The sequence below is a fragment of the Segatella copri genome (assembly GCF_009495355.1).
Lineage (GTDB): Bacteria > Bacteroidota > Bacteroidia > Bacteroidales > Bacteroidaceae > Prevotella.
This window is the reverse complement of sequence record NZ_VZAD01000057.1, coordinates 57,672-105,461: the sequence shown is the minus strand read 5'-3', so window position 1 is coordinate 105,461 and position 47,790 is coordinate 57,672. Positions and strand designations below refer to the sequence as shown.

The following is a 47,790-nucleotide window of genomic DNA, read 5'->3' as shown; positions in this document are numbered from 1 at the left end:
GGCATTACTAAGGCTTCATTAGCCTCAATCTGATGCCTCATGCACGCGTAACAATCAAATCGGTTCGAGTAAACGGATTGGCTGCGGATTTGAGGAATTAAGATTTGATTACTTCCCGACTTGTAGCTTAGCCCCTTTTCATAAAAACATGTCACAACATCTGTCTTGCAAGTCTTTGTTTTCAAGACATTTAAATTTGGTGACCTTCATCTGATGAACCCCACCAACTTTTCGATTCTACCAAGCATAAACAGAAACAAACGGTGAAGGCTACTATTAAATTAATAGAAGATGGGAAAAAAATCAATCAATTTACTTATGAAGAAATAGAGCCTATATATAAGGGACTATTTGGAGAATATTTCATTAAGGCTCATCAATTAAATCTTACCTGTTTACAATATCCTTATTATTTCTTAAAATCGGATAATTTCTGGCATTTAGCTTGGACCAATTCAGAATTAAAGACAGAATCTCCTAATAGGGCATGGCTTGAAAGAAACACCCAATATGCATTTATTGATCAAGAACTATGGATTTTACTATCCCATCCTTTCTATAGAAAGAAATTAAAAGAATATATTATAAATAAAAAAATACTTAAAGTATACAACGATGAGAAAAATAAGGGTATCTTAAAAAGTCTTTTACAATTGCTAATGGTTATATAAAACTAATGAAGTCCCGTAAAAAGCATTTAGTTGCCATTCTACGGTCTTTTCCATAACGTCGCAATTACTTTGATGTGATTATTATGATGCTAAAAAAGCAAGAATAAAGAGCGACTATAAATATGATTATCAGTGTTAAAAATCACAAGAATCACCTTGATTCCCTGTATTTTTATTATCTTTGCAGAAGATAAGCTGCACTCGGCAATTTGAAAGCAAGCTTTCATTGCACTTGTTTGCATTATCTTTGCAACAAATAAGAATTAAAACGAAGAATATGAGCTCATCAACATTACGCGTGCCTACGTCATTCAGGCTACCATCAGAGCTTCTCGAGGAGCTAAAGGAACGAGCTAAGGCTACTAATTGCAGCCTTAACAATTACGTGGAATCTATTCTCACGGATGTCATTAGAAAGGACAAGACTGTGGAAGAAAATGTCATTACTCCCGACTTGCAGGATAAGATTGACAAGGTGAGAGAGGAAATTCATTGTGGTCAATATACCACATTGAAATCGCATGATGATATAGACAATTACTTTGCGAGTTTATGATTTACACAGTCATTACATCCAAGAGTGCAGAAGATGTCATCAAGAAATGGAAGAAATCCAATCCAAAGCTATTCAAAAAATATTAAAAGATATATCATGAACTCATGGATCACCCAAGAACAGGTATTGGTCATCCTGAGGCTTTGATAGGAGGAAACTCTATTTTGTATTCGAGACATATCACTGCCCATGACAGAATCATCTATGAGATTCATGATGAAGTCATAACTGTCCTTGTATTAGATGTAGAAGGACATTACAATGACAAATAACTGACCCATATTCTCCATAAAGCATCTGCAAAATCATCTTACTTTCCTATAAAGAACAAGAAATTTTCCTTTGTTGTAAAAGTGGTCAAGGCAATAAATTGCCGTAACCATGCATTGTATTTATCATCAAAAGTTTGTGATAAAAAGAACTGAAAACAAAATTAACAATTAAAATTATGAATATAGGAGATAAAATACCTGAGATTCTTGGCATAGACCAGGACGGACGTGAGATCAAAGCAAGCGACTTTCGGGGTCGCAAGATAGTACTCTACAGTTATCCGAAAGCCAACACCAGCGGTTGTACTGCTGAGGCTTGTTCTTTGCAGGCTCACAAAGAGGAGTTGGCAGCTGCAGGTTACGAGATTATCGGTGTGAGCAAGGACAAACAGGCTTTGCAGAAGAAGTTTGCCGAAACCAAGGAGCTTCAGTTCCCTCTTATCGCTGATACCGAGACTACCCTGTTGCAGGAACTCGGCTGCTGGGGCGAGAAGGTAACCTGCGGCAGAAAGACCATCGGAATCCTTCGTACCACCTATCTCGTTAACGAAGAAGGCATCATCGAGAAAATCTTCACTCCCAAGGAGATCAAGACCAAGATTCATGCAGAACAGATTCTGGAGTATATCAATAATGAAAAGTAATACCTGTCAGAAAATAAAGCGATGACGAACAAGGAATTGACACTCGCCACTCTGATGAGGGCGATGATTAAGTACGATGGTGGCGATGCGCCACGCATCCAGCATTTCGTAAAGGTACACGACTTTGCCCGTATGATAGCAGTCTCAGAGGGGATGAACGAGGAAGACCTCTTCGTGCTCGAAGCAGCTGCTATCCTCCACGATGTGGGCATTCACGTTTCAGAAGCCAAATATGGCAACTGCGATGGCAAGCATCAGGAAGAATTAGGTCCTGATGAGGCAAGAAAAGTCCTGTCAGATGTCGATGGATTCACAGCCGCACAGATAGAAAGAATCTGCTGGCTCATCGCCCATCACCATACTTATACGGATGTAACCAGCCTCGACCACCGCATCCTGCTCGAGGCTGATTTCCTGGTCAACTCCTTCGAAGCCCATCTTGCCCCCGAAGCCATTATCACCTTCCGCAATCATGTCTTCCGTTCGGCGTCTGCAATCAGTATGCTGAATGATATGTGGGGATTGGAATAAGGAGAATACTTTTGTCTAAGAAATAATAGCACTACTGTCCAATAAAAAAGGGCAATTCAGCCGCTGTATCTGTTATTAGTTGATTATCAGTATTATACGCTCTAAACGGTAGAAAAGTGACTGTGTGGATTCTGTTTAGATACGAAAGGGTAATAATTTAACGTATTTAACTTTCGATTACATCAAAATTACATAGATATGGATTGGATGGGGTCGTTTGAACCGCCCCCATAATATGATAAAACAGAAACAAAGAAGACCATGTAAGGGAGTGAATGATCAGTAGCCATTCCACATGTTATTACCTCCATAATGGTTCCGTTTCCCATCCCTGCGGAAAGCCGAGAGCTTTTAAGTCAATTTCAGGAAACCGAATGAACAACCATGTTAGTTTGGATTGCATATCATTATTGGGGGATATAACATTAAGAAAGTACTTGATGATGCAAAGATCAAAGTAAGCACGCATGGAATCTGTTGGCTGCGTTATCCATTCTCCTGCGGGACTATTGGGAATTGCTGGCTGAATAGCATTCTGCTTGTTCCATACTCTTGAATGATGACCACAGGCATTTCGAGTAACAGCAATAACCGTGAGCCATGACTCAAACACATTGATAGATAAACCAAAACGTTTTGCTATGCGTTTGCGTATGCGATTTTGTTTAATGTTGCGATAAATGGCATTGACGTTTCCAATAGTAAGCAGTTCTCCTAAAATCCACGATGGTGGGTAAGGTTCTGAGTAGGTTCGTTTGAAATGGAGAATGAACTCCTCCTTGGATTTGCTATATTCCTTGGATATAGCTCGCATTGTTTCATTAAACTTTGAACTATCCAAGAAATAAGAAGAGTCAGTAAGCCAGAAAGGATTGCCAGTCATATCTGCTGTTATTTGCATCACCGCACGTCTGATAGCAATTTCAATCTTTTCTATTTCATTGAACATGAGCAGTCTCAGTTTCTTGTCAAAGCGATAAAGCATCATCACCTTTTCGAATGTTGAACCTTCCTTATACAAATGTGCTGTTTTGGGCATCTTCAACAAAGGATACATATAAGCAGACAATCTGTAATAACCAATATTGTCAAGGTACTGTATGGCTTTTTTTCTGTCACAAATCTGTAAACCTCGTGATTCAAGCAAATTAACGAGATTTTCCGAAGATTCAAACCTTTTTGTAAAGGGAATAAGATTCGCCATGTTCAAATGTGTATAAACAAAAAACGCCTCGCACGATTTGAGCATTGTTAAGAGGCTTGGCGAGGACTGACGGTGCAAAGATACGAATAATCATTGATAATACAAACTTTTCAGCAAGAAAAATCACGCAAAAGTGGAATTCTTTGACCTATTTATATTTAATAATGTTAAATCAGACCTGAATGTCATACTTTACCAGCTAAACAAGGTGGTTTTCAAAGTAAAAGTGTTATCTTTGTAACGTCTATACCCATACCGAAAGCCCCGATGGGCAGAGGTTGGGCAGACATATATACATATAAGGCGTAACTGTACGCTTTGGTTTTGACGCAGTAAGAATCTGGCAGTTCGAGCAAAGTTGTCAAGAACAAAGCAACGGGAACGCCTCATGAGGTGTATTGTATACAGCCCTCATTGGCTTCGAGTGATTTTGTCGTTCGTTGTCAATAGTGCTTTCTATATACTTACACTGGCGTGGGGCTTTCGGCGTTGCTCGTTTCGACAACTTGGGCGATGCCAGAGCCTTTACTGCGTGGAACGAGTGACAGGATTGGCTCCACGTTTTCATGTATATACCAACCATTTGTTAATCATGCCAATATGGTAGCCGTTGGCAAAAAAGAAGAATAGTTGGTATGAGTAGTATAAAAGTTCCAATCACAAAGACGGATAAGGAAGGATTTCAAGTTATAATAGACTTGAATTTATATAGCGAAAAGGCTATAACAGCTACGATTTACAAATACACAGACAAGTTCTTTGTTTATCAGAACACAATGCCTAATGATGATAAACAGGTCTGTGTTATCTTTGAATCAAAAGATGGTGGACTTGACGAAAATATCGTCAAGCAATTCTGCAATGACTTGATTGACCAACAACTTCGTGAGTTTACTACGGAAAAGTATGGTCATATTCGGGATTTAATCGTTGAGGAAGCATTTAAGCCAGTTAGCCGATGAGACATTTTTTTATTTTTTTCGTGACATTCCTGCTAACGTCACTCTCTTACGATGATAATTCTGATATAGTACAGATAGAGAAAAGCGAACAAGATATAATAGAAATGGCTAAACGCCCTTTGGTACTTCAAAAAGCCTCATTTTCTTTTGCGCCATTATTGAAGTCATGCCACTCTTCTCACTACTCTCATCGGTCGCATAGTTCACATGTGTCACACAGGTCTCACTATTCTTCAAGATAGAACAATGAATAATACTTATACAATACTTCCATTTCGCTTCGCTCGATTTAACGAAGAAGAATATCTTCTATCGAATGATGTAGGAGAATATATTTTCCTAAAGAATGACGACTTTCACAAATTCGTCAATGGAGAACTTGACCCTACAAGTGACTTGTTCTATGATATAGAGTCAAAGCAAATAGCCACAACGGACAAAGTTGAAGATGTTGTGAAAATGCTTGCTACAAAGTTCCGCACAAAGAAGAGTATCTTGGAAGATTTCACTTCTTTGCACATGGTTGTACCAACTTTACGCTGCAATTCAAGCTGCATCTATTGTCAGGTAAAAAGACATGAAAGTACTGACCATTCCGCGGACATGACCAAGAAAACGGCAAAGAATATCGTCAAGACCATCTTCATGTCTCCATCCCCATGTATCAAAATTGAGTTCCAGGGTGGTGACCCGTCAACCGATTTTGAAATGGTGAAGTATATTATAGAAGAAGCTGAATGGCAAAACTTATTCAAGAAACGTGAATTAGAATTTGTTATCTGCACCAATCTTACTTTGCTCAATGAGAAGATGGTTAAGTACTTAAAGAAGCATAATTGTATGATTTCTACATCTTTGGATGGTCCAAAGGATTTGCATGACGCTAACAGACCTCTCCAAGATAAAAATCTTGACCACCACGCTATCTTTGAGAAAAATCTACAGATGATTCGTGGTATTTGGGGGGATGACGAATGTGCATCCGCTTTAATGACAACTTCAAAGTATAGCCTCGGAAGATTCAAGGACATCATAGATGAATACATCAGATTAGGTTTCCATAACATCTTCCTAAGGGCACTGAATCCTTACGGCTTTGCAAAACAGCATAAGGACAAGATAGCCTATCCGATAGAAGATTTTGTACAAAACTACAAAGAGGGGTTGGACTATATCATAGAACTCAACAAGAAAGGAACATTCTTTGTTGAGGGGTATGCAGCATTACTTCTTCGTAGGATTCTCACACCTTTTGCTACAGGGTTCGTAGACTTGCAATCTCCTGCAGGTGTTGGCATAGCTGGAGCTATATATGATTATGATGGCAGTGTGTATGTTGCAGATGAGGGAAGAATGATGGCTCGTTTCAAGAACTATTATTTCAGACTTGGAAATGTGAACGAAGATTCATACCAAAGCATGTTCAATGGAGAAAAGTTGCATGAGATTATAAGCAATGCTTGCAATGAATGTTTGCCCGAGTGCGCAGAATGTGTATTCCAACCTTACTGTGGTGCAGACCCTGTAAGAAACATGTCAGAGCAAGGAGATATGGTTGGTTATCGTCCTACAAACGAGATGTGCAAGAAGAATAAAGCTATTATGCATTATCTCTTTGAACTTCTTCAAAAGCATGACCCTGAGATAAATAGAATATTTTGGTCTTGGATAAAATAGTGAGATATGAAACAATTAAATTCGTTATACAACTCTAACGCAGAGGAACTTCTTGGACGAGTAACACTTAGCGGTAAAAATATATTTAACCGTTCAGCATATATCCTTGTGACCAATGAGCAGAATATGCCTAAAGGTTACAAGGCTATCATTTCAGCACATGATTTCTCAAACAAGATATCTACACCATGTATAAAAGTTGACAACATTTCTGGCTTCAACGAAGGTGATGTGATAAACATATCCTCTAATGGAGAGGTGTGTTTTCTATATGAAATCAATTCTGCATCCAATGCAATTTTTGCTACTGCTCGTTGCAATCATCGCTGTATCATGTGTCCTCAACCTCCAGTGCAGCAAGAGAGGGACAGAACTGATTTTAATCTGAATTTGATTAAACTGTTCGATAAGAATACACAAGAAGTCGGAATTACTGGTGGTGAGCCAACTATGATTGGTGACAGATTATTTGATATTATACGCCAAATAAAGAAATCATGTCCTAAAGCTGCCATAAGCATACTATCCAATGGAGTGAAATTTGCTGATATTGACTACGCTGCAAAGTTAGCAGCTTGCAACCATCATGATTTACAAATAGACATTCCTATCTTTTCAGATATAGCTTCTATCCATAACCATATAGTAGGAGCTAAGACGTTTTACAAAACGGTTCAAGGTTTGTATAATTTGGCACAGTTCGGGCAACAGATAGGTTTGAGGGTGGTTATCCACAAACAGACCTATAAGAGATTGCCACAGTTGGCTGATTATATCTATCATAATTTCCCATTTGTCACCCAGGTAGCTTTTATGCAGATGGAAACTACAGGGTTGGCTGAGACGAATTTAAAAGACTTGTGGATAGATCCATATAGCTATAATAATGAGCTGAGAGAAGCTGTACTCCTTTTGAACGACAGAGGTATAACGACTTATATCTACAATGCTCAATTATGTGTGCTTCCACCAGAATTGCGTCAATTTGCAAAGCAATCAATTAGCGAATGGAAAGATGTCTATCTTCCAGTCTGCGACGGATGTGTTCTCAAAAATGAATGTGGAGGTTTTTTCTCGACAAATAAAAATAACATAAGTACACATATCCATAAAATAGAATGTACAAATTCATGTACAGAGTGAATTATTAACAATATTGTCAAATTTAAAAACGGAGGTATCAATGAAGAGACTAATGTTTTTGATTGTTTCGGCATTTATCGCTACAACGAGTTATTGCGCCAACGTTTCTGATAACATCATGAACGTATTGGGCAATAATGACGAAACAACACAAATTGAGAAGCAGAAGAACCAGCCATTGGTTTTGCAGAAAGCCATTGACATGGTAAAGAGTTCTCTTGCGGGTCACTATTCGCATAGTTCTCATTCTTCACACAGTTCTCACAGCTCACATAGCTCACACTCGTCTCACTATTCAAGTCGTTACTAAGAATAGTGATTCGCAAGATCATTGCGAGTTGTAAAATAATTTGGGAGGGCGTGTTCGAAATGCGCTCCTCCCTTAATATTTTATCTACTCAAGCCTTTTCTCTTCATTGGCTTCATCATCTTTGTCGCCTGTCGCAAGCATCGTCTTATCCATTCTATCTCTTCTTCGTCCTTCTCACGTCCCCAGTCTTTGGTGTCGCTACCGCCACCACCTTGGCTTTCAGCAAAGTTGGTAGCCTCGTTGACGTAGCCGATGTAGAGGTACATTGCACAATAGATAATTTTGTCGCCATAATTGATGAAGTCCATTGCAAAGCTGTCGTCAAATAGGCTGCTGTCGTGAATGCTCGTCATACGAGGATAGATGTCTGCTATCTCTGCCAACGCCTTCATACCAGCCTGCGCCCATATCTTATTGATCATCTGTTGCTGGTATGAAACAGCTGTTTTTTCAAAATCGGCTTTAATCTCCCTGTTTCTTGCTTCGATGTGGGAGGTATTTTTCTGCAACTCACCAAGTTGCAACTTAGCCTGCGCAAGTTTCATCTTCTTGTCGTTCAATTTGTCACGAACATCCCAGAGTTCCTTTCTGGTGGCGGTAATCTTTGCCTTTATCTCAACAGCATCACCAAGATGATTCTTCATGTAATCTTCAAGTTCGGCTATGGTCGCTTGTTTCTCTGCTTCCGCTTTCTCCAGATTGCTGACCATAGTCTGCAGAGCCTTGATTTTGGTCTCTGCTTTTGTGATGCAACGATTAAGCCCTGAAAGAAGCGTCTTCTTCATGCCTACTTCATTTGACAAAGTGCGGCATTCATCAGCCAACTCCCTGCGATAAGTTTCTGTTGACTTGTGCTTGGCTCCAGTTATGGTGATGTCATCACCACGTTCCAGTCCATACTTTTCATTAACCTCTGCAAGTCGGCTGTGAAGTTCACGCATCCTTGTTCTTGCTTGATTCATGTCGTTTCCACCAAAAATATCTTTTGCGCTCAGTCTGCCGTCCTTTGTGATGGGGACAATGACCGCATGTGCGTGAGGGTTGAGTTCGTCTAAATGAACAATGAACGAAACGACATTTTCTTCACCAAACTCCCGACGACAAAAGTCATATATGTCCTTTGCCCATCTGTCTATGCCGCTGCAACTGTCAACATCCCAGTTGTTGCCGTTCTCACTGATTGTCTGGTCGCCAAATGCGAGTTTGCGCATCTGCTCGCGGTTACCACCAAAGACAATGTTCACGGCACGGTTTGATGTGGCATTCACTCTGCCTGTCACTCTGTTCTTGATGGCTTGCTCAATTTTGTCTGTTATTGACTTGGTCTTATCTACAGGTCCAAGTTCTCCACCTTTCGACACCTGAAAGTTAAGTCGGGTACGACTACGGTCATAGTTGTACTTTGGATCATTCTCCTTCCTTGAAAAAAGGTCATCGCCCCAATTGCGCTGATGCTCATCGCTGACAGCAACGCTTAAAGACTTGACCTTTTGAATGTCCATCATCTGTTTCTTATTATCGCTCATAAAATTGCTTGTTTTAATTGATTGTACATATGAAATTCAGCTTGCTGTACACATATAATGGCTGTTTGCCCTAATTACTGAGCTTGCTCGGTGTATTAGGCTCCACCCAAGGGATATGTTCGCAAGCGAACTCGTTATAACTGCTGCCAGTAGTGCTATGGCTCTTCCACCAACACCAACCCGAGGCTATCTATCAGATGTTGGAGTGGCGGATGTTGCTTTATCAGCCTTTGTAGCGCCATCTGTGGTGTTTCCGTCATCAGCAGGAAGTCGGCAATGTCAAGACCATTGACCTTTTGTTCATCGGTGGCATTGTCTTCCAAGATACTGCTGACAAGAACTTGCTTGCATATTGATTGCAGCAACGGAAGTTTGCTTTTCCACTTATCCATTGCCCCAAGGTCTGGAACCAAAACAACCTCCCGACCGCTTAGGACTTCGACAGCATCTTTATTGAAACATCCGTTCATGCCTCCAGTAGCCAACCACACGAAATCAGACATGAAGTGTGTGGCAATGATGGCTGTCTTTTCACTCTCCACTATGGCTATAGTCTTGGTCGTGGTTTTATCTGTCAACAGATGTTCGCCAAAGAAGCACTGCCGAAGTGTAAAGTCTGGCAATTTTAGTTCCGAGTGTACCCAAGTCACCAGGCTGTGAGGTTCCTTGATGCGGTGTCCTGTCTTGTCATCATACTTCATTATCTTGCCAGTGCGCACATTCCCATTGACATCTATCTGCCAGAAGATAGTTGAACCGCCCCATTTCTTTGAAGTGCCGACCTTGTACAAGGCAAACAGCCGTTCTGTCTCCTCTTTGCCAAAGACCGTTGAAATGTATCTGTACAAAGGATTGACAGAATAAGCATGCAGTGTTTGCTCCACCAGCTTGCTATCAATGAAAGTTGGAAGAGGTTTCTCTTTACTGCACTCTTTGATTGGTGTTTTATATCTCCAATCATCATTGCTGTTGGCATCGGGATTGTCCTTGAAATAATCAGACGGAGAATAATGGTAGCCACAACTCTGTTCATGGTCACAACGCCCCACATTGTCAGGAAATACAATCTGTCCTTCCTCGTCAATATATCTTACAAAGCAACGCTTACGCCCACATTGAGGGCAAGCATATCGGTTGCCCAGCTTGTATTTCTGTAGATGGAATCTATACTCACTCATAAGGCTCTGCACTTGTTGCACCTTGCACTTTCTGCACTTTTGCACTTGTTTGGCACAAAATACAGCATCTTTTGTGCAAGAGTGCAAGAAGTGCAAAGTGCAAACGGTGCAAGATGGTGATTCTACTTCTGTACTTTCTCATAATTGCCTTGCTTGTCTTTGATGATAAAGTTTCTCTGACAGAAGTCTTTGAGCATATACATGACAGTACGTCTTGCAAAACCGAAATCCGCTCCAGCCTTTACTGCCTCAGCAGTTACGAACTTGTTTCCCAACGAGTCAAGTACCTGTTTCTTCACAGGATCGGTAGCCTCGGTTAAAACGAGGTCATCCATCCTTTTGTATGACTTCTCAAAGTAATCGCTCATCCGTATGGCTGCATTCACGGACTCCGCATCAACAAAATCTTTGTGAGACTCATCACAAGCCCAACGGAACAGCTGGAATATCAAGGCAAGTCGAGCAGTGTTCAAAGGAACTTTTGCAGCACGTGAGTCTATCATTTTTTCATCCGTAATGGCATTCTGCCGTTCTATGTCCTCATTCTGCCAATCATAGAATATGTCAATGGCTTCATCAGAGAAGTCAAGAACATTGAAGATGCCTTCCGTAAAAGGAAGAGCCACAGCCTTGTCTATGATCTCTTTCCATACACGGAATGGTCTTTCAATGATTGCAGCATCTTGTTTTGGAACCTTAACCCAAGGAGCAATCTTCAAACCTTTTGGGTATGTGATCAGAAAACGGTCAAGAAAACCATTCTTCTTGAATCCCATATCATAAAGTTCATGCACAATACCAGTCTGGATAGTTCCCACAATCTGTATGCAAGGATAGTCAATGCGTAAAGGACAATCAAGATTACAACGAGAAACATCTACTGGCAAGCCATTGTGAGCCGACAGCATCTGTTGTACAAAAGAACTGTTGTTGTATCGGTTGATGGTATTGAATAGCCCCATTATCTCATCCACCACAACTGCCACACCTCTGAGGTTGGCATCGTGATTGCGCATCAGAATCTCTGGCGTGAAGTCATTCATGATATTCTTATGCAGGACTGGTACAGGAGGTAACGATTCCCATTCCGTCCGTTTTTTGCCCTTGCTCCTCTCCACAATGGCTGCATACTCATTCTTTAGAGCCTTGAACTTATGGTGCTCTTCAGTATCAATGTCGTGCAACGGCTTGTAGGCAAAGTTCAAAGGTGGAGTCTTGCCGACTCCTGGTCTGCCAACAAGAATGACATATAGGATAGGTGAAGTAATCCAATTGCCTTTAATCCGGATATAGCAGGAGTTGCCGACGGCTGCTGCCATAGCGGATATAAGGGAAGTAGCGGTAAACTCAATGGAATAGTTCTCCGTCCTTGCCAAATCAAGAATCATCTGCTGCATTTTCTGGGGGAATACGTCAAGAGGAATTCCAGAAGTGGCTACGCCCGAAGCCTCCGAGCGTAGCTTGTTACATATTTCAAGCGCATCCATGACATTACCAGTTTAAGGGTTTCGGCTTGCGCTTGTTTCCTGCAAGAATGGCTGCGTTCTCTTCCTCCGCCGTGAGAGGTACAGGATTCTTGCGGTTAGTCTCCAGCCACTTGTCAAGTTCATCTTGATAAAGGCAGTAACGCTTGCCCGGCTTGGTGGCAGGAATGCTGCCGTTTCCAAGTTTCATGTAGAGAGTTGCCATCGGCATTTTGAGATATGCCGATGCCTCCTCCACACTCATAGGTATGTGCGTGTTCGCCTTTTGTGGCTTGTTCTGTGATTGCAGATTGGTGATCATCTGCTTCATGCCCACCACTTCATCCCGAAGCTGGGCAACGACCATTGGAAGGTCGTTGAAAGTTAATTCCTTATTCATTCTGATACTTTGTTAATAACTGGTGCAAAGGAACAGAATGATGCTTCCGTTACTGAGGTTCGTGACAGTCATTTGTCATTCACGAAGGAATAACTCTAACAATGGGGATTATTCGGAAGTTTTCTCTGTAACATCATGGAAATCATATCTACCATTGGCAGGCTCGTCAATAGGGATTATATCATTGGAACATGGTGCTTTCAGGTTCTTCAATGTGCTGTAGTCCAAGCCTTCAAACGGCTTTGGAAATAAAGCCTTGACAAAGGCTATTCGCATTGCCATTGTGTAATCACGCTTACCCAAACGTTCTGCGATATTCCACACGAAGTGTCTTAAAGGAATATTCTCAACCGTCTCCTTGAAACGGTTTATTGCTATCGGGGTATAGTTGGTGTCGTTGCTCCATTCCTTGACAGCCTCAATTACCTTGTACAAATCTTCCTCATACAGAAACCTTGACATGGTACGATGCACATAGTCAAGTACGGCTCTCGTTCGTTTTTCCTTTATCTCCTGTGCTTCTTTTTCTTGTGCCTCTACACACTTGGCATAGTCCTCATGACTGTATTGTGCTGACTCTGTTTGTGGTAATGTTTGCTTTGGCTGTTCTTGTTCTGTTGCTGGCTCTGCTTCTACAACGTTTTTCTTTGTCTTGCTGTTGCTACCAATGGTCATCAGTTCATAGGGATAATTCACCATAGAAATGAATATCGCCCAAAGCAGGATGTTGCTCCCTACAAAGATGATTGACTCGACAAACAGACTTTGGTGAAAGTCATTGCCTACATACATAGCCACGACAAGAGAGATGGCGAGAATTGCAGTACCAACAAAAGCGTAGATGGTACAATCTGAAGTTGTCTCGTTTTCTATCATTATTGTATTCGTTTTATTGTTATTCTTCTTTCAAAAACTTCCACAAAGTTAGATGCAGAAGCATGTGAAAACAGCATTTACGTTCTCTGGCACTCTTTCTTTTACGCTTTATTAGCGTTCTTATATGATATCATACTCTGAATCATACTTTAAACTGCTCGTTAGTGCCAGTTGCGGCTAATTGCTGACTACAAAGGTAAGGGCAAAGAAAATGGAAAATTGCAGTTCCTCTTCAATATCTATAGATATTAGGATGTATTTGTCGAATTGGTTCTATCCACGACCACAAATAGAACCAACAAAATGAGAAAAGGACTATTGGAACACTATCATTCCAACAGTCCTTTTCTGCGTGTTATTGTCAAATGGTTACTTCTTCAAGGTGATACAGCCAACCGAAGCACGCTTCTGAGCATCGGAAATCTTGGCATACACTTCTGTTGTTGCCACATTCTTGTGACCGAGATAACGCTGCACTACGGCAATACTTGTTCCTGCGTCTAACTGGAGACAGGCAAAACTGTGGCGTGAGCAATGATAGGAGATATGCTTGGTAATCCCTGCTTCTCTCAGCCAGTTCTTCAATGGTGCCTGTGTCATGGAGTCTTTGAAATCAGGGAACACCTTGCCACGTTTATCTGGTGAATAGCCTATCAGTTCCAAGGCTTCTTCACTGATTGGGTTATGCACGATGTCCTTTGTCTTCTGCATTCGTGTGGTGACATACATCACACCATCGCTGCCGTATGGCTGTATCTCCTCCCAAGTGAGTTTCTTGATGTCGCTCTTTCTCAATGCCGTAAGACAAGAAAACAGGAAGGCTCGCTTCAAGGCAGGAGCAGAGCATGGTGTGGATGCCAAGCGGATAACCTCGTCCTGTGAAAGATGCTCCTTGTCAGTCGGGATTGTCTCGATACGCTCCAAGAAACCGTTCGGGTTCTCCTTTATCTTGCGGTCACGATAGGCAGTGTGGATTGAAGCACGGAAAGTTGACCAGTAGTTGGCAGCTGAGTTGATATGCAGCTTTCTGTTCTTATGCAGTCCCTGTGGTGCTGTCAGCAGATACTCACGAAATCTGTTGCACAAGTCCACGTTTATCTCACCGAAGGTACACTTGCCTTGCGTGAAGGTACGAAAGTGCATATAGACGTGTTGCCACTTGGAGTTCTTCTTGTCTGCCAGTCTCTTGAAGTAGGCGAGGAAATCTCCTTTCATCTTCTCCTTGTCGAAGAAATCATAACGCTCGTTGACGATAGCCTCGAAGCGACGGCAGCGTATCGCCTCGGCTCTTGCCGTAAGATTGAGGTTGTACTTATGTTCCATCTGGTTCTTCGGCTTGGCATAGATGTAGATGCCAAGCGACTCATGGCGGATGACTTTCATCGTGCTCTCATCACGATAGCCAGGATAATAGTCAAGATAATAGGACAGCATGTGTCCGTCCTTGATTTTGCGTGTACGCAATGATACGGTCTTGCAAATGTTGCTCATAACTGATATGTATTATTGATAATTATTCGTGGTGAAGTGTCTCTTCACAGCTGCAAAATAACGGAATGAAATCTCCGTGACTCCAATTATTCATAGTAACTGATGGATAATGATGAAATCATTTGAAATCACAGTCCTTTTGCTGCCCTTTCTGCCATTGCACGTTCCACATCCGTCTTCAAAAGCAGGTTCTTTACGCCCACTTTTACCTTGCTGATATGGTGAACTCTCACGATATGGCAGATGTTGGCACTTGTCAGACCATACAACTGTTGCACCTGTTCGGTGGTATAATAGCTGTCATCGTTCATGAGGTCAGTCCTGCGAAATTCTTCAAGAGGTTCCTTGGAGTAATAAGTATGACCATACTCACGTTTGGTCGGTATCTTATGGCGGTAGGTGTATGCCCTAAGTGCCGACTTGCTCATGTTGAAAACATTATCCACATCATCAGCTGTCACCCATTCTTTGATGCTGTGGATGTCAACGGCAGTACCGAAAAACTCATCAATATGCCGTTTGCTGTAATAGTTCTTGCCAGCAATACGACACATCGGTATCTGATTACGCTTGGCAGAGGTGTAGAGCCAAGACTTCTTGACCTTATAAATGGACATCACTTCCTCGCCCGAATAATAGTCAAGCACCTCATTCTCCTCTTTCCCTTTTGTTGGTTCCTGGTTTTGTGTTGGCTTTTCTGTTTTTGCCTTTTTACAGAGCTTGCTCTTGCTGGCAGGAACCACACGCTTGTAGGGATTACCCTCAAACATCTTCTCTATATCAGCCTTTCTAACGAATGCCATTCTGCTGCTCAATCTTGATGCCTTCAACTTGCCGTTAGCCACAAGTTTGTAGATATACTGTCGGGTGCATCCCATCAGAATGGCAGCTTTGGAGAAGGTAAGATACTCCTGATGTTGCAGATTCATGATTGGCTCAATACCGTTAATCAAGTCCTGCTGTCTTTTCTTCCTAAGACGTTTTGCCTCTGCCTGACATTCCTCGGAACAGTATTTCTGCATACCGCTCCTTGGCACGAATGTCTTGCCACAAAATTCACATTTTCTTGTCGGTCTCATACTCTTTGATATTGCTATGTTCTACATACTTTGAGTATTCCACCGATGGAGTAAACGGAAGTGAACCATTGACAACCTTTGTCAACCCAGTCCACGATATAACGCTTTTTGCCTATCAGCTTCAAATCTGTCCTTCATCGTAACCACTTGTAAACCCTTGTCAACTACGTTCACGATATGACAAAATAAAAGCTCCGCAAATTCTCCACGGTAGAAATACGCTGCAAAAATATGTGGAAAATCGGGAACTGCCAAAAAACACTCAGGAAGTGTTAAAAATCAAAGAATATTGAAAATCAAGACTTTATGGTTAGTTAGTAATAGTAAGTTATGGTTAGTTATAAGGCTCTAAATACAATCATTGAAACAGTTGAATTATAGTCTTTTATGCAGTATTTGGCAATGAAACGTACTTGATAGTGTTGCCATTATCACTTTTTGTCTCGTGGCTATTGTACACCATGATATGCAATTGAAACGCTCGACATATGAAGTTTTGCAGATTCTAAGCATTTCATTGACGGACAAAACCCACCTAAGAGATCTATTTGATAAGACTATTTTCAACGATATCAAAGAACTCGATTTAGGAAGTTATGTTGTATTGAAGGCAATTCATGCTAAAGAGGCTGATGCGGCGATTGAGAATATGAAGAAGAGTACAGACCCTATTTACGGGGATGGCTTTCGTCATCTTCTTGCAATTTATAAAAAAGGAGGATGGCATGACGCAATTCAAGAAATTGGTAAATGATTAATTTTAATATATGATTAGCTTATGTCAAAGTTTAAAATTCCAGGAGTATCATTCTCCTTAAATCGGGCACTCGGTATCACGCAGGCTAAACAGAAGTTTGCACGTGAAACAGGGATTCCAACCTCTAAGGCTGGATTGGAAAGAAAAATAGGAAAGATGGTGTTGAGTGCCATTTTCGGAAAGAAGCGATGATTTGATATGAGAAAGTTGAATCTTCTATCAATGTGTTTTGTGCTTATGGTTATGCTATCTTGTAACCATAAGCCTAAGGCTTCTGTGATAGAGGTAAATGCTGACAGCCTATCTGAAACAATAAAGATTGCAGCGCCAAGTTCCAATACTAGAACTTTTGTTAATCGGAAAGACTCTGGGGAATTGATAGTCTTTACACCGATTTATAACACTGTTGATTTGGTTTGCGGTAAGCGACCAAGCAAAGACACGGATATGTCTGTGAGCTATTGTGCTGAGGCTGCGTTTACAGGGGAATGCTTGGATTCTTTTGCACATCGCAATGTAGCAGGAAATCATGTGTCTAGTGGTATTTTTTATAGAGGCTACGTGGCTAAAACGAATACGGGGGCTTTTGTTTGGTATCAAGGCAAATGGAAGTTCCTGTATGATAGTTACGCTAGTGAACTTAGGAAAGCGGAAAAGCATAGAGGTATGGGCTTTGGACAGAATATGATTATTTATAATGGGCGAGTTATGCCAAGATTTAGAAAGGATAAGCCATTGAATATTTATCGGGCATTATGCGAGCTAGATGGCAAGCTGTGCATTGTTGAGGCTAAGCAAGCGTTGGCTTATAGCGAATTTGTGGAAAAGTTGGCAAACTTGAAGGTCAAATATGCTCTGTACTTGGATATGGGATCAGGATGGAATTATTCGTGGTATCGTGATTCTGTAGGAACTGTCCATGAAATACATCCAATAAAGCCATGGTCTAAATATCAAACGAATTGAATAGTATTTAAGAAGTAAGCAATATTGTATGTGCCGTTTCATATAATTTAATAAAACGATAAAACGAGGATGAATGTTTTTAAATTAGGTGTCACTTTTTTGAAGTCTTTGAGTGCTTTATTCGTTCCCGGTAAATGCCCCAAACGAATTGATCATGAGAAAATTGTCGCTGGTGAAAGCTTGGCGTCCGATTCTACACCTTCGGACAGTATCGGATATCCAAAGGCTCAGCAGCCACACTATGATCTCTTGCGCTTCCTGGATGCACAGGAGGTTGCCTATACCCAGGCTTTAAGTGAACTGAAAAGAGGTAGAAAACAAAGCCATTGGATATGGTATATCTTCCCGCAACAGAAGGGACTCGGACATAGTTACAATTCAAAATACTATGGCTTGGATGGCGAGGGTGAAGCCAGAGCCTATGTTGAACATGAAATTCTGGGTGATAGACTCCGTGAATGCTGCAAGGCGCTCTTGCTCCACAAGGATAAGGATATCAAATATATCATGGGAAGCGGAATTGACGTGCTGAAACTCAAAACTTCTATGCGTCTCTTCAATAAAGTGAGTCCTAATGATGTGTTTGAGGAAGTATTGGATGCATTCTTTTTAACCCATTCAGAATAGTCTTAATAAGAGAAAATTACGATTAATATATGAATGTATCAAAGTTTTAAAATGATATTTTGTGGGATGAATTGCAAAAACTTGGCAAAAAGTTTGGAAGATACCAGATAATCACTTATATTTGCACTGTCTTAAAAGATAAGTGTTATGAGAACAGTTCAAGATTATATAGCAATAATTAGGCAAAATAGTTCCAAGATTACTAAAGATTTTGGAATCAAGACCTTGCGTATTTTTGGTTCCGTATCACGAAATGAGCAAACAGAGCAAAGCGATTTGGATATTTGTGTAGAAACAGAAACTCCTAATCCATTTTTATTGGCCGACTTGAAAGAGTTTTTAGAGGGCTTGTTCAAATGCTCAGTTGATGTAGTGCGTATTCACAAAAACATGAATCCTTTCTTTAAATCAAGAATTGAGCGGGATGGAATCTATGCAATTCGATAAATATGTAGCATTGGATATACTTAATAGAGTGCATTTTTCTATTGAGCATATAGAAGAACGTTCACAACCTTATCATTGTGGCGATGATTTTCTGATGTCTTCTACTGGTGTAGCAATTCTTGATTCCATATGTATGCAATTTATTGCTATAGGAGAAAGTTTAATCCCCCAACTTTCTATGCTGTTTCGGATAAATTCACTATCTTTGTCCACCTGAAAACAACTAAAAGATAATTAGCCTCTTCTCCTACTTCTGGAAAGACAACGACCACCTTGGATACTTACTTTGTTTCAGGAACATACTGAACTTTAGCATCGACTTTTCTTCCATAACTCTTCTTTATTATATTTTTTGCTGCATATTTACGGTAATATTTTTAAACTATCAAAGTTTTCACGGCTTTTTTCAATTAAGAAATCCCTGCCATAGGAAGCCTTTCCTACAGCAGGGATTTTTCTATTGGAAATCATCAAGAATGACTTAACTGTCAATTCTTAACTACTAACTATCAACTATTTATACTCGCCCCAAGCCTTGATGTCGATATCCTCCATAGAGGTCAAGGCGCTCCACTCTGGCTGGTTGATGCCGTTGTTGGTCAGCATCTGAGAGAACTCCGCATTGTCAATATCACGTGCTGCTGTACCAAGGATAGGCACATTCTGAGCATCAAGCCGCATTGCGAGGTTGTTTGGTATCTGGCCACCCGTTGATACTATAACACCATGAGGCAGCTCCATCTCGATGATATCCATGACACGCTCGAAGGTGAGCTCGTCGAAGTAAAGACGGTCGCACATATCGTAGTCGATAGAAACGGTCTCAGGGTTGTAGTTGATCATCACAGAGCGCCAACCCTCCTTGCGAATCGTATTCAATGCCTGGACACCACACCAGTCGAACTCTACAGAAGAACCGATGCGATAAGCACCTGAACCGAGCACGATGATGGAACGATGGTCGTCAGTTTTGATTCATCGAGTTGCCCATTCTATTTCGTCAATCCAACCATATTTCTTTGCTTTTTTCCATGCCGTATAAGCTCCCACTGAAAAAGCCGTTCTATTTTTATACTTTTTACCTTCTTCCAAAACATGCTCTTTAACATCCCAATATCCATCAGGTTTCTTTTTGTCTTTTATCCACGGCATTTCACTGAAGATGTTTTTATCTTTACATGCATGCTGATAAGCTGTCGGACTATTTATAGCGAACTCCGTTCTTGAAGAATACTTCTTAGATTCTTCAATGATTGCTTCATTTGTCCATTTTGATATAATTCCTAAAGGAAGAGGCTTTAACCACACCATTTCAGGAAGCCATCCTTTAATCATCGCCTTAATAAAAGCACCTTTGGATTTATTCCTGAATTCCTTCTTGTTTGAATATTTGTGACTTTCCGCAAATACCCTTTCCTTCGTCCAATAATTATGAGGCTTCTTTCTGTCTTTAAGCCAATCCATTTCTTTTAGCCAACCTTTCTCGCTTGCAGTCTGATATGCTCCACCAGCATTTTTTCTGAAATCACATTTATATTCATATTTGTGACTTTCTTCAATAACAACATCATGAGTCCAACTTATTTTTCTTTCAGGAGTTTTTAACCAAGTCATCTCATCAAGCCACTTATTGTGTTTTGCATGATTATATGCACCCCCTGCTTTCCTCTTAAATTCGCTCCTGCTATGGTATTTCTTTGATTCCTCGAAAACCTTTTCTTTAGAAGTCCATTTAACAATTCCGCCAGTAGAACCAGTATTTATTCCTGTTGATGCAACATTCAAAAGCAGATAGCCTTCCTTCACATATTGCTTCTTGTAAAAATCCTCATAATATTGACTTTCCAACACAGTCAATCCATTCTTCAAAATAATTGGTTCAGGAATATTCTGACCAAAATACTTTCTTACAGCGCTGTTGGAATCATATTTATGCCTTCTTTTTCTGTTATTGCTATCTATTGTCAAACCTACATATGCCACGTTGTTTACTTTATCAACATAGGCATACACTGTAGAGTTATGCTCATCTTTTCTTTCATCATAGTTATGTGGTTTCATCCACACCATCTTATCAAGGATACCATACTCACCCGCCCATTTATATGCTGTAGGCTCATTCTTTTGAAAATCCATTTTACTTGGATACTTTTTAGATACCTTCAACACTTCTTCTTTTGTCCAAAAACCATTTTCATGCTTAGGACGAATAAGCCCTAAATCATCAAGCCATCCTTTCTTTTTTGCTTGATTATAGGCATACTCGTTTAACAAACGCAAATCAGTTATTGTAACACAATTATTTTGCTTCACAATTGAAAGAATAACGTCTTTCGTATATTTATGTTCCTTACGAGGACCACGTTTCTTATGCCGGTCTGTTTTCAGCCATGTCATTTCATCTATCAATTTTCTTTGATAAGCAAGTTTGCAAGCTGTTGGAGAATTCAGTTTGAATTCTATTCTTGTATGATATTTTTGAGACTCTTTGACAACTTTTTCGTCTGTCCAATAGCCGTTTGGAAATTTCTGATGTGACATATATATTCAAAAAATATATTATTTTTTACTTAAACTTTCCTTTTAATAAGAGTAAAAGTCATTTGGATTTGAGAGATTAATTCTAAGTCCATAACAATATTTGTCTTAAATAATCCATTTGATAAATAGCCTATATTTAATTTTGATATTTTTTACATATCATCAAGATTTTTCTGATGATTTTTCTTATATACTGGTATGTAATTAATTCTATCTGTATACGACATTTTTACTTGATAATCATAATCTTGTTCTATAACAACCAATGTTATAATTCCCTTCTCACTTTGAAAAGAACAAGATGAAAGAAAAGAACCAGACAAAGGAGACTTATATGTTGCATCATAATGTTTCTCTCGAAGTAGCGTTTCTAATTCATCATACAACTCTTTTGCATCATCTTCTTTGAAAAAACTATGGACGAATGTTACTGACCACATTCTTTTTGTATCAGAATCATAATGCAAACCAAACTGTTCTATATTTCCAAGGAAAGGACCTTCCATAACACGAAGCCCCATACTTGCATACTTATTATCTGGTGATACATAAAAGCCCTTGGACTTTAGTTTTGAAGCATACTCGTTAACGCTGCCATCAATAGGAAATCCAAGAAACTTTAAATGTTCCTCAGAAAATGCCTGTGTATAACACAAGCATAATATAATAATTGTTATAAGTCGTATCATGTCTTATTCTTTTAAGGGTAGCCCATATAGGGTATTTCATTATAACTTACTTCTATTTTGTTCGACTAAGTAGAAATATCCTACTCAAAATTTTCTATATAATCTGTAGTTTCATTATAATACAACTCCATAGATAACTTATTGTACTTAGCCTCAATCGCAAAGAAATTATCATTTTCTTCTTTCAGCAGTTGTTCTATTATCAATCTGGCACGCTTTAATTTACTTTGAAAACTATAGAGTCTAAATTCAGACTGACTTCCCAACTTATTTTGTTCATGAAATTGATATATTGCATCTTTGGCATTGCCAGAATGATACATAAACATATCGAATCCTTGCAAATCACCTTTGGTCTTTGTATGATAATAGTTATATACAAGCAAACCGATAGTAGGTTTTAACTGTAAATAAAGGAAACGGAGTTTTTCCTTTCTGTAATTTCTCACAACAGGCTCTATCTCTTCCACAAACCCATATTGTGATAGCATAGAATCAGCTTCAGCACATTGTTGATAAAAAAAATCGTCAATATTTCTCTTTTTCATAAAAGTTCTTACTCTTTGTACATTTATTTACATAAGTATCATCCATGGATAAATCAACAGCTACTTTGCCTTCTTACTATAAGCCGCAGTAAACCCTTTTAAACTGATGTTAAACTCACTAAATCTTGGTTCATCATATTTTAGACTTTCCCCCATATTAAAATAACGACAAGATATAAACTCGCCTTTTTTCATCTGTTCGGTAGTCATTGGCACCCACAAAAAGAAGAAATATTCAAATGTTGGTTCTGTAACAGTAGGGAATGTCATTTCGACTTGTACTTTACCTTCTATCTTACCAGAACGATTTATATCTGCTTGAACATCTCTTTTTCTTGGAGTGTAAAAACCCACATCAGTATTTGTTTTTGTAAACTTATACGCATCATTTGGCGGAAATTTTCCAATATATTTTAGCATTTGTTCATCTTCGTACCAAACAGCATCAATTTCTCCTGCCGTACAATGAACTAAGACACTTTGCTTTATGTTATGAAACTTGTCTGTAACAACTTCCACTTTATCCCACACGCCCTGACTATATGATTTTATACCAATCATAATCAGCAAGACAAATATAAATATATTCTTTTTCATATTCTTATAAATCATTTTGATGTTCTGTCATCCATTCTGCATGTTTGTTTTGATAATAATATCTTTCTTCAGACTTTGCCTTATTAGTATAGTTCAAAAAAACCTTTTTACTTGAATGATCCTTTGACAATATAATTTCATATTCTCGTCCGTAAGACCATATCAATAATTCATCATCACCAAAGTTTTCTTGCCTTGTTCTATACTTTTTATCAAGTTGTTTTATCAAATGTTCATACAAATCATTAGCCTCTTCTCCTACTTCTGGAAAGACAACGACCACCTTGGATACTTGCTTTGTTTCAGGAACATACTGAACTTTAGCATCGACTTTTCTTCCATAAAACATACCGATATAATTATATGTACTATACAGATTCCCTATGAAGATAAAATTTTCATCTCTCATTTTTAAGTCAAAATCTTTTATATTACCTTTTATCGGTATATTCTTAAATTTTAAAATCTCTATGCTATCAATATTGTTAACAGCATGCGACTGGGCATAGGACTGAGCTAATGTCATTCCCTGCAAAATGATAGCAAAAGTTAATAATAAACGCTTCATTGTTTTTACTTTTTAATTTAATTATTAGCTAACAAAAAAGCGTGAAACTCGCCTCATACTCGTCCGCAATTCTTGGCCTTCCACAGCCTTACCTGTTGGCGAGCAGATAGAGTTTCACGCTGAAAGTTATAATTACCCCAAAAGTGTGCCGTGAGGATACAAAATCCTCGGCACACTACGGGAGTAGCAAATACAACTTACCCGTGACATCTTCTCTGCTATGCCATCGACAGGTGATTCTGATTGTGGAAGTTTAGAATTGCCAATGTACAAAGCGTTGTTGACGCCCTTTATTATGTCTGCAAACGCATTTACTGCGAATGCATTGCAAAATTACAAAGAATAAATGAGAATAAGCTATTTATGAACAGTTTTTTTAGATAAAAAGTGTTTTTGCAGCAAAACTGCCCAAACTGCAACTGAAAATAACCGACAAATGGTCTACTACACTCTGCTTGACACAAGGATCTTTATCTTTGGAAGTGTAACAGTCTGAAGGCTCTACAGGAGAATCAACAGTAAATCAAATGACAGCAACACTAAACCTTCTGAAGAAGTTGATGGTTAAACGAGCCAAATTTTCACAAACAATGTGTAATCTTCGTTCAAAACAGGGTACTTTACAAAAGTTTATTCGCAAAAAGTTTTGCAGTTTCAAAAAATATACATACCTTTGCGGTGACAGTTACACCACGCTTCCCACTTACACAGCTAACCAGGGTGGGACTTTTGCTTATTACAATTATAACTATCACACACATCTTGTTCTATAAAGATACTCCCATACCTCTCTTCCCGACTTCTTCAACCGGATAATCGGGTCGATGAAATACAGTTTGCCATCTTCATCACACAGCACATTATCACTGACATTAGAAACATCAGTTATTGCCAAATATTCATTTCCATAGAAATATCTATCCTCCTTTGTCAAGCCCAATTGATTAATGAGATAATCGTCAATCGTTTTCTGCGATGGTACTTGAAACATATCGGATATATTTCGTTGCTGAAGAACAATCCGGATTCCCTTTATATCCTCTGAAAAGCCAACAAAACGATACCTCGTTGATGGGAATAACATGTTATGAATCAAATGTTCATAAATGATATCCTCTGGCAAAATGTGCTTCATCGGAGCCTTGGCAAAAGGAGACTTCATTTTGGTGAAAGTTGTTCCGTCTTCACTCAAAAAGACAATGCTTTCTCCCGTTGGAATCATTCGTCTGTCACCAAATTTACCCCAGTCCAACTTATCTATATACAAGCCTTGTTCTTTGGCGATTTTTATCAAACGTAGGCATTCCTCATCCTCTGCAGTTCTCGTGCTTTTCCTGTTATCTCCATATTGTTGAGTGGATAGCCCAGTCTCAAACACTCGAATATCGCTTCGGTCGCTATCTGCCTGTACTTTTCGCTCAGGCTCATAACATATTGCAGCGCGTTCCGCCCATCTCTTAAATATATAGTCGATAATTTTTCTTCCATAACTCTTCATTATTATAGTTTTTGCTGCAAATTTACGGTAATATTTTTAAACAACCAAAGTTTTCACTGCTTTTTTATTTACAACAAAAATCCCTGCCATAGGAAGCCTTTCCTACAGCAGGGATTTGTTATATGATATAAGGTGTAGTGCCTAATTAAACACTACACACAAATCATTACTTATACTCGCCCCAAGCCTTGATGTCGATATCCTCGAACTTGATGGTGCAGAATGCATAGATGAATGCACTCACAATTCGACATAATTTCTTTGCAGTTTTATCAAATGGCAAATAGCTAAGCATCAATATTATAAACTTCTAAGTTTATAAACTAACAAACCGAAAAACTTCAGTGGGATTATGCACGCTATCATAAAAAGATAAACATAAAAGTAAAGTTTTACATAATATTCTTGCAAAAATCAACATTTATGTTTATCTTTGCAGTAAAAATATAAGTTATATGGAAAAGAACTTATTAATAGAGCTATTAGAAACTGGAGAAAAAGTCAGCCTTTATTCTCCAAGATTCGAGGGTGAAGAATATACCGAATTTGAGAAATTCCTTCTCACCTATAAGGACCAATATGCCCAAGATGTACAAATCCTCATTAGAAGGATTGATATTATCAAGGAAAATGGTGCAGAAGATAGATTCTTCAGATATGAAGGAAGCAAACGTGACAGGGTGATGGCACTACCCTCTCATCTTGATACATCTAATTTAAGATTGTATTGCCTTAATATTAGCCATAAGATTTTAATCTTAGGAAATGGTGGTATAAAGCAAACTCAAACATATCAAGAAGATGTAAATCTGCATAGAGCCGTACGAAACTTACAAAAGATAGACATCATTATAAAGAAACTTGAAAATAAAAGAATCATAACAATCAATGGTACAAATTTACATGGACCACTTGAATTGACAATAGACATAGACAATAATAATAAGGAGGATTTAGTATGAAAACAAATAAACTAATGGATGAAATCCGCAAGTCAACTACTGCGGATACAAACAAACAAGTCGACTTATGCGTTGCTATTGCCAACAGAGTCTTTGAACTATTACAGGAACGAAATATGAAACAGCGTGATTTCGCAAAGGCTCTTGGCAAGACAGAAACAGAAGTGAGCCGTTGGCTGAGTGGAACACATAATCTCACTTTAGCTACAATCGCAAAGATGGCGACGGTTCTTGGTGATGATATCATTACCACAACACAGAGCAATCGTCCGTACAAACTTCCAAATACGCAAAATGTTGCTATGATGGTAGCTGAGGATATGTGAAAAAATAGTCATACAAATAACAAAAATCCCTGCCATAGGAAGCCTTTCCTACAGCAGGGATTTTTCTATTGGGAATCATCAAGAATGACTTAACTGTCAATTCTTAACTACTAACTATCAACTATTTATACTCGCCCCAAGCCTTGATGTCGATATCCTCGAGCTTGGTGGTGCAGAATGCATAGATGAATGCACTCGCCAGACGGCTGTTGGTAATCAATGGCACGTTCAGGTCGATGGCGGCACGGCGAATCTTGTAACCATTGGAAAGTTCGCTGCTGGTCAAGTTCTTCGGAATATTCACCACCATATCGATCTCGTGGTTGTGGAGCATCTCCAAAGCCTTTGGTGCACCGCCCTCAGCCTCCTCTGATGGCCAGAGTACACGGGTGTTCTCAATGCCATTCTCGGTGAGGAACTTGCTGGTACCACCCGTAGCATAGAGCTTATAGCCGTGGTCGATGAGCATGTGGGCTGCATCGAGCATATCAACTTTCTGCTTGGCTGAACCGGTAGACAGAAGGATGTTCTTGGCAGGAATGCGATGACCCACTGAGAGCATACTCTTCAGAAGGGCTGTAGATGTATCGTCGCCCAAGCAACCTACCTCACCCGTACTGCTCATGTCCACACCCAATACTGGGTCGGCCTTCTGAAGGCGGTTGAAGCTGAACTGGCTGGCCTTGATACCCACATAGTCGAGGTCGAAGAGGTTCTTGTGAGGCTTCTCTACTGGCAAACCGAGCATCACGCGGGTAGCCAACTCGATGAGGTTGATCTTCAACACCTTGCTTACGAATGGGAACGAACGGCTGGCACGAAGGTTACACTCGATAACGAGAATATCATTGTCGCGAGCCATAAACTGAATGTTGAAAGGTCCGTTGATATGAAGTTCCTTGGCAATCTGACGGCCTACTCGCTTCACACGGCGAACAGTCTCCACATACAACTTCTGAGGAGGGAACTGGATGGTAGCATCGCCTGAGTGAACACCGGCGAACTCGATGTGCTCGGAAATGGCATAAGCTATCACCTCGCCATTCTTAGCCACGGCATCCATCTCAATCTCCTTGGCATGCTCAATAAACTTGCTGACTACCACAGGATGATCCTCGCTTACGTTGGCAGCCAACTGAAGGAATCGCTTCAGCTCGTCCTCGTTGGAGCAAACATTCATCGCTGCACCAGAGAGCACGTAGCTTGGACGTACCAGTACAGGGAAACCAACACGCTCGATAAACTTGTCGATATCCTCCATAGAGGTCAAGGCGCTCCACTCAGGCTGGTTGATGCCGTTGTTGGTCAGCATCTGAGAGAACTTGGCACGGTCCTCAGCGTTATCAATGTCCTTGGCAGCAGTACCCAGGATAGGCACATTCTGAGCGTCAAGACGCATTGCGAGGTTGTTTGGTATCTGGCCACCCGTTGATACGATAACACCATGAGGCTGCTCCATCTCGATGATATCCATGACACGCTCGAAGGTGAGCTCGTCGAAGTAAAGACGGTCGCACATATCGTAGTCGGTAGATACGGTCTCAGGGTTGTAGTTGATCATCACTGAGCGCCAGCCCTCCTTGCGGATGGTATTCAATGCCTGGACACCACACCAGTCGAACTCTACGGAAGAACCGATGCGGTAAGCACCTGAACCGAGCACGATGATGGAACGATGGTCGTTCTCGAAGGTGATGTCGCTCTTCACACCTGCGTAGGTGACATAAAGGTAGTTGGTCTGAGCTGGATACTCTGCAGCCAGGGTGTCTATCTGCTTCACTACAGGAAGGATGCCATAGTTCTTACGAAGGCTGCGGACGGTAAGACCGGCCTTAGCCATGTTGCCCAACTCCTGTTCAAGACCCACGGCACGCGCAATCTGGAAATCGGTAAATCCATATACCTTGGCAGTACGCAGGAGTTCCTTGTCCAGAGTATTGATGTTGCACTTCTTCATCGCCTCGTCGATATCGATGATGTGCTTCAGTTTCTCGAGGAACCACTTGTCAATCTTGGTGAGTTCATGAATCTGGTCAACAGTATATCCCTTGTGCATGGCCTTGGAAATCACGAACACACGCTTATCTGTTGGCTCCTTCAGGGCTGCATCGATATCATCAATCTCAAGCTCCTTGTTCTCTACGAAGCCGTGCATGCCCTGACCTATCATACGAAGACCCTTCTGAATGGCCTCCTCGAAGTTGCGGCCGATGGCCATTACTTCGCCTACAGACTTCATCGATGAACCCAGCTCCTTGTCTACGCCACGGAACTTGGACAAATCCCAACGAGGAATCTTACATACCACGTAGTCCAACGCTGGCTCAAAGAAGGCAGAAGTAGTCTTGGTTACAGAGTTCTTCAACTCGAACAGACCGTAACCCATACCGAGCTTGGCTGCCACGAAAGCCAAAGGATAACCCGTAGCCTTGGAAGCCAAGGCAGAAGAACGGCTCAGGCGGGCATTCACCTCAATGACGCGATAGTCCTCGCTCTTAGGGTCGAAGGCATACTGCACGTTACACTCGCCCACGATTCCGATGTGACGGATAATCTTGATGGCAAGGGCACGAAGCTTATGATACTCCGAATTGCTCAAGGTCTGAGAAGGAGCAATGACGATACTCTCGCCGGTATGGATTCCCAGTGGGTCGAAGTTCTCCATGTTGCAGACGGTAATACAGTTGTCGTAGCGGTCGCGAACCACCTCGTACTCTATCTCCTTCCATCCCTTTAAACTCTTCTCTACCAATACCTGTGGAGAGAAAGAGAAAGCTTTCTCGGCGAGTTTGTTCAGTTCCTCCTCGTTGTCGGCAAAGCCAGAACCAAGTCCACCCAAGGCATAGGCAGCACGGATGATGACTGGATAACCCAACTCGGCAGCAGCCTTGCGGGTCTGCTCGATGTTCTCGCAAGCCTCGCTCTTGATGGTCTTCACGTTGATTTCATCAAGCTTCTCGACGAAGAGCTCGCGGTCCTCGGTATCCATGATGGCCTGTACAGGAGTACCCAGCACCTTGACGTTATATTTCTCCAAGATACCCTGACGATAAAGTTCGACACCACAGTTGAGGGCAGTCTGACCACCGAAACTAAGGAGGATTCCGTCTGGCTTCTCCTTCTGGATGACACGCTCTACGAAGTAGGGCTGCACAGGCAGGAAGTAAATCTGGTCGGCAACGCCTTCCGAAGTCTGTACGGTTGCAATATTCGGGTTGATGAGCACAGTCTCGATACCTTCCTCGCGCAATGCCTTCAATGCCTGCGAACCAGAGTAGTCGAACTCGCCTGCCTCACCTATCTTCAAGGCTCCTGAACCCAAGAGGAGCACTTTCTTTATATTTTCGTCTTTCATTTTTTTCCTAATTATTTAAGTGTTTCTACAAACTTATCAAACATGAACTCTGTATCCACAGGGCCTGAGCAAGCCTCTGGGTGGAACTGGCTTGAGAACCAAGGGTTCACCTTGTGGCGGATACCCTCGTTAGAGCCATCATTCATATTTACAAAGAGTTCCTCCCAATCGTTGCCCAATGTCTTGGCATCAACGGCATAACCGTGGTTCTGAGAGGTGATGTAGCAGTTGTTGGTTCCTACCATGCGTACTGGCTGGTTGTGTGAGCGGTGACCATACTTCAACTTGTAGATAGTAGCACCGGCTGCCTTGGAAAGCAACTGATTACCCATACAGATACCACAGATAGGCTTGCGGCTCTGGCTGATCTGCTTGCGGATGATATTGACAGCATCCTCGCACATATCAGGGTCGCCAGGTCCGTTGGCCAAGAACAAACCATCAAAGTCCATATCGGTATAATCGTAGTTCCATGGCACGCGAATCACCTCTACACCTCTGTTGATGAGACAACGGATGATGTTGGCCTTCACGCCACAGTCGACGAGTACCACCTTCTTGCCGGCTCCCTCGTTGTAGCGGATAATCTCCTTGCAGCTCACCTGGTCTACAAAGTTTACACCCTCATAGTTAGCCTCAGGGATGTTGTCGGGCTCATCGTCGAAAATGATCTTACCCATCATCACACCATGCTCACGAAGCACCTTAGTCAACTGACGTGTGTCGATACCCGTAATGCCGGGCACCTTCTCGCGCTTCAACCAGTCGGCAAGGCTTTCCACTGCATTCCAGTGGCTGTACTGCTCGCTGTAATCGCTCACAATGATGGCAGAAGCATAAATCTTGTCACTCTCCATGAAGGTTGGCAAACCGTTTTTCTCGAAAGTGAATGGTGGCACACCATAGTTGCCTACAAGTGGGTAAGTAAGTGTCATCAACTGACCGGCATAAGAAGGGTCGGTCAAGCTCTCGGGATAGCCCATCATGGCTGTGTTGAACACAACCTCGCCTGCTACGGGGGCATCATATCCGAAAGATTTGCCATGGAATTGGGTTCCATCGCTCAAAACTAAGGTTACATTTTTCATATCTGATATTCTTTTTCTTTATTTCATACTCATAAGAACAAATGAATTCTCCTCTCTTTGTTCTTCACTTATTTATGATAAACATTCTCAATGTAGTTCACGAAAGACTGGTTGCAAAGCTTGGTGCCGCCGGGAGTGGGATAATGGCCTGTAAAGTACCAGTCGCCCTTGTGGTTGGGTATGGCCTCGTGCAGTCCCTCAATGCTCTGGAACACAAGTTGGATAGGAGTCGTCATGCCCTCTGGTCTTAGCATCTCTACTATCTTCTCGTTCAACTCCTCGGTGGTGAATGGCTTGTAGATGGCACGCACAGGATTGATCTGCTCTTCCTTTGGCTTCAGCAACTCGGCCTTACAAGCCTCGTAGGTCTGTTCGATGATGTCGCTCATCTTGCGTTCTTTCAGCAACTGGATGGCAGCACGGAACACACAGAACTCTTCCAGTCGGGCCATATCGATGCCGTAATAGTCGGGATAGCGTATCTGTGGAGCACTCGACACAACGACAATCTTCTTAGGATGCAGACGGTCGAGGATGCGGAGAATACTCTCCTTCAAGGTAGTTCCTCGAACGATGCTGTCGTCGATGATGACCAGGTTGTCCACCTTAGGTTCGATGCTTCCGTAGGTTACATCGTACACGTGGCTCGCCAGGTCGTTACGGCTGTTGCCCTCTGTTATGAAGGTACGAAGTTTGATATCTTTCCAGGCTATCTTCTCAGAGCGAACAAAGTCGCCAAGGATTTCGTAGAGTTCTTCTTTCGAAGGAACATGGTCGAGATTGGCTATCTGCTCTATCTTGGTTTCGTTGAGATATTTCTTGAAACCGCTCAACATGCCATAGTAAGCCACTTCGGCAGTATTCGGGATGTAGCTGAACACGGTGTGGTCCACATCATAATCGACGGCCTTCAGAATAGGCTGGGTCAACTGCTCGCCCAACTGCTTGCGCTCCTGATAAATATCCTTGTCGGAACCGCGACTGAAGTAGATGCGCTCGAACGAGCAGGCTGAATCTCCCTTCTGATCCATGATGCGCTCGATGGTGCATTCGCCGTTCTTCTTGACAAGAAGCGCCATACCTGGCATGAGTTCCTGCACTTCCTCTGCCTCCAGGTCGAAGGTGGTCTGCAACACAGGGCGCTCGCTTGCCACAACTACAATCTCGTCGTTCTTATAGTAAAAAGCAGGACGGATGCCCCAGGGATCGCGCATAGAGAACATCTCGCCCGAACCGGTAATACCACAGACTACATAGCCACCGTCGAAGTCTTTCATCGTTGTCTTGAGCACGTTGCTCATCTTCACGTGGTCTTCTATATAGTTGGTGATGTCGGTATTCTGCATCTCCATCGCCTTGGCAGCAATGAAGTTGCGCTCCACCTCACGATCCAGACGATGGCCCATGAGTTCGAGCATGATGTAGGTATCGCTGTAGATGCGTGGGCTCTGGCCCTGACGTGTAAGCTCCTGGAATATCTCATCCACATTGGTCATGTTGAAGTTGCCACAAAGACAGAGGTTCTTAGCCTTCCAGTTGTTGCGGCGCAGGAAAGGGTGCACATACTGTATGCCGCTCTTTCCCGTGGTGCTATAGCGCAAGTGGCCCATATAGAGCTCGCCAGCAAAGGGGAGCTCTTCCTTGGCATACTGTGCATCGGCAAGCTGTTCGGGTGTCAGATCCTTGAAGTTGGCATTAGCCTTGCCGAAAATCTCTGTAACGGCATTCTTGCCCTCTGCCCTTTCACGGAACATGTATTCATGTCCGGGCTTTCCACCCAATTTGACACAGGCCATACCAGCTCCTTCCTGGCCACGGTTGTGCTGCTTCTCCATCATCAGATAGAGCTTGTTGAGTGCGTACATCCATGTGCCGTACTTCTGCTGGTAATACGATAAAGGCTTGAGCAATCTGATCATTGCCACGCCACATTCATGTTTTAATGGTTCCATCTCGCTTATTATCCTTGATATCTTATAGTTAAATTTATTTCGTTGATAGTCTTCCTCCTTCTATCTTCACTCATCGTTCTTCCTCCCCTCATTCGTTAGTCCTCCTTCATTCGTTGTTCATTCCTCCTTCATTAGTCATTATTCATTTGCAACGTCCTCCCTCTATAAAAAAAGGGAAACGTCAATAAATGACGATTCCCTTAATTATATCATTCGACTGTAACTGACTTAGCTAAGTTTCTTGGCTGATCAACATCCTTACCCTTGCAAACGGCAACATGATACGCCAAGAGCTGAAGAGGGATAGTAGCCAATAATGGCTCTAAGCACTCCAAAGTCTCAGGCAGTTCGATGACTTCATCGGCAATCTTGGAAATGGTTTCGTCGCCCTTGCTGACAATAGCAATGACACGTCCATTACGAGCCTTTACCTCCTGAATGTTGGAGAGTACCTTCTCGTACATGAAGTTGTGTGTAGCAATAACTACTACTGGCATATCGCTGTCGATAAGAGCGATAGGACCATGCTTCATTTCTGCAGCAGGATAACCTTCTGCATGGATATAGCTGATTTCCTTCAACTTCAAGGCTCCTTCCAAAGCCACAGGATACTGGAAGCCACGACCCAGATAGATAAAGTTGCGCGCATAGGTGAATGTGCGGCTGAGGTCGGCTATCTTGTTGTTCAACTTCAGCACCTCCTTCATCTTCTCTGGGATGTTCCAAAGTTGTTCTGTAATGTTCTGGTACTCGTCGGCGCTGATGGTTCCCTTCTCATTGCCAATGGCCAATGCAAGAAGGGTAAGTACAGTCACCTGACCGGTGAAGGCCTTGGTTGAAGCCACACCGATTTCAGGACCTACGTGAATGTAAGTTCCTGTATCTGTCTCGCGGGCAATGCTGGAGCCGATAGAGTTACAGATGCCATAGATGAAAGCTCCCTTCTCCTTGGCCAACTTGATGGCAGCCAAGGTATCGGCAGTCTCGCCACTCTGAGAAATAGCTATCACCACATCGTCACTGGTCACCACAGGGTTGCGGTAACGGAATTCGGAAGCATACTCTACCTCTACTGGCACACGACAATAGTTCTCTATCATCTGCTTGCCTATCAAACCTGCATGCCATGAGGTTCCACAAGCTACGATGATAAAGCGCTTGGCATTGAGCAGCTGCTGACGATGGTCGGTAATAGAGCTGAGCACTACGCCCATCTCTGTCTCTTTCTTGGTTGTGGCTTCGTCGCCATCGGTCATCACGCGGGTTTCTACCGTACGGTTTACCACACGGCCACGCATACAGTTGCGCAGACACTCTGGCTGCTCGAAGATTTCCTTCAGCATGAAGTGTGGGAATCCACCCTTCTCTATCTGCCCCAAGTCCATGTCGACAGTCTGAATCTCTGGATTCAGCTTCACGTTCTGAATATTGGTAACCTGAAGTTCCTCGCCCAGACGCATGATGGCGATGTTGCCATCTTCCAAATAAACCACCTTGTCGGTATATTCTATAATAGGTGTGGCGTCTGAACCGAGATAGAACTCACCTTCCTTGCCAATACCTACAACGAGGGGACTTTGCTTGCGTGCGGCAATAATCTGGTTGGGTTCATTCTTGTCGAGCAAGGCTATGGCATAAGCACCGATAACCTGGCGAAGAGCCACCTGTACTGCTGTCAGCAGGTCGAGCTTCTTTGTAATCTGTATATATTCTATAAGCTGTACCAACACCTCAGTATCGGTATCGCTCTTAAACTCAACTCCCTTTGCTATCAGGTTTTTCTTGATGGCGGCATAATTCTCAATAATGCCGTTGTGGATGATGGCAAGATTCTTTGAGGAAGAATAGTGAGGGTGAGCATTAACTGATGATGGCTCACCGTGGGTAGCCCAACGGGTATGGGCAATGCCTACCGAACCACTCACGTCCTTGTCGGCACAGTAAGCTTCCAGGTCGGCAACTTTTCCCTTTGCCTTATATACATTAAGTGATCCGTCCTCGCTGATAAGAGCTACACCAGCCGAGTCGTAACCACGATATTCCAATCGTTTGAGTCCCTTGATAAGGGCTGGATAAGCCTGTCCCTTACCCAAATATCCTACGATACCACACATATTTTAATATAATTGAAATTCATAATTAAGTTTGTCCTTACTTACACAAACTGACAGTAAGTGTAGCCAAAGATAAAATTGAGGAAACCAATCCTATCCAGAATGTAACAGAGTTGCTCAGGCCTGCGGTACCTTTCTTGGCTCCATTAGGTTCTACATATACGATGTCGTTCTGCTGCAAATAGAAATAAGGAGAATTGATGATGTTGGCATCTGTCATATCCAATCGGTGCGCTTCCTTTTTGCCAGTAGCATCCTCGCGGATAAGCAGAATATTCTTGCGTTTACCCTGCAAGCCTAAGTCGCCGCTTTGTGCCAACGCCTCTATAATACTCATCTTCTCGTTTGGTACTGTAACGACACCCGGGCTTCCCACTTCGCCTGTTACAACGACGCGGAAACTCGCCATACGTACAGTTACCGTCGGAACTTCACCATCCTTGAAATATGGCTGGATTTTAGATTTCACCAAATTCTCGCATTCTCTTCCAGTCAAGCCCACTACATGAATCTTGCCGACAACAGGAAAATCTATGAAGCCTTCATTGTCAACCAAGTAATATTGAAGATTCTGGTTTTGTGAAGAAGACATCATAGACTTAGAATATAGATTGAATGGCTCTGCCAAATCCTCGTTAACCGCTTTTACGATAATCGACAATTGGTCTTTTGGCATAATTTTAGCATCATACAACATTCTCGATGCGCTCAAATTGAGAGAATCTATATTCTGAAAATAAGCCACTTGCTTAGCACTTTGACAACCGCTAAGTGCCAAAATCATAGTAGAAGCTACTACTACAACTAATAACAGTTTTTTCATTATCGGCAATTTGTTTATAGTTTTGCGTGCAAAAGTACGTCATTTTTCTTAAATGTACAAATGTTTAGTCAACAAATTGTAAAAAACGACGCATTTTTGCACGACATTTTTACTTATCCAAGCTCCACTGAGGAAAGATGCGAAAGCTTTGATGGCTTAAAATTTCCTCATCAAAGACGAAAGTTGAGCTATTTATCCTCTATTCCGTTGGAAGGAAGGTTGAAACTGTAACTGTTGTCGAAGATCTTTCTCACCTTATTAATCTCAACAAAGGTTGTTCCGCCACCTTCACCGAAGCTACCGCTCAGGTAAGCGATTTTATCCTCAGCCTCCAAGTAACCCTTCTGGCGAAGCATACGTACAGCGGCTGTAAACATGGCCTTGGTTGAAATCTGTTCCTTCTGCACGATTGGGATAACACCATAACTCAGGTTGAGCCAGCGCTGAAGTTTCTCCTTATAGCAGATGGCCAGCACTGGGTTGGGTCCACGGAATGCTGCCAGATCGCGGGCTGTCTGACCCGTCTCGCCATCGGTAATGATTCCCTTAACACCCAACTTCTGGGTGGCCTCGATGGCTGCATGGGCCAGGAAGAGTTTCTGGTCAATATCGCCCTCCTCCATTGGGTCAATATCGTTAACGGGCGATTTGTCCTTCTCAGCCTGTTCTGCAATACGTGCCATGGTCTGTACAGCCTCGAGTGGATATTTTCCGCTGGCTGTCTCGCCACTAAGCATCAAGGCATCGGTACGATAGAAGATGGCATTGGCAATATCTGTCACCTCGGCACGAGTAGGACGAGGGTTGTGAATCATCGTATGAAGCATCTGTGTCGCCACGATAACAGGCTTCTTGGCCTTGATGCACTTGTCGATGATGCGACGCTGAATACCAGGAATTTTCTCAATAGGCACCTCAATACCCAAATCACCACGGGCAATCATGATACCATAAGAAGCCTCGATAATCTCGTCGATGTTATCGACACCTTCCTGATTCTCTATCTTCGAGATGATCTTGATGTCGCTATGATGCTCGTCCAGAATGTCCTGAACGGCCTTCACATCGGCAGCACTACGCACAAATGAATGGGCGATGAAGTCGATGTCAAGTTCGATGGCCAAGAGAATATTCCTGCGGTCCTTCTCGGTAAGCGCAGGAAGATCGATGTGCTCGCCAGGAACATTGACACTCTTGTGAGCACCCAGAGTTCCTTCGTTCTGCACCTGAGCCACCAGCATGGGACCGGTATTCTCGATCACCTTCATATCCAACTCGCCATCGTCGAAGAGCAGGTCGTCGCCTACCTTCACGTCATCGGTAATATTGGGATAGCTGAGATTGACAATATCATGAGAAGACTCCATCTCTGGACGGCCGAAAATCTTCACCACATCACCTATATTATAATGTATAGGCTCCTTGACTCCTGTGGTACGAACTTCAGGGCCCTTGGTGTCTATCAGAATTCCGATATGGGGAGATACAGCTCTTACATTATTGACAATGGTGCGGATTCCTTCTTCTGAGGCATGAGCGGTGTTCATACGAACCACATTCATGCCCGCAAAAAACAACTTACGGATAAAGTCCTGATCGCAGTGGCGGTCGCTGATGGATGCAACAATCTTGGTCTGTTTCATATCTTTTTTACCTTAATTTCTAAAAACTCTGCAAAGTTACAAAGAATTTTTGAAAAACAAAGCATTATGTGCTGATTAAATATCCAAGTCTGGTGCTTTTTCACTACCGGCAGCAGCCTCGAACTTCGGCATGGTGTCAAAACCGAACAAACCGGCGATAATGGCATTGGGCATGCGACGCACCTTCACGTTGTATGACTGCACTGCCTCATTGTACTTGCGACGGGCCTCGCTGATACGGTTCTCAGTGCCTTCCTCCTGTATCTGGAGCGACTTGAAATTCTCGCTTGCCTTGAGCTCAGGATATCTTTCTGCCACCAACATGAGCTTGGAGAAAGCGTTGGTCAACTCGCCCTGAGCAGCTGTAAACTGCTTCAGGTTAGCCTCGGTCAGATTATTAGCGTCAAGCTTCACCTGTCCCACGGCAGCACGGGCCTTTGTCACCTGCTCGAAGGTTTCGCGCTCATGCTTGGCATAAGCCTTCACTATCTTCGCCAGCTGAGGCATCATGTCGGCACGACGCTGATACTGAGTCTGTACATTGGCAAGCTCGGTGGTAACTTCCTCCTGAGAACTTACCATACCATTGTAACCACTAAACAACCAAAGCACTAATACTACAATTACTGCTACAATAATCCAACCTGTTTTCTTCATAATTTTCTATTCTATTTTAATAACTGTTTATCTAAATTCAAATTGCGTAAAATGGAATGCATAAAAGACGCAGTTTGCCCTTAATAGACGACCGAGCCTGCCCTTAATAGACGACCGAGCCTGCCCTTAATAGACGACCAAGCCTGTTCTTAATAGACGACCGAGCCTGCTCTTAATAGACGACCCGCCAAGTTCTTCCCAAGCATCCCAGACTTACCATCCTCCACCGGCTCCTCCTCCGCCAAAGGAACCTCCGCCAAAGGAGCCTCCAGAGAAGCCGCCACCCGAAGAGCCTCCGCCTCCTCCGAAAAAGAAAGGCGGGAAAAAGTCGTCATCATGTCGGCGGAATGAGCGCTTATTCTTATTTCGCTGACTCGTGTCGGGCTTAATGACTCCAAATACTTCCAGCAAATAACGTACCAACATATACACAGGAATACCGAAGAAGACAGCAAGCAGAATCACGACAAGAACCCAGTCGTCCTCGCCTATCGTACCGTCATCAATATCCGAAATTCCCGTCTTGCCGCTCTTCACCTTATTATATATAGCACGGCTCGTAGCTACTACAGCCTCGGCAGGCATATTCTTTTTCATGTTGGGAACAATACAAGCCCTGGCGATATCATCACAGTCGACATCCGTCAACTCCCCCTCAAGTCCCATACCGGGAGCAATGAAGTACTTATGGTCTTCGACAGCCACAACCACCACCAAACCACGACGTGTCTTCTTGTCTCCCACACCGTAGACGTTGCCCAGATCTTGAGCCACACGGAAGGCATCGCCATTTTCCACTTTGCCCACAATGACAAATACATTCTGTACCCTGCACTCCTTGTTGAGCTTATCCAAGTAGAAATTGGCAGAATCAAGCGCCTGTTTGTCTATATAATGATCAGGGTCAGACACATACTGCGTCGAGTTCTGCAGGTATGGTACAGGTATATTCTTTGCGTTCCATACCTTCGAAGCCTCAGCAAAAGAGACCGACAGGCACAGACATAGAGTCAATATATAATATCTCAGTTTTTCCATTTTTGCTATTTTCGGTACAAAAATACGCAATAAAAACCTTATACGCAAATACTTAGGGCATTATTTTTTCAAAAAAAGTGCTAACAATTTTGTTATATCGCAAAAAACTTGTATCTTTGCACACCGAATTCAAGATAAAACATCGTAAAAACAGAAAAAACAATAGGAAAATGACAAAAGCAGATATCGTCAACGAGGTGTCTTTGGCCACTGGAATGCCAAAGAAAGAAGTAGGTATTGTGGTAGAAGCGTTCATGGACGCAGTTAAGGAGAGCCTTCTCAAGAAGAAGGAGAATGTATACCTTCGTGGCTTCGGCAGCTTTAACATCAAGCGCAGAGCAGCTAAGACAGCCCGCAACATTTCCAAGAACACTACTATCACCATCCCAGCTCACGACCTGCCTTGCTTCAAGCCAGCCAAGAGCTTCGTTGAAGAGATGAAGGGCTAATCTACGCCCACACAAATCAAAAGACACAGCAAGTCGAAAGACCAGCAAGTCGAAAGAATACAAAGGAAACAACATTATATAATAACAATATTTTAAAATTTTAAAATCATGCCAAACGGAAAGAAAAAGAAGGGCCACAAGATGGCTACTCACAAGCGTAAAAAGAGATTACGTAAGAATAGACATAAGAGCAAGTAAATCCTTGCTCTCAGTCTTTTCTGGCTGAGGGGGCATGTCAGCTTAAAAAAGTTTGACATGCCCTTTTTTATTCACTTACATTTTAAGAATTTGAAGACTATGACAAGCGAAGTTGTAATTGATGTCCAACAGAAGGATATTTCAATAGCGCTCATGGAGGACAAACAGCTGGTGGAATACCAGAACGAACCCCGTGAGGCTTCATTCTCTGTGGGCAACATCTACATAGCAAAAGTAAAGAAACTGATGCCAGGTCTTAACGCATGCTTTGTGGATGTAGGTTATGAGCGCGACGCCTTTCTTCATTATCTTGATTTAGGAAGTCATTTTAATTCTTACCAGAAGTACCTTAAACAAGTACAGAGCGACAGAAAGAAACTTTTCCCATTCTCTAAAGCCAGCAAGCAGCCCGACCTCGAAAAGGACGGAAGCATCCAGAACATTCTGAAGACTGGACAGGAAGTGCTGGTGCAAATCGTAAAAGAACCCATTTCAACCAAGGGACCAAGACTGACAGGCGAAATCTCTTTTGCCGGACGTTACTTGGTACTCATGCCATTCGGTGACAAAGTTTCTGTTTCGTCAAAGATTAAGAGCGGTGAGGAACGTACCCGACTCAAGCAGCTCATCCACAGCATCAAGCCCAAAAACTGCGGAGTAATCGTCCGCACGGTGGCTGAAGGCAAGAGGGTGGCTGAACTTGATGCCGAATTGAAAGTCTTGGTGAAGCGATGGGAGGACGCCATCGCCAAGGTACAGAAAACTCAAAAGAGACCACAGCTCGTCTTCGAGGAAACCGGCAGAGCTGTTGCCCTGCTTCGCGACTTGTTCAATCCTTCTTACGAAAACATCTTTGTCAACGACGAGGATGTGATGAAGGAGGTGAAGCATTACGTTTCACTCATTGCCCCCGACAAGGCAAACATCGTGAAGCTCTATACCGGAAAGGTACCTATCTTCGACAACTTCAACATTACAAAGCAGATCAAGTCGGGCTTCGGACGTGTAGTCAACTATAAGCACGGAGCTTATCTTATTATTGAGCACACCGAGGCGCTGCATGTAGTGGATGTCAACAGCGGCAACCGCACCAGGGAAAAAGGTCAGGAGGCTAATGCCCTTGATGTAAACCTGGGTGCAGCCGACGAACTGGCAAGACAGTTGAGGTTGCGAGACATGGGAGGCATCATTGTTGTTGATTTCATCGACATGAATCTGGCAGAAGACCGACAGATGCTCTACGAGCGTATGTGCAAGAACATGCAGAAGGATCGTGCCAAGCACAACATCCTGCCTCTGAGCAAGTTCGGACTGATGCAGATTACACGCCAGCGTGTAAGACCTGCCATGGATGTGAATGTAGAGGAAACCTGCCCTACCTGTTTCGGTACTGGCAAGGTGAAGTCGAGCATTCTGTTTACCGATCAACTGGAAAGAAAAATCGACCAACTGGTCAACAAGATTGGCGTCAAGAAGTTCACGCTGTATGTCAATCCTTATGTTGCCGCATTCATCAACAAGGGTTTCGTTTCCCTTCGCCTGAAGTGGCAATTCAAGTATGGATTCGGAATCAAAGTCGTTCCTTCTCAGAAACTGGCTTTCCTTCAGTACGAATTCTACGACAAGGACAACCAATTCCTCGACATGCAAGAAGAACAGGAGACGAAGTAAAGAAAACAAAAATCGCTGCTTTCAACGTTGAAAGCAGCGATTTTTGTTTAATCATAGAGCGATTCAAATTTAATTCTGTTCTGTTGGCTGTGTTTAATTGCCCCAACTTTCGCAGACTTATTTTGTATCAGCCGCACTATTTCTTTTTTGGAGGAATAACCAGCGAAGCTCCTATACTTATCACGATAACTGCCAGGATGATGAGCAGTGAGGCCACAGCATCAATCTCAAAGTATTCGTGAACGAGCAGCTTCAAACCGATAAACAGCAATAGGAAACAAACACCCGTCTTCAGATATCTGAACCTGTCGGCCACAGCTGCCAAGAGGAAGAACATGGCTCGCAAACCAAGAATGGCAAAGATGTTGGAGAAGAATACTACATAAGGATCGAGCGACACAGAGAACACAGCAGGAATACTGTCGAAAGCGAAAATCAAATCGCTGAACTCTATCACCAACACGGTGATTACCAAAGGCTTTAAGTGGAAATACTTAGAGCAGAACTTTACCACAGGATGATTGGCAGTATCGACATGAGCCTCCTTGTTGCGGTCGAGATACATCTTGATTCCGCTATACATAAGCAACACACCGAAGACCAACAACACCCAGTCAAAACGGCTGATAATGGCAGCTCCTAAGAAGATGAAGACAAAGCGAAGCACAATAGCGCCCATGATGCCCCAGTTGAGCACATGCTGATATTGTTTCTTGTCGACACCAAATGCAGTGAAGATCATCATCATCACAAACAGGTTGTCTACCGACAACGTCTTTTCTATCAGATAACCAGAGATATAGGCAATGGTCATGTACTTGCGATACTGATGCAGACTACCCTCAAAGTCATCCGGGTTCAACTGAAGATGAGAAGCATAACGCGTAGCTACAGCCTGAAGATCGTTGAAATCGTGAATTCCGTGTACCATGTCGCCATGAAACCACAGGAATACCGAGAAACCCAATGCCAGGATGATCCAAACCCCAGTCCAGATTCCTGCCTCCTTGATAGACACCACATGTGCCTTACGGTCGATAGCAAGCATGTCTACCAACAGTATGGCTACAATGAAGACGATGAATCCGCCTAAAAACAATAATTCTTGCATTTTTACCTTACTATGTGTTTATTACATTATTCATTGAAATCGCGAAAGTTTTGAATTTATAAAACTCGCGAAAGTTGAGTTATTTATATGTTTTACCTTGTTATGATTTCTTCTATCAGTCCCTCAATAGCATCCTCTAAAAGAGTGATGACAAGTTCAAAATCAGAGTCATCACCATAATATGGATCAGGAACAGTGGTATAATCGCGATGCTGACGCAGGTAACTTGCCATACAAACCACCTTTTCACGTTCTTCATCCGAAGAGGCCATTCGCGTGATGGCACGATAATTATCATTATCCATTACCACTATGTAGTCGAACTTGGCAAAGTCGGATTTATCAAACTGTCGGGCATGACTGTCGAAACAATAGCCATGAGCGGCACCACAACGGCGCATACGACTGTCGGGCAACTGCCCTACGTGCCAAGGACCAATGGCAGCAGAATCAATATAGAACTGACTGGCCAGTCCTTTCTCCTCCACCTTGGCTTTCATGATGCCTTCGGCAGCAGGCGAACGGCAAATATTACCCAAACAAATAAACAATACGGTATGATTACTCGATTTCATGTTAATACAGCTAATTTTCTGCAAAGATACAATTAATTTCAGAAACAAAAGAAGTCAAATCAGAGATTTATGTTTATTTTTCATACTTTTATATCCTTCTTTCAACCTTTATTGAATTATTTCACGAACATCTTGATTTTATATCAATTATTTTGAGTACCTTTGCAGCAACAAAAACATATTATTCTTATGCTGACAGATATAGAAATAGCCAAATCGGTAAAACTACGTCCCATCAACGACATAGCTGACGAATTGGGAATCAACGAGAACCTGGTTGAGAACTACGGCCGATACATAGCCAAGATTTCTACCAACATTATTGACAAGAAAAAGTTTAAGAATCATCATCTTATCCTCGTTACAGCTATCAGTCCTACGAAGGCTGGCAACGGTAAGACTACCGTGTCTGTAGGCTTGGCATTAGGAATGCACAAGATTGGCAAGAAAGCTGTATTGGCACTTCGTGAGCCATCCTTAGGACCTTGCTTCGGCATGAAGGGTGGAGCTGCAGGTGGCGGCTATGCTCAGGTATTGCCAATGGACAAGATCAACCTTCACTTTACTGGCGACTTCCATGCCATCACAGCAGCCAACAACATGATAGCAGCCCTGTTGGACAACTATCGTTTCCAGCACGAGGCAGAAGGTTTCAAACTGAAGAAAATACTTTGGCGCCGTGTCATGGACATCAACGACCGTGGCTTGAGACAGATTATCACGGGCTTAGGCGAAAAGAACGGCATAGAGACTCAGACAGGTTTCGACATCACCCCAGCCTCTGAGATCATGGCGATTATGTGCTTTGCGACAAGTTTGGACGACCTTCGCCGTCGCATAGACAATATTCTGCTCGGCATTACCGAGGACGACAAACCTTTCAGAGTGAAAGACATGGGCGTAGGCGGAAGTATTGTCGCCTTGCTGCTCGATGCCTTGAGTCCTAACCTGGTACAGACCACCGAGGGAACTCCGGCCTTTGTCCACTGTGGACCTTTCGCCAATATTGCTCATGGCTGCAACTCGGTAATGGCTACAGCTGCGGCACTCGAATATGGTGACTATGCGATTACTGAGGCAGGATTCGGTGCCGACTTAGGTGCGGAGAAGTTCTTCAATATCAAATGCCGTAAAGCAGGTCTACAACCAGCGCTTACCGTAGTGGTTGTAACCTTGCAAGCTCTCAAAATGCATGGCGGTGTGGCTCTCGAAGACATCAAGAAGCCTAACATCCAGGGAATGGAGAATGGATACTGGAACCTCGACAAGCACGTGCGCAACATGCAAAGCTTCGGTCAGACTGTAGTGATTGCATTCAATAAGTTTGCTACGGATACAGATGAAGAGATAGAGGTACTTCGCAAGCATTGCGAGGAGATGGGCTGCGGTTTTGCCGTAAACAGCGCCTTTGCAGAAGGCGGCAAGGGAGCCATGAAACTGGCAGAGCTGGTAGTGAAGACCATCGACGAGCGTCCTTCAGCCCCATTGCAGTTGACCTACAACGACGATGAGCCTGTCCTGCAAAAGATAGAGGACGTGGCATTCCGTCTGTATGGCGCAGGCAGCGTGACACTAAGCAAATCAGCCCAGGCCATGATCGAAGAAATAAAGAAACTGGGTGTAGGACACTTCCCAATCTGCATTGCCAAGACTCAGTACAGTTTCTCTACCGACGCCAAGGCTTATGGACCTACCGAGGGCTTCGAGCTTCACGTGAGAGACATTACCCTGAACATGGGAGCCGAGATGATAGTAGTCATTGCAGGTCCTATCATGCGTATGCCCGGACTCCCCAAGTCACCACAAGCCGAACGCATCGACGTGGTGAGTGGCGAGATTACCGGCTTGTCATAAACAGCTTTTCATGAGTGGCTGTCAGAAGAATCACTTGTCTCGATTCCGCATCGCTTCCGAAGCGGCAAGACTGAACTCACAGCCACAATACAACTGATTATAGAACTCATTGAGGCGCAGCAGCTCGCTGCGCCTTAATTGTAAACCGCCCTTTCGCCAGTTCTGGCTCCACCATTCCACATCGGGACAGTCGCTCACAGCCACCATTCCCGCTGTATCTATCTGTCGGATGTTCTTCCAGCGCGAGGAAGCCAGCGTGGTGGTAAGCCACTTGAAGCCATGCGCCTGCGCATAGCGGGCAGCATGATGCAACCGATACTGGAAACACACCGAACAGCGCGAGCCTCTTTCCGGCTCATTCTCCAGTCCGGCGATTGCCTTTTTCCAGTCAGCATGGTCGTACTCGTCTTCCACGTAGGGCACGTCTTGCTGTTGCAGAAAGCGAATGAGTTCCTGCTTGCGAATATCAAACTCCTGTTGCGGATAGATATTTGAATTGGAAAAATACACAGTGGGACGAATACCATTGCGCAACATACACTCCACGATGGCTGCCGAACAAGGAGCACAGCAAGCATGCAACAGTACCGAATGCTCGTTGGCTGAAGCGCCGTCGGGCAAGGATATCTTCAAAAACTTATATTGTTCTTCTGGTTGTATCTTCATCTTATTTTATTGTTTACGATTATTTTTAAAGACAAAAGCCATTTGGCTAAAAGAAAGATGGAGTACAGTCTCACGACACCCTCCATCAATTTTTATATGCGAAAACTACAGCAAAGGTACTATTTTTTGATGAATAATCGCACTTGCAGTAGTTAAAGAATTTAAAGACAGAGAAGAAGTGGAAAATAAGGAAGTAAGAGCTTGGCAGTCAACTCTACTCTACAAAACGCAACAAAGCCGCTGAATGTCAGCGGCTTTGTCATTTTTATTACCTATAGACTCATGCTTGTCTGCATTATCCGAAGTTATCATACATGATACTTTCCTGGTCTACGCCGAGGCTGTCGAGATAATCAGTAACAGTTTTGATCAGCATTGGAGGTCCACAGAGATAGTACTCGCAATCCTCAGGAGCCTCGTGATCCTTCAAGTAGGTATCGCGGATGCAGTTGACAGCAAATCCCTCGTAGTACTTCACGCCCTGAGCATCTGCCACTGGGTCCTTGCGGTCGAGTGAGAGATGGAAGTGGAAGTTGGGGAATTCCTTCTCAAGCTCCCAGAAGTCCTCGAGGAAGAATGCCTCACCCAATGCACGGGCTCCGTAGAAGAAGTGGAGCTCACGGTCGGTAGTGTGCAATGTCTTGGTCATGTGCATAATCTGCGCACGCAATGGAGCCATACCGGCACCACCACCAATCCAGATCATCTCCTTGCCTGAAGTGAAGTTAGGATGGAAGTCGCCATAAGGACCACTCATCATTACCTTGTCGCCTGGCTTCAGCGAGAAGATGTAAGATGAAGCAATACCTGTTGGTACATTCTGGAATCCTACCTGTGGACGTGGCAGGAATGGTGTTGTGGCGATACGAACAGTCAAGGTGATGATGTCACCCTCGTCAGGATAGTTCGCCATAGAGTAAGCACGAACGGTAGGCTCTGGATTGTGAGCCTTCAGAGAGAAGATGTTGAACTTCTTCCATGCTCCGATGTACTCCTCGCCGATGAGATCCTTGTCGAAGTCCTTGTCGTAATCGATGCAGTCGTATGCAGGAATCTTGATCTGAGCATAAGAACCCGGAACGAAGTCCATGTGCTCGCCTGGAGGCAGAGCCACCTTGAACTCCTTGATAAATGATGAAACGTTCTTGTTGGAGATAACCTCGCACTCCCACTCTTTCACGCCCATCACACTCTCAGGCACCTTGATCTTCAGGTCGCCCTTCACCTTGCACTGACATCCCAGACGCCAGTGGTCCTTAATCTGCTTGCGGGTGAAGTGAGGCTTCTCCGAGTCGAGAATCTCGCCACCGCCCTCAAGCACCTGAACCTTGCACTGGCCACAGCTTGCCTTACCACCACAGGCAGAAGGCAGGAAGATGCCGTTCTCATTCAGCGTAGTCATCAAACTGCTGCCCTGAGGCACGTTGATGGTCTTGTCGCCATTGATTTCAATATTCACATTTCCGCTTGGGCTGAGGTATTTCTTTGCCACAAGCAAAATGATTACCAGCAGGAGAATCACTACAAGGAAAACTCCTATACTGGCCAATATAAATGATGTATTACCCATATCTAAAGTCCTCCTTTTTTAGATTTTCAAACCTGAAAAGCAAAGCATAGCCATTGCCATGAGGCCAACTGTGATAAATGTAATGCCGAGTCCCTGCAGAGGCTTTGGCACGTCGCAATACTGCATCTTCTCGCGGATAGCTCCCATCAGAACGATGGCGAGTGTCCAGCCGAGACCGGAACCTACTGCATATACGATGCTGTCCCATACCGATGTGATAGCCTGAGTATTGGCAGGATCCATCAGGATGCGCTGCTGCATGAAGAGCGATGCACCCATGATGGCACAGTTAACGGCTATCAAAGGCAGGAAGATACCCAAGGCTGCATAGAGCGATGGTGAGAACTTCTCTACCACCATCTCGACCAACTGCACTATACCGGCGATGACGGCGATGAAGAGGATGAAGCTCAGATAAGTGAGATCCACACCCAGAATTCCGTCAGCGCTGAGCACCTTGGTCTGCAAAAGATAATCTACAGGCACGGTGATGAGCAACACGAAGGTTACTGCAAGA

The 47,790-nt window shown here is 42.9% G+C and carries 46 protein-coding genes and 2 pseudogenes (1 of these 48 cut by a window edge); 19 read left to right on the top strand and 29 right to left on the bottom strand.

Going from position 1 to position 47,790, the window contains the following annotated elements; all coding sequences use genetic code 11:
• Positions 1 to 263 precede the first annotated feature (263 nt).
• The 5 genes from F7D20_RS07015 to F7D20_RS06995 all read left to right on the top strand — a co-directional run bounded on the left by F7D20_RS07015 (position 264) and on the right by F7D20_RS06995 (position 2,674).
• On the top strand, positions 264 to 671 hold the full coding sequence (locus tag F7D20_RS07015) for a hypothetical protein (protein ID WP_158463411.1): 408 nt from the start codon (positions 264 to 266) through the stop codon (positions 669 to 671).
• Positions 672 to 948: 277 nt separating this feature from the next.
• A complete protein-coding gene (locus F7D20_RS13070) occupies positions 949 to 1,227 on the top strand; it encodes an Arc family DNA-binding protein (protein ID WP_228114129.1) in 279 nt (92 codons plus the stop codon).
• A gap of 104 nt (positions 1,228 to 1,331) precedes the next feature.
• A complete protein-coding gene (locus tag F7D20_RS13270) occupies positions 1,332 to 1,499 on the top strand; it encodes a type II toxin-antitoxin system YoeB family toxin (RefSeq protein WP_228114128.1) in 168 nt (55 codons plus the stop codon).
• Between the two features lie 176 nt (positions 1,500 to 1,675).
• The gene (locus tag F7D20_RS07000; RefSeq protein WP_158463410.1) at positions 1,676 to 2,143 is read left to right on the top strand and encodes a peroxiredoxin; all 468 of its coding nucleotides are present in this window, start codon (positions 1,676 to 1,678) and stop codon (positions 2,141 to 2,143) included.
• Between the two features lie 21 nt (positions 2,144 to 2,164).
• Positions 2,165 to 2,674 (top strand): HD domain-containing protein, encoded by a 510-nt coding sequence (locus tag F7D20_RS06995; protein WP_158463409.1) that lies wholly within the window; start codon positions 2,165 to 2,167, stop codon positions 2,672 to 2,674.
• A gap of 301 nt (positions 2,675 to 2,975) precedes the next feature.
• Here the strand turns inward: F7D20_RS06995 and F7D20_RS06990 are convergent, their stop codons facing one another.
• The gene (locus F7D20_RS06990) at positions 2,976 to 3,878 is read right to left on the bottom strand and encodes an Abi family protein (RefSeq protein ID WP_158463408.1); all 903 of its coding nucleotides are present in this window, start codon (positions 3,876 to 3,878) and stop codon (positions 2,976 to 2,978) included.
• Between the two features lie 635 nt (positions 3,879 to 4,513).
• Between F7D20_RS06990 and hxsD the strand changes: the two genes are divergently transcribed.
• From hxsD to hxsA2, 4 genes are all read left to right on the top strand, one after another.
• Positions 4,514 to 4,840, top strand: a complete 327-nt coding sequence (gene hxsD, locus F7D20_RS06980; protein ID WP_158463407.1) for a His-Xaa-Ser system protein HxsD — start codon at positions 4,514 to 4,516, stop codon at positions 4,838 to 4,840.
• Positions 4,841 to 5,086: 246 nt separating this feature from the next.
• Positions 5,087 to 6,517: a His-Xaa-Ser system radical SAM maturase HxsB gene (gene hxsB / locus F7D20_RS06975; RefSeq protein ID WP_158463406.1), complete on the top strand. Its 1,431-nt coding sequence runs from the start codon at positions 5,087 to 5,089 to the stop codon at positions 6,515 to 6,517.
• A 6-nt stretch (positions 6,518 to 6,523) separates the two neighbouring features.
• Positions 6,524 to 7,660 carry a His-Xaa-Ser system radical SAM maturase HxsC gene (gene hxsC / locus F7D20_RS06970; protein WP_158463405.1) on the top strand — a complete coding sequence of 379 codons (1,137 nt, stop codon included), beginning with the start codon at positions 6,524 to 6,526 and terminating at the stop codon, positions 7,658 to 7,660.
• Positions 7,661 to 7,700: 40 nt separating this feature from the next.
• Positions 7,701 to 7,970: a His-Xaa-Ser repeat protein HxsA2 gene (gene hxsA2 / locus F7D20_RS06965; protein WP_118119818.1), complete on the top strand. Its 270-nt coding sequence runs from the start codon at positions 7,701 to 7,703 to the stop codon at positions 7,968 to 7,970.
• 80 nt (positions 7,971 to 8,050) lie between these two features.
• On the opposite strand, the gene mobV is transcribed toward hxsA2, so the two are convergent.
• From mobV to F7D20_RS06930, 7 genes are all read right to left on the bottom strand, one after another.
• Positions 8,051 to 9,496, bottom strand: a complete 1,446-nt coding sequence (gene mobV / locus F7D20_RS06960; RefSeq protein WP_158463404.1) for a MobV family relaxase — start codon at positions 9,494 to 9,496, stop codon at positions 8,051 to 8,053.
• Between the two features lie 155 nt (positions 9,497 to 9,651).
• Positions 9,652 to 10,674, bottom strand: coding sequence for a DUF6371 domain-containing protein (locus tag F7D20_RS06955; RefSeq protein ID WP_158463403.1), 1,023 nt, complete (start codon positions 10,672 to 10,674; stop codon positions 9,652 to 9,654).
• A gap of 122 nt (positions 10,675 to 10,796) precedes the next feature.
• Positions 10,797 to 12,161: a DUF3987 domain-containing protein gene (locus F7D20_RS06950; protein ID WP_158463402.1), complete on the bottom strand. Its 1,365-nt coding sequence runs from the start codon at positions 12,159 to 12,161 to the stop codon at positions 10,797 to 10,799.
• 4 nt (positions 12,162 to 12,165) lie between these two features.
• Entirely contained in the window at positions 12,166 to 12,537 is a 372-nt protein-coding gene (locus tag F7D20_RS06945) for a helix-turn-helix domain-containing protein (RefSeq protein ID WP_117680740.1), read from the bottom strand.
• A 108-nt stretch (positions 12,538 to 12,645) separates the two neighbouring features.
• Positions 12,646 to 13,413, bottom strand: coding sequence for a hypothetical protein (locus F7D20_RS06940; RefSeq protein ID WP_158463401.1), 768 nt, complete (start codon positions 13,411 to 13,413; stop codon positions 12,646 to 12,648).
• A gap of 369 nt (positions 13,414 to 13,782) precedes the next feature.
• The gene (locus F7D20_RS06935; RefSeq protein ID WP_158463400.1) at positions 13,783 to 14,904 is read right to left on the bottom strand and encodes a site-specific integrase; all 1,122 of its coding nucleotides are present in this window, start codon (positions 14,902 to 14,904) and stop codon (positions 13,783 to 13,785) included.
• 128 nt (positions 14,905 to 15,032) lie between these two features.
• Positions 15,033 to 15,983 (bottom strand): helix-turn-helix domain-containing protein, encoded by a 951-nt coding sequence (locus F7D20_RS06930; protein WP_158463399.1) that lies wholly within the window; start codon positions 15,981 to 15,983, stop codon positions 15,033 to 15,035.
• A gap of 424 nt (positions 15,984 to 16,407) precedes the next feature.
• Between F7D20_RS06930 and F7D20_RS06925 the strand changes: the two are divergent.
• The 5 genes and pseudogenes from F7D20_RS06925 to F7D20_RS06910 form a co-directional block, all read left to right on the top strand.
• Positions 16,408 to 16,563 (top strand): annotated as a pseudogene (locus tag F7D20_RS06925) (IS4 family transposase); the annotation flags it as partial.
• A 198-nt stretch (positions 16,564 to 16,761) separates the two neighbouring features.
• On the top strand, positions 16,762 to 16,932 hold the full coding sequence (locus F7D20_RS12915; protein ID WP_194252701.1) for a hypothetical protein: 171 nt from the start codon (positions 16,762 to 16,764) through the stop codon (positions 16,930 to 16,932).
• 6 nt (positions 16,933 to 16,938) lie between these two features.
• The gene (locus F7D20_RS06920) at positions 16,939 to 17,706 is read left to right on the top strand and encodes a hypothetical protein (protein ID WP_158463398.1); all 768 of its coding nucleotides are present in this window, start codon (positions 16,939 to 16,941) and stop codon (positions 17,704 to 17,706) included.
• Between the two features lie 108 nt (positions 17,707 to 17,814).
• The gene (locus F7D20_RS06915; protein WP_228114127.1) at positions 17,815 to 18,333 is read left to right on the top strand and encodes a DUF1810 domain-containing protein; all 519 of its coding nucleotides are present in this window, start codon (positions 17,815 to 17,817) and stop codon (positions 18,331 to 18,333) included.
• Positions 18,334 to 18,480: 147 nt separating this feature from the next.
• Positions 18,481 to 18,780, top strand: a complete 300-nt coding sequence (locus tag F7D20_RS06910; protein ID WP_022109834.1) for a nucleotidyltransferase family protein — start codon at positions 18,481 to 18,483, stop codon at positions 18,778 to 18,780.
• Positions 18,781 to 19,320: 540 nt separating this feature from the next.
• Here F7D20_RS06910 and F7D20_RS06905 read toward each other — a convergent pair.
• The 8 genes and pseudogenes from F7D20_RS06905 to F7D20_RS13150 all read right to left on the bottom strand — a co-directional run.
• Positions 19,321 to 19,746: pseudogene (locus F7D20_RS06905) on the bottom strand (carbamoyl phosphate synthase large subunit); the annotation flags it as partial.
• 9 nt (positions 19,747 to 19,755) lie between these two features.
• Entirely contained in the window at positions 19,756 to 21,321 is a 1,566-nt protein-coding gene (locus F7D20_RS06900) for a hypothetical protein (protein WP_158463396.1), read from the bottom strand.
• A gap of 152 nt (positions 21,322 to 21,473) precedes the next feature.
• A complete protein-coding gene (locus tag F7D20_RS06895) occupies positions 21,474 to 22,010 on the bottom strand; it encodes a hypothetical protein (protein WP_158463395.1) in 537 nt (178 codons plus the stop codon).
• 80 nt (positions 22,011 to 22,090) lie between these two features.
• Positions 22,091 to 22,558: a hypothetical protein gene (locus tag F7D20_RS06890; protein ID WP_158463394.1), complete on the bottom strand. Its 468-nt coding sequence runs from the start codon at positions 22,556 to 22,558 to the stop codon at positions 22,091 to 22,093.
• 60 nt (positions 22,559 to 22,618) lie between these two features.
• On the bottom strand, positions 22,619 to 23,155 hold the full coding sequence (locus tag F7D20_RS06885; RefSeq protein WP_158463393.1) for a hypothetical protein: 537 nt from the start codon (positions 23,153 to 23,155) through the stop codon (positions 22,619 to 22,621).
• Between the two features lie 4 nt (positions 23,156 to 23,159).
• Positions 23,160 to 23,723: a hypothetical protein gene (locus tag F7D20_RS06880; protein ID WP_158463392.1), complete on the bottom strand. Its 564-nt coding sequence runs from the start codon at positions 23,721 to 23,723 to the stop codon at positions 23,160 to 23,162.
• Positions 23,724 to 24,474: 751 nt separating this feature from the next.
• Complete coding sequence (locus F7D20_RS12910; RefSeq protein WP_194253512.1) at positions 24,475 to 25,221, bottom strand: hypothetical protein; 747 nt, start codon at positions 25,219 to 25,221, stop codon at positions 24,475 to 24,477.
• Between the two features lie 166 nt (positions 25,222 to 25,387).
• The gene (locus F7D20_RS13150) at positions 25,388 to 25,516 is read right to left on the bottom strand and encodes a hypothetical protein (RefSeq protein WP_262884593.1); all 129 of its coding nucleotides are present in this window, start codon (positions 25,514 to 25,516) and stop codon (positions 25,388 to 25,390) included.
• A 160-nt stretch (positions 25,517 to 25,676) separates the two neighbouring features.
• On the opposite strand from F7D20_RS13150, the gene F7D20_RS06865 reads away from it, so the two are divergent.
• Both F7D20_RS06865 and F7D20_RS06860 read left to right on the top strand, forming a co-directional pair.
• Positions 25,677 to 26,183 (top strand): hypothetical protein, encoded by a 507-nt coding sequence (locus F7D20_RS06865; RefSeq protein WP_158463391.1) that lies wholly within the window; start codon positions 25,677 to 25,679, stop codon positions 26,181 to 26,183.
• Positions 26,180 to 26,509 (top strand): helix-turn-helix domain-containing protein, encoded by a 330-nt coding sequence (locus F7D20_RS06860; RefSeq protein WP_158463390.1) that lies wholly within the window; start codon positions 26,180 to 26,182, stop codon positions 26,507 to 26,509. The genes F7D20_RS06865 and F7D20_RS06860 overlap by 4 nt, the downstream gene beginning before the upstream one ends.
• A 121-nt stretch (positions 26,510 to 26,630) precedes the next feature.
• Here F7D20_RS06860 and carB read toward each other — a convergent pair whose 3' ends face one another.
• The 8 genes from carB to F7D20_RS06820 form a co-directional block, all read right to left on the bottom strand.
• Positions 26,631 to 29,864, bottom strand: coding sequence for a carbamoyl-phosphate synthase (glutamine-hydrolyzing) large subunit (gene carB / locus F7D20_RS06855; RefSeq protein WP_158463389.1), 3,234 nt, complete (start codon positions 29,862 to 29,864; stop codon positions 26,631 to 26,633).
• Between the two features lie 11 nt (positions 29,865 to 29,875).
• The gene (gene carA / locus F7D20_RS06850) at positions 29,876 to 30,952 is read right to left on the bottom strand and encodes a glutamine-hydrolyzing carbamoyl-phosphate synthase small subunit (RefSeq protein WP_158463388.1); all 1,077 of its coding nucleotides are present in this window, start codon (positions 30,950 to 30,952) and stop codon (positions 29,876 to 29,878) included.
• Positions 30,953 to 31,020: 68 nt separating this feature from the next.
• Complete coding sequence (locus F7D20_RS06845) at positions 31,021 to 32,904, bottom strand: amidophosphoribosyltransferase (RefSeq protein ID WP_158463387.1); 1,884 nt, start codon at positions 32,902 to 32,904, stop codon at positions 31,021 to 31,023.
• A gap of 209 nt (positions 32,905 to 33,113) precedes the next feature.
• Positions 33,114 to 35,018, bottom strand: a complete 1,905-nt coding sequence (gene glmS / locus F7D20_RS06840) for a glutamine--fructose-6-phosphate transaminase (isomerizing) (protein ID WP_158463386.1) — start codon at positions 35,016 to 35,018, stop codon at positions 33,114 to 33,116.
• A gap of 37 nt (positions 35,019 to 35,055) precedes the next feature.
• Positions 35,056 to 35,841: a polysaccharide biosynthesis/export family protein gene (locus tag F7D20_RS06835; RefSeq protein WP_158463385.1), complete on the bottom strand. Its 786-nt coding sequence runs from the start codon at positions 35,839 to 35,841 to the stop codon at positions 35,056 to 35,058.
• A 188-nt stretch (positions 35,842 to 36,029) separates the two neighbouring features.
• Complete coding sequence (gene pyk, locus F7D20_RS06830) at positions 36,030 to 37,484, bottom strand: pyruvate kinase (protein ID WP_158463384.1); 1,455 nt, start codon at positions 37,482 to 37,484, stop codon at positions 36,030 to 36,032.
• Positions 37,485 to 37,559: 75 nt separating this feature from the next.
• Positions 37,560 to 38,141: a LemA family protein gene (locus F7D20_RS06825; RefSeq protein WP_158463383.1), complete on the bottom strand. Its 582-nt coding sequence runs from the start codon at positions 38,139 to 38,141 to the stop codon at positions 37,560 to 37,562.
• A 213-nt stretch (positions 38,142 to 38,354) separates the two neighbouring features.
• Positions 38,355 to 39,179, bottom strand: a complete 825-nt coding sequence (locus F7D20_RS06820; RefSeq protein ID WP_158463382.1) for a TPM domain-containing protein — start codon at positions 39,177 to 39,179, stop codon at positions 38,355 to 38,357.
• 170 nt (positions 39,180 to 39,349) lie between these two features.
• On the opposite strand from F7D20_RS06820, the gene F7D20_RS06815 reads away from it, so the two are divergent.
• Positions 39,350 to 39,628, top strand: a complete 279-nt coding sequence (locus F7D20_RS06815; RefSeq protein WP_022251837.1) for an HU family DNA-binding protein — start codon at positions 39,350 to 39,352, stop codon at positions 39,626 to 39,628.
• Between the two features lie 297 nt (positions 39,629 to 39,925).
• Positions 39,926 to 41,497, top strand: coding sequence for an Rne/Rng family ribonuclease (locus F7D20_RS06810; protein ID WP_158463381.1), 1,572 nt, complete (start codon positions 39,926 to 39,928; stop codon positions 41,495 to 41,497).
• A gap of 136 nt (positions 41,498 to 41,633) precedes the next feature.
• Here F7D20_RS06810 and F7D20_RS06805 read toward each other — a convergent pair whose 3' ends face one another.
• A complete protein-coding gene (locus tag F7D20_RS06805; RefSeq protein WP_158463380.1) occupies positions 41,634 to 42,608 on the bottom strand; it encodes a TerC family protein in 975 nt (324 codons plus the stop codon).
• Positions 42,609 to 42,700: 92 nt separating this feature from the next.
• Positions 42,701 to 43,183, bottom strand: coding sequence for a low molecular weight protein-tyrosine-phosphatase (locus tag F7D20_RS06800; RefSeq protein WP_158463379.1), 483 nt, complete (start codon positions 43,181 to 43,183; stop codon positions 42,701 to 42,703).
• Between the two features lie 189 nt (positions 43,184 to 43,372).
• Here F7D20_RS06800 and F7D20_RS06795 point away from each other — a divergent pair, with 189 nt between their 5' ends.
• Complete coding sequence (locus F7D20_RS06795) at positions 43,373 to 45,037, top strand: formate--tetrahydrofolate ligase (protein WP_158463378.1); 1,665 nt, start codon at positions 43,373 to 43,375, stop codon at positions 45,035 to 45,037.
• A 30-nt stretch (positions 45,038 to 45,067) separates the two neighbouring features.
• Here the strand turns inward: F7D20_RS06795 and F7D20_RS06790 are convergent, their stop codons facing one another.
• The 3 genes from F7D20_RS06790 to nqrE all read right to left on the bottom strand — a co-directional run.
• Positions 45,068 to 45,703 (bottom strand): epoxyqueuosine reductase QueH, encoded by a 636-nt coding sequence (locus F7D20_RS06790; RefSeq protein WP_158463377.1) that lies wholly within the window; start codon positions 45,701 to 45,703, stop codon positions 45,068 to 45,070.
• A gap of 295 nt (positions 45,704 to 45,998) precedes the next feature.
• A complete protein-coding gene (gene nqrF / locus F7D20_RS06785) occupies positions 45,999 to 47,273 on the bottom strand; it encodes an NADH:ubiquinone reductase (Na(+)-transporting) subunit F (protein ID WP_022251843.1) in 1,275 nt (424 codons plus the stop codon).
• A gap of 18 nt (positions 47,274 to 47,291) precedes the next feature.
• Positions 47,292 to 47,790, bottom strand: partial view of an NADH:ubiquinone reductase (Na(+)-transporting) subunit E gene (gene nqrE, locus F7D20_RS06780; RefSeq protein WP_022251844.1) — the 3' portion only. Its footprint extends 125 nt past the window's final position; only the last 499 of its 624 coding nucleotides appear in the window; its start codon lies off the right edge, out of view — the gene reads right to left on this strand; the stop codon is at positions 47,292 to 47,294.

Coding starts and splice junctions, on each gene's coding strand:
- F7D20_RS13070 (WP_228114129.1), top strand. CDS start 949: ATGAGCTCATCAACATTACGCGTGCCTACGTCATTCAGGCTACCATCA.
- F7D20_RS13270 (WP_228114128.1), top strand. CDS start 1,332: ATGGATCACCCAAGAACAGGTATTGGTCATCCTGAGGCTTTGATAGGA.
- F7D20_RS07000 (WP_158463410.1), top strand. CDS start 1,676: ATGAATATAGGAGATAAAATACCTGAGATTCTTGGCATAGACCAGGAC.
- F7D20_RS06995 (WP_158463409.1), top strand. CDS start 2,165: ATGACGAACAAGGAATTGACACTCGCCACTCTGATGAGGGCGATGATT.
- F7D20_RS06990 (WP_158463408.1), bottom strand. CDS start 3,878: ATGGCGAATCTTATTCCCTTTACAAAAAGGTTTGAATCTTCGGAAAAT.
- hxsD (WP_158463407.1), top strand. CDS start 4,514: ATGAGTAGTATAAAAGTTCCAATCACAAAGACGGATAAGGAAGGATTT.
- hxsB (WP_158463406.1), top strand. CDS start 5,087: ATGAATAATACTTATACAATACTTCCATTTCGCTTCGCTCGATTTAAC.
- hxsC (WP_158463405.1), top strand. CDS start 6,524: ATGAAACAATTAAATTCGTTATACAACTCTAACGCAGAGGAACTTCTT.
- hxsA2 (WP_118119818.1), top strand. CDS start 7,701: ATGAAGAGACTAATGTTTTTGATTGTTTCGGCATTTATCGCTACAACG.
- mobV (WP_158463404.1), bottom strand. CDS start 9,496: ATGAGCGATAATAAGAAACAGATGATGGACATTCAAAAGGTCAAGTCT.
- F7D20_RS06955 (WP_158463403.1), bottom strand. CDS start 10,674: ATGAGTGAGTATAGATTCCATCTACAGAAATACAAGCTGGGCAACCGA.
- F7D20_RS06950 (WP_158463402.1), bottom strand. CDS start 12,161: ATGGATGCGCTTGAAATATGTAACAAGCTACGCTCGGAGGCTTCGGGC.
- F7D20_RS06945 (WP_117680740.1), bottom strand. CDS start 12,537: ATGAATAAGGAATTAACTTTCAACGACCTTCCAATGGTCGTTGCCCAG.
- F7D20_RS06940 (WP_158463401.1), bottom strand. CDS start 13,413: ATGATAGAAAACGAGACAACTTCAGATTGTACCATCTACGCTTTTGTT.
- F7D20_RS06935 (WP_158463400.1), bottom strand. CDS start 14,904: ATGAGCAACATTTGCAAGACCGTATCATTGCGTACACGCAAAATCAAG.
- F7D20_RS06930 (WP_158463399.1), bottom strand. CDS start 15,983: ATGAGACCGACAAGAAAATGTGAATTTTGTGGCAAGACATTCGTGCCA.
- F7D20_RS12915 (WP_194252701.1), top strand. CDS start 16,762: ATGTCAAAGTTTAAAATTCCAGGAGTATCATTCTCCTTAAATCGGGCA.
- F7D20_RS06920 (WP_158463398.1), top strand. CDS start 16,939: ATGAGAAAGTTGAATCTTCTATCAATGTGTTTTGTGCTTATGGTTATG.
- F7D20_RS06910 (WP_022109834.1), top strand. CDS start 18,481: ATGAGAACAGTTCAAGATTATATAGCAATAATTAGGCAAAATAGTTCC.
- F7D20_RS06900 (WP_158463396.1), bottom strand. CDS start 21,321: ATGTCACATCAGAAATTTCCAAACGGCTATTGGACAGACGAAAAAGTT.
- F7D20_RS06895 (WP_158463395.1), bottom strand. CDS start 22,010: ATGATACGACTTATAACAATTATTATATTATGCTTGTGTTATACACAG.
- F7D20_RS06890 (WP_158463394.1), bottom strand. CDS start 22,558: ATGAAAAAGAGAAATATTGACGATTTTTTTTATCAACAATGTGCTGAA.
- F7D20_RS06885 (WP_158463393.1), bottom strand. CDS start 23,155: ATGAAAAAGAATATATTTATATTTGTCTTGCTGATTATGATTGGTATA.
- F7D20_RS06880 (WP_158463392.1), bottom strand. CDS start 23,723: ATGAAGCGTTTATTATTAACTTTTGCTATCATTTTGCAGGGAATGACA.
- F7D20_RS12910 (WP_194253512.1), bottom strand. CDS start 25,221: ATGAAGAGTTATGGAAGAAAAATTATCGACTATATATTTAAGAGATGG.
- F7D20_RS13150 (WP_262884593.1), bottom strand. CDS start 25,516: ATGCTTAGCTATTTGCCATTTGATAAAACTGCAAAGAAATTATGTCGA.
- F7D20_RS06865 (WP_158463391.1), top strand. CDS start 25,677: ATGGAAAAGAACTTATTAATAGAGCTATTAGAAACTGGAGAAAAAGTC.
- F7D20_RS06860 (WP_158463390.1), top strand. CDS start 26,180: ATGAAAACAAATAAACTAATGGATGAAATCCGCAAGTCAACTACTGCG.
- carB (WP_158463389.1), bottom strand. CDS start 29,864: ATGAAAGACGAAAATATAAAGAAAGTGCTCCTCTTGGGTTCAGGAGCC.
- carA (WP_158463388.1), bottom strand. CDS start 30,952: ATGAAAAATGTAACCTTAGTTTTGAGCGATGGAACCCAATTCCATGGC.
- F7D20_RS06845 (WP_158463387.1), bottom strand. CDS start 32,904: ATGGAACCATTAAAACATGAATGTGGCGTGGCAATGATCAGATTGCTC.
- glmS (WP_158463386.1), bottom strand. CDS start 35,018: ATGTGTGGTATCGTAGGATATTTGGGTAAGGGACAGGCTTATCCAGCC.
- F7D20_RS06835 (WP_158463385.1), bottom strand. CDS start 35,841: ATGAAAAAACTGTTATTAGTTGTAGTAGTAGCTTCTACTATGATTTTG.
- pyk (WP_158463384.1), bottom strand. CDS start 37,484: ATGAAACAGACCAAGATTGTTGCATCCATCAGCGACCGCCACTGCGAT.
- F7D20_RS06825 (WP_158463383.1), bottom strand. CDS start 38,141: ATGAAGAAAACAGGTTGGATTATTGTAGCAGTAATTGTAGTATTAGTG.
- F7D20_RS06820 (WP_158463382.1), bottom strand. CDS start 39,179: ATGGAAAAACTGAGATATTATATATTGACTCTATGTCTGTGCCTGTCG.
- F7D20_RS06815 (WP_022251837.1), top strand. CDS start 39,350: ATGACAAAAGCAGATATCGTCAACGAGGTGTCTTTGGCCACTGGAATG.
- F7D20_RS06810 (WP_158463381.1), top strand. CDS start 39,926: ATGACAAGCGAAGTTGTAATTGATGTCCAACAGAAGGATATTTCAATA.
- F7D20_RS06805 (WP_158463380.1), bottom strand. CDS start 42,608: ATGCAAGAATTATTGTTTTTAGGCGGATTCATCGTCTTCATTGTAGCC.
- F7D20_RS06800 (WP_158463379.1), bottom strand. CDS start 43,183: ATGAAATCGAGTAATCATACCGTATTGTTTATTTGTTTGGGTAATATT.
- F7D20_RS06795 (WP_158463378.1), top strand. CDS start 43,373: ATGCTGACAGATATAGAAATAGCCAAATCGGTAAAACTACGTCCCATC.
- F7D20_RS06790 (WP_158463377.1), bottom strand. CDS start 45,703: ATGAAGATACAACCAGAAGAACAATATAAGTTTTTGAAGATATCCTTG.
- nqrF (WP_022251843.1), bottom strand. CDS start 47,273: ATGGGTAATACATCATTTATATTGGCCAGTATAGGAGTTTTCCTTGTA.